At 66.4% G+C, this 57671-nt stretch carries 50 protein-coding genes and 1 pseudogene (2 of these 51 only partly in view); 34 read left to right on the top strand and 17 right to left on the bottom strand.

What is annotated here, in order from left to right:
* Nucleotides 1-5062, top strand: partial view of an RHS repeat domain-containing protein gene (locus tag RBR11_RS07320; RefSeq protein WP_308488664.1) — the 3' portion only. 482 nt of this gene lie to the left of the window's left edge; only the last 5062 of its 5544 coding nucleotides appear in the window; its start codon lies off the left edge, out of view; the stop codon is at nt 5060-5062.
* 9 nt (nt 5063-5071) lie between these two features.
* The gene (locus RBR11_RS07315; RefSeq protein ID WP_308488663.1) at nt 5072-5326 is read left to right on the top strand and encodes a hypothetical protein; all 255 of its coding nucleotides are present in this window, start codon (nt 5072-5074) and stop codon (nt 5324-5326) included.
* Between the two features lie 485 nt (nt 5327-5811).
* Here RBR11_RS07315 and RBR11_RS07310 read toward each other — a convergent pair.
* Nucleotides 5812-6988, bottom strand: a pseudogene (locus tag RBR11_RS07310) (IS3 family transposase).
* A 485-nt stretch (nt 6989-7473) separates the two neighbouring features.
* Between RBR11_RS07310 and RBR11_RS07305 the strand changes: the two are divergent.
* From RBR11_RS07305 to RBR11_RS07275, 7 genes are all read left to right on the top strand, one after another.
* A complete protein-coding gene (locus RBR11_RS07305; protein WP_308488662.1) occupies nt 7474-8319 on the top strand; it encodes an HAD family hydrolase in 846 nt (281 codons plus the stop codon).
* 69 nt (nt 8320-8388) lie between these two features.
* Nucleotides 8389-9237 carry a thymidylate synthase gene (locus tag RBR11_RS07300; protein ID WP_308488661.1) on the top strand — a complete coding sequence of 283 codons (849 nt, stop codon included), beginning with the start codon at nt 8389-8391 and terminating at the stop codon, nt 9235-9237.
* 2 nt (nt 9238-9239) lie between these two features.
* Complete coding sequence (locus RBR11_RS07295) at nt 9240-10169, top strand: dCTP deaminase domain-containing protein (protein WP_308488660.1); 930 nt, start codon at nt 9240-9242, stop codon at nt 10167-10169.
* Nucleotides 10170-10521: 352 nt separating this feature from the next.
* Nucleotides 10522-11406, top strand: coding sequence for a hypothetical protein (locus RBR11_RS07290; RefSeq protein ID WP_308488659.1), 885 nt, complete (start codon nt 10522-10524; stop codon nt 11404-11406).
* A 232-nt stretch (nt 11407-11638) separates the two neighbouring features.
* Nucleotides 11639-12040: a hypothetical protein gene (locus RBR11_RS07285; protein ID WP_308488658.1), complete on the top strand. Its 402-nt coding sequence runs from the start codon at nt 11639-11641 to the stop codon at nt 12038-12040.
* A 283-nt stretch (nt 12041-12323) separates the two neighbouring features.
* Nucleotides 12324-12602, top strand: coding sequence for a DUF3892 domain-containing protein (locus tag RBR11_RS07280; RefSeq protein ID WP_308488657.1), 279 nt, complete (start codon nt 12324-12326; stop codon nt 12600-12602).
* A gap of 106 nt (nt 12603-12708) precedes the next feature.
* Complete coding sequence (locus RBR11_RS07275; RefSeq protein WP_308488656.1) at nt 12709-12948, top strand: DUF2188 domain-containing protein; 240 nt, start codon at nt 12709-12711, stop codon at nt 12946-12948.
* 96 nt (nt 12949-13044) lie between these two features.
* Here the strand turns inward: RBR11_RS07275 and RBR11_RS18350 are convergent, their stop codons facing one another.
* The 5 genes from RBR11_RS18350 to RBR11_RS07255 form a co-directional block, all read right to left on the bottom strand.
* A complete protein-coding gene (locus RBR11_RS18350) occupies nt 13045-13182 on the bottom strand; it encodes a helix-turn-helix domain-containing protein (protein ID WP_373889778.1) in 138 nt (45 codons plus the stop codon).
* 1518 nt (nt 13183-14700) lie between these two features.
* Nucleotides 14701-15492, bottom strand: a complete 792-nt coding sequence (locus tag RBR11_RS07270; protein WP_308488655.1) for an SDR family NAD(P)-dependent oxidoreductase — start codon at nt 15490-15492, stop codon at nt 14701-14703.
* Complete coding sequence (locus RBR11_RS07265) at nt 15489-16319, bottom strand: sugar phosphate isomerase/epimerase family protein (protein WP_308488654.1); 831 nt, start codon at nt 16317-16319, stop codon at nt 15489-15491. Before RBR11_RS07265 ends, RBR11_RS07270 begins: the two co-directional genes overlap by 4 nt.
* Complete coding sequence (locus tag RBR11_RS07260; RefSeq protein ID WP_308488653.1) at nt 16316-16933, bottom strand: P-loop nucleotide/nucleoside kinase family protein; 618 nt, start codon at nt 16931-16933, stop codon at nt 16316-16318. The genes RBR11_RS07265 and RBR11_RS07260 overlap by 4 nt, the downstream gene beginning before the upstream one ends.
* 1 nt (nt 16934) lies before the next feature.
* Complete coding sequence (locus RBR11_RS07255; protein ID WP_308488652.1) at nt 16935-17576, bottom strand: bifunctional 4-hydroxy-2-oxoglutarate aldolase/2-dehydro-3-deoxy-phosphogluconate aldolase; 642 nt, start codon at nt 17574-17576, stop codon at nt 16935-16937.
* Nucleotides 17577-17675: 99 nt separating this feature from the next.
* On the opposite strand from RBR11_RS07255, the gene RBR11_RS07250 reads away from it, so the two are divergent.
* The 11 genes from RBR11_RS07250 (at nt 17676) to RBR11_RS07200 (ending at nt 28790) form a co-directional block, all read left to right on the top strand.
* On the top strand, nt 17676-18650 hold the full coding sequence (locus tag RBR11_RS07250; RefSeq protein WP_308488651.1) for a Gfo/Idh/MocA family protein: 975 nt from the start codon (nt 17676-17678) through the stop codon (nt 18648-18650).
* 20 nt (nt 18651-18670) lie between these two features.
* Nucleotides 18671-19195: a VOC family protein gene (locus RBR11_RS07245; RefSeq protein ID WP_308488650.1), complete on the top strand. Its 525-nt coding sequence runs from the start codon at nt 18671-18673 to the stop codon at nt 19193-19195.
* The gene (locus tag RBR11_RS07240; RefSeq protein ID WP_308488649.1) at nt 19192-20085 is read left to right on the top strand and encodes a sugar phosphate isomerase/epimerase family protein; all 894 of its coding nucleotides are present in this window, start codon (nt 19192-19194) and stop codon (nt 20083-20085) included. The genes RBR11_RS07245 and RBR11_RS07240 overlap by 4 nt, the downstream gene beginning before the upstream one ends.
* Entirely contained in the window at nt 20082-21068 is a 987-nt protein-coding gene (locus RBR11_RS07235) for a Gfo/Idh/MocA family protein (RefSeq protein WP_308488648.1), read from the top strand. The genes RBR11_RS07240 and RBR11_RS07235 overlap by 4 nt, the downstream gene beginning before the upstream one ends.
* Before the next feature lie 34 nt (nt 21069-21102).
* Nucleotides 21103-21843 (top strand): SDR family NAD(P)-dependent oxidoreductase, encoded by a 741-nt coding sequence (locus RBR11_RS07230; RefSeq protein WP_308488647.1) that lies wholly within the window; start codon nt 21103-21105, stop codon nt 21841-21843.
* A gap of 714 nt (nt 21844-22557) precedes the next feature.
* Nucleotides 22558-23838, top strand: coding sequence for an ABC transporter substrate-binding protein (locus tag RBR11_RS07225; protein ID WP_308488646.1), 1281 nt, complete (start codon nt 22558-22560; stop codon nt 23836-23838).
* 51 nt (nt 23839-23889) lie between these two features.
* On the top strand, nt 23890-24834 hold the full coding sequence (locus tag RBR11_RS07220; protein ID WP_308488645.1) for a carbohydrate ABC transporter permease: 945 nt from the start codon (nt 23890-23892) through the stop codon (nt 24832-24834).
* A complete protein-coding gene (locus RBR11_RS07215) occupies nt 24831-25715 on the top strand; it encodes a carbohydrate ABC transporter permease (RefSeq protein WP_308488644.1) in 885 nt (294 codons plus the stop codon). The genes RBR11_RS07220 and RBR11_RS07215 overlap by 4 nt, the downstream gene beginning before the upstream one ends.
* 37 nt (nt 25716-25752) lie before the next feature.
* On the top strand, nt 25753-26967 hold the full coding sequence (locus tag RBR11_RS07210) for a Gfo/Idh/MocA family protein (RefSeq protein WP_308488643.1): 1215 nt from the start codon (nt 25753-25755) through the stop codon (nt 26965-26967).
* Between the two features lie 112 nt (nt 26968-27079).
* Nucleotides 27080-27835, top strand: coding sequence for a TSUP family transporter (locus RBR11_RS07205; protein WP_308488642.1), 756 nt, complete (start codon nt 27080-27082; stop codon nt 27833-27835).
* 142 nt (nt 27836-27977) lie between these two features.
* A complete protein-coding gene (locus RBR11_RS07200) occupies nt 27978-28790 on the top strand; it encodes a shikimate dehydrogenase family protein (protein ID WP_308488641.1) in 813 nt (270 codons plus the stop codon).
* 18 nt (nt 28791-28808) lie between these two features.
* Here RBR11_RS07200 and RBR11_RS07195 read toward each other — a convergent pair whose 3' ends face one another.
* The gene (locus RBR11_RS07195; RefSeq protein WP_308488640.1) at nt 28809-30014 is read right to left on the bottom strand and encodes an ROK family transcriptional regulator; all 1206 of its coding nucleotides are present in this window, start codon (nt 30012-30014) and stop codon (nt 28809-28811) included.
* A 470-nt stretch (nt 30015-30484) separates the two neighbouring features.
* Between RBR11_RS07195 and RBR11_RS07190 the strand changes: the two genes are divergently transcribed.
* Nucleotides 30485-31603, top strand: a complete 1119-nt coding sequence (locus RBR11_RS07190; RefSeq protein WP_308488639.1) for a three-Cys-motif partner protein TcmP — start codon at nt 30485-30487, stop codon at nt 31601-31603.
* 148 nt (nt 31604-31751) lie between these two features.
* A complete protein-coding gene (gene tcmP / locus RBR11_RS07185; protein ID WP_308488638.1) occupies nt 31752-32990 on the top strand; it encodes a three-Cys-motif partner protein TcmP in 1239 nt (412 codons plus the stop codon).
* Here tcmP and RBR11_RS07180 read toward each other — a convergent pair.
* On the bottom strand, nt 32987-33742 hold the full coding sequence (locus tag RBR11_RS07180; protein ID WP_308488637.1) for a DUF5131 family protein: 756 nt from the start codon (nt 33740-33742) through the stop codon (nt 32987-32989). The genes tcmP and RBR11_RS07180 overlap by 4 nt on opposite strands.
* Nucleotides 33743-33809: 67 nt before the next feature.
* Here RBR11_RS07180 and RBR11_RS07175 point away from each other — a divergent pair, with 67 nt between their 5' ends.
* On the top strand, nt 33810-34142 hold the full coding sequence (locus RBR11_RS07175) for a hypothetical protein (protein WP_308488636.1): 333 nt from the start codon (nt 33810-33812) through the stop codon (nt 34140-34142).
* 328 nt (nt 34143-34470) lie between these two features.
* Here RBR11_RS07175 and RBR11_RS07170 read toward each other — a convergent pair whose 3' ends face one another.
* Together RBR11_RS07170 and RBR11_RS07165 are read right to left on the bottom strand one after the other, a co-directional pair.
* Nucleotides 34471-35130: a hypothetical protein gene (locus RBR11_RS07170; RefSeq protein ID WP_308488635.1), complete on the bottom strand. Its 660-nt coding sequence runs from the start codon at nt 35128-35130 to the stop codon at nt 34471-34473.
* The gene (locus tag RBR11_RS07165; RefSeq protein WP_308488634.1) at nt 35127-35702 is read right to left on the bottom strand and encodes a helix-turn-helix domain-containing protein; all 576 of its coding nucleotides are present in this window, start codon (nt 35700-35702) and stop codon (nt 35127-35129) included. Before RBR11_RS07165 ends, RBR11_RS07170 begins: the two co-directional genes overlap by 4 nt.
* Before the next feature lie 725 nt (nt 35703-36427).
* Here RBR11_RS07165 and RBR11_RS07160 point away from each other — a divergent pair.
* The 6 genes from RBR11_RS07160 to glyA all read left to right on the top strand — a co-directional run bounded on the left by RBR11_RS07160 (nt 36428) and on the right by glyA (nt 43967).
* The gene (locus RBR11_RS07160) at nt 36428-37051 is read left to right on the top strand and encodes a TetR family transcriptional regulator (protein WP_308488633.1); all 624 of its coding nucleotides are present in this window, start codon (nt 36428-36430) and stop codon (nt 37049-37051) included.
* A 289-nt stretch (nt 37052-37340) separates the two neighbouring features.
* Nucleotides 37341-38843, top strand: a complete 1503-nt coding sequence (locus RBR11_RS07155) for an aldehyde dehydrogenase family protein (RefSeq protein ID WP_308488632.1) — start codon at nt 37341-37343, stop codon at nt 38841-38843.
* Between the two features lie 28 nt (nt 38844-38871).
* The gene (locus tag RBR11_RS07150) at nt 38872-40146 is read left to right on the top strand and encodes a D-arabinono-1,4-lactone oxidase (RefSeq protein WP_308488631.1); all 1275 of its coding nucleotides are present in this window, start codon (nt 38872-38874) and stop codon (nt 40144-40146) included.
* 63 nt (nt 40147-40209) lie between these two features.
* A complete protein-coding gene (locus RBR11_RS07145; RefSeq protein ID WP_308488630.1) occupies nt 40210-41625 on the top strand; it encodes a purine-cytosine permease family protein in 1416 nt (471 codons plus the stop codon).
* 30 nt (nt 41626-41655) lie between these two features.
* Nucleotides 41656-42657, top strand: a complete 1002-nt coding sequence (gene speB, locus RBR11_RS07140) for an agmatinase (protein ID WP_308488629.1) — start codon at nt 41656-41658, stop codon at nt 42655-42657.
* Complete coding sequence (glyA, locus tag RBR11_RS07135; RefSeq protein ID WP_308488628.1) at nt 42645-43967, top strand: serine hydroxymethyltransferase; 1323 nt, start codon at nt 42645-42647, stop codon at nt 43965-43967. The genes speB and glyA overlap by 13 nt, the downstream gene beginning before the upstream one ends.
* Here glyA and RBR11_RS07130 read toward each other — a convergent pair.
* A complete protein-coding gene (locus RBR11_RS07130) occupies nt 43933-45480 on the bottom strand; it encodes a PucR family transcriptional regulator (RefSeq protein WP_308488627.1) in 1548 nt (515 codons plus the stop codon). The genes glyA and RBR11_RS07130 overlap by 35 nt on opposite strands.
* A gap of 59 nt (nt 45481-45539) precedes the next feature.
* Nucleotides 45540-48149 (bottom strand): PEP/pyruvate-binding domain-containing protein, encoded by a 2610-nt coding sequence (locus RBR11_RS07125; RefSeq protein WP_308488626.1) that lies wholly within the window; start codon nt 48147-48149, stop codon nt 45540-45542.
* A gap of 248 nt (nt 48150-48397) precedes the next feature.
* Here RBR11_RS07125 and RBR11_RS07120 point away from each other — a divergent pair, with 248 nt between their 5' ends.
* A complete protein-coding gene (locus RBR11_RS07120) occupies nt 48398-49609 on the top strand; it encodes an NAD(P)-binding domain-containing protein (protein WP_308488625.1) in 1212 nt (403 codons plus the stop codon).
* 72 nt (nt 49610-49681) lie between these two features.
* Nucleotides 49682-50566 carry an alpha/beta fold hydrolase gene (locus RBR11_RS07115; protein WP_308488624.1) on the top strand — a complete coding sequence of 295 codons (885 nt, stop codon included), beginning with the start codon at nt 49682-49684 and terminating at the stop codon, nt 50564-50566.
* Here RBR11_RS07115 and RBR11_RS07110 read toward each other — a convergent pair.
* Complete coding sequence (locus tag RBR11_RS07110) at nt 50563-52569, bottom strand: ATP-dependent helicase (protein ID WP_308488623.1); 2007 nt, start codon at nt 52567-52569, stop codon at nt 50563-50565. The genes RBR11_RS07115 and RBR11_RS07110 overlap by 4 nt on opposite strands.
* Before the next feature lie 54 nt (nt 52570-52623).
* Nucleotides 52624-52764, bottom strand: coding sequence for a hypothetical protein (locus tag RBR11_RS07105; protein WP_308488622.1), 141 nt, complete (start codon nt 52762-52764; stop codon nt 52624-52626).
* 247 nt (nt 52765-53011) lie between these two features.
* Between RBR11_RS07105 and RBR11_RS07100 the strand changes: the two genes are divergently transcribed.
* Complete coding sequence (locus tag RBR11_RS07100; protein WP_308488621.1) at nt 53012-53767, top strand: enoyl-CoA hydratase/isomerase family protein; 756 nt, start codon at nt 53012-53014, stop codon at nt 53765-53767.
* 24 nt (nt 53768-53791) lie between these two features.
* Here the strand turns inward: RBR11_RS07100 and RBR11_RS07095 are convergent, their stop codons facing one another.
* Nucleotides 53792-54286 (bottom strand): nuclear transport factor 2 family protein, encoded by a 495-nt coding sequence (locus RBR11_RS07095; RefSeq protein ID WP_308488620.1) that lies wholly within the window; start codon nt 54284-54286, stop codon nt 53792-53794.
* Nucleotides 54283-55713 (bottom strand): MFS transporter, encoded by a 1431-nt coding sequence (locus RBR11_RS07090; protein ID WP_308488619.1) that lies wholly within the window; start codon nt 55711-55713, stop codon nt 54283-54285. Before RBR11_RS07090 ends, RBR11_RS07095 begins: the two co-directional genes overlap by 4 nt.
* A gap of 108 nt (nt 55714-55821) precedes the next feature.
* On the opposite strand from RBR11_RS07090, the gene RBR11_RS07085 reads away from it, so the two are divergent.
* Nucleotides 55822-56859 carry an MBL fold metallo-hydrolase gene (locus RBR11_RS07085; RefSeq protein WP_308488618.1) on the top strand — a complete coding sequence of 346 codons (1038 nt, stop codon included), beginning with the start codon at nt 55822-55824 and terminating at the stop codon, nt 56857-56859.
* A gap of 48 nt (nt 56860-56907) precedes the next feature.
* Nucleotides 56908-57663, top strand: a complete 756-nt coding sequence (locus RBR11_RS07080) for a hypothetical protein (protein WP_308488617.1) — start codon at nt 56908-56910, stop codon at nt 57661-57663.
* Here RBR11_RS07080 and RBR11_RS07075 read toward each other — a convergent pair.
* Nucleotides 57648-57671, bottom strand: the end of a protein-coding gene (locus RBR11_RS07075) for an NADH:flavin oxidoreductase/NADH oxidase (protein ID WP_308488616.1). The gene runs 1173 nt beyond the window's last position; 24 of the gene's 1197 nt are visible here — the last part of the coding sequence; its start codon lies off the right edge, out of view; it ends in the stop codon at nt 57648-57650. The two genes, RBR11_RS07080 and RBR11_RS07075, sit on opposite strands and share 16 nt — an antisense overlap.

Here is a 57671-nt window from a genome sequence, read left to right as displayed (position 1 = left end):
GGGGAAGTGGCGGCTCGAGCACGACGACGGGACCCGGTTCGAGCACCTGACCGGCACTGCGCAGGGCTGCCAGGCCAACGGGACCGTGTCGACGGACTGCTGGAAGATGACCACCACCGACGGCACCCAGTACTTCTTCGGACTGAACCAGCTGCCGGGCTGGTCCTCCGGGCAGGCCACGACGAACTCGACGTGGACGGTGCCGGTGTATGGGAACGACCCGGGGGAGCCGTGCAACACGGGCACGTTCGCGACGTCGTCGTGCATGCAGGCGTGGCGGTGGAACCTCGACTACGTCGTCGACGTGCACGGCAACGCCGAGGCCCTCTATTACACGGCCGAGACGAACAAGTACGCCAAGGGCGGATCCGGGGCCACCACCTACCAGCGTGGCGGGGTGCTGTCCAAAATCGAGTACGGCCTGCGCGCGAGCAACGTGTACGGGGCGAACGCGGCCGGCTTCCGGGTGAACTTCACCTACGACTCCCGTGGCCGCTGCAGCGACGCGTCCGGGGCGACCTGCACCACCGGAACGCTCGACAACGCGACCATGCCGGCGACGCCGTCGGCGTACCCGGACGTGCCGTTCGACCAGCTCTGCACCGGGACGTCCTGCTCGGCGTCGCAGATCGGGCCGAGCTTCTTCACCAACGCGAACCTGACCAAGGTCGACGCACAGGTCCTCGTCTCGGGTGCCTACTCCACCGTGAACTCGTGGGCGCTGTCGCACTCCTTCCCCGCCCCCGGGGACGGCACCTCACCTGCGCTGTGGCTGACCCAGGTGCAGCGCACCGGGACCGCGGCAGGGCAGGCGGCGATCGTCGAACCGGCGACCGTGTTCTCCGGCACGACCATGCAGAACCGGGTGTGGGTGATCGACGGGCTCGCCCCGTTGGACAAATGGCGGCTCAGCTCGATCCAGACCAGCCTCGGCGCGGTGATCAGCGTCAACTACCAAGGGCAGCAGTGCACTCCCGCGCAGGCCTCCGCGATCCTGGCAGACTTGCCGAACAACACGAACTGGTGCTTCCCGGAATGGTGGGTGCCGCAAGGGTCGATCCCGGTAGGCGGGCGTCAGGATCTGTTCCACAAGTACCCGGTGGCCTCGATCATCGTCGACCCGCGCACCGGCGGACCACTTAGCAAGACGAAGCAGACCCAGTACTTCTACGGCACCCCCCGGTGGCGGTACAACGACTCCCCACTGACCGTCGCGAACGCGCGCAGCTGGAACATCTTCGCCGGCGTCGACACCGTCGAAGTCCGCGAAGGCGCCCCCGCCGCCCCGGCAAATCAGAAGGTGTCCAAGTACACCTACTACCAGGGCATGAACGGCGACCGTGCCAGCACGTCCGGCGGCACGAAGACGGTCACTGTGACGGGCACGACGATCCCGGACGACCGGTGGTTCGGCGGGCAGACGTACCGGCAGCAGACCCTCGCCGGTGTTAGCGGGGCCAGTATGACCGACCTCGTGAGCACCCCCTGGGCGTCACCGGTGACCTCGAACGACGGCACCCGCCAGGCCCGGTTCACCGCCGTGGGTACGACCGTCACGACTGAGCCGCTCTCTACGGGGGGCAACCGGACTCTGACGACGTCGACGACGTTCGACAATACGTACGGGTACCCGCTGACGGTTTCGAAGGTGCCCTCCGATGCGGGGTCGACGTGCACGACGACCACATACGCAGCGGCGAATACGACGGCCTGGGTGATCGGGCTGCCTAGTGAAGTGCGGACCCTGGCGGTGTCGTGCCCGAACGCGGGCAGCGCAGTGATGCCGACCGACCTCGTCAGCGACGTGAAGACCACCTATGACGGCGGCACCTGGGGAGCCGCACCGACCCGGGGACTGGCAACTTCCACGCAGGCTCTGGACCGGTATGACGGGGCCACGGCACACTGGACGGATACCGGATCTGCCACCTATGACGCGCTCGGGCGTTCCCTGGTGAAGACCGACCCGCTCGGCCACACCACGACCACCGCGTACACCCCGGCGACGACGCTGCCAGTAACGAGCACGACGACGACGAACACAGCCCCGTTCTCGTGGGTTACGACCACGACGTATGACGAGTCCACAGGAGCGGTGACATCGGTCGTCGATCCGAACGGATCGCGCACGGATGTGTCGATCGATGCACTCGGCCGCACCAGCCAGGTCTGGCTGCCCCTGGTCCCCAAAGCCACGAACCCGACGTCCCCGTCAATGGCGTACACGTACACGCTGTCGCAGACCGCCCCGAACGCGGTGAAGACCGACAAGCGCACCGGCGGTGGCACCGTCACCAGCTATGAGCTGTACGACGGGCTCGCCCGTTCCGTGCAGACGCAATCGCTCGCCGGTGGCGGTGGCACCGTCGTGAAGACCACGAACTACGACGACCAAGGCCGCAGCTACTTCGTCGACAACGAGTACTGGACGTCCTCCGTCACCCCCAGCACGGCGTTCTTCACCCCGACCAGTGAAAGCAACGTGCCCTCGCAGGTCATCACAACGTACGATGCCGTCGGCCGAGCGCTCACCAGCGTCCTGAACGGGACCGGCACCGAGGTGTCACGGACGACGAACGCGTACCTGGGTGCGGACCGGGTGGATACGGTCCCGCCGACGGGGGGCACCGCGGCCAGCACGTTCACGAACGCGCTCGGGCAGAAGACGAAACTGACCCAGTACCTGACCGGGGCGATCAGCGGCACCGGCCAGGCGACAACCTACGGGTACGACGGTGCCGGGCGTATGTCCAGCATGCTCGACCCCGCCGGCAACACCTGGACCTGGACGTACGACCTCCTCGGCCACCGCGTCGGGCAGAAAGACCCCGACTCCGGCACCTCCTCCGCGACCTACGATCTCGCCGGGAACATGACTTCGACGACCGACGCGCGCGGGCAGCTGATCACCACGACCTACGACGAGCTGAACCGCAAGACCAAGATGTTCTCCGGGGACACCCTCGGACCGCTGCTCGCGTCCTGGACATACGACACCGTGAAGAAGGGCCTCGTCACCGAATCCACGACCTATACCGACTCGGGGTCCGGAGCTCTTGGCATCCCCGGCATCCCCGGGAAGGCGTATAAGACGACCGTGGGCTCCTACGACGCGGCAGGCAACCCGACCAAGACGACAGTGTCGTTGCCGTCAGATGCGCCGGCCTTCGGGGGGACCTCGTTCACGAAAACGATCTACTACAACGTCGACTCGACCCTGCTGCTCGCGCAATTCCCCGCCGTCGGAGGACTGCCCGCCGAGAATCTCCGATACTCCTACGACTCGTGGGGACGCCTGTCCGGGCTCAGCGGATACACCGGAATCCTCGCGAACACCGTCTACACACCGATCGGGCAGCTATCCCAGTTCAACCGGAACAACGGCACCACCAGCGCCTTCTCCACCTACGGATACGACGGAGCCACCGGTGACGTGCTGCAGATCACGGACAACGCCGTCTTCGGCGGCTCCGGACACTACGTCGCAGACCGCGCATATACGCGCGACAAGGTCGGGAACGTGACCTCCTCTACCGTGAATTCGGTGCTTCCCACCGTGGGCACGCAGACCACCTGCTACAACTACGACGGGCTCCGCGAACTCACCCGCGCATGGACGCCCAACGCGTCCTCCACCTGTGCGACCACACCCTCCGCCAGTGCGATGGGTGGTATCGCCCCGATGTGGAACGACTACACCTACGACACCCAGACCGGCAACCGCACCGGGTTGATCTACCATGACTCGATGGGCGTGGCCTCGGTCGCAACTTACGGCTACCCGGCCACGGGAGCCACACGCCCGCACGCGGTCGGAACCATCACCGGCCCTGTCGATCTGGGTTCTGGCACGTATTCCTACGATTCGGCTGGTAACCAGACCGGCCGTCCCGGACAGACGCTCACATTCAACGAGGTCGGCAAGGTCTCGAAGGTCGTCACAGGATCGACGACGCAGACAAACGTCTACAACCCCGACGGATCTTTGCTTCTCCGCGTCTCCACAGCAGAAGGGGCAGCCCTCCTCCTTGGCGAAACCACGCTCACCCAACCTGCGGGCTCGACCGTAACCTCGGCCGTGCGCACATACTCCGCGGCAAGCGGCAAGCCTGTCGCGGAGAGGTCCGCGACCACGGGCATAACAGGTACCACAATGACGTGGCTGTTCAGCACTCTGGACGGCACCGTCGACACCCAAACCGACGCCAAAACCGGCACTACCACCCGCCAATACCGCGATCCCTTCGGCGTTCCACTCGGAGGTGTGACCGGAGTTTGGTCCGACGGCACCGGATTCCTCGGTAAGCCCGTCACCGCGTCGACCAAACTCACGACGATCGGAGCGAGAACATATGACCATCTTTTGGGCAAGTTCACGGCAGTTGATCCGGTGGTTGACGCGAAGCTTCCGCAGCAGAACATCGGCTACGCATACTCGAGCAACAACCCGATCACGTGGTGGGATCCGAGCGGCCTGAAGCCTCTTGGGTCGGACGATTACGGGGATCGTGTTCAACGCGGATCTGTCAACAGCATCACCGAGATCGTGGATGCGATGAGAGGGCAAATCGAGACTGCGTGGGATGGCGTCCTGGCTCCGAAGCTCCAACGGCCCACAGCTCCCGGGTGGCACGCGCCATTGCTGCCGGCCCCTGCGCTGGGAAAGCAGGCGCCTCAATCTCCGTTCAACTGGGGGATTCATGACCCGATAAAGCCCGGGTGGGGACCCTTGTTTGAGTGGGAGCACCACGACGGCGACTCGGTCGGCGTGTCGCTATCAACGTGCGGCTTGATCGCGTGCGGTATGGTTCAGCTTAGCGAGGGTGGTCATGGCTCTATTGCCATTGGCGCCGGCCCAAAAGCTGCGCTCACGGTTGATGTGGGTGTGACGACCGAGACTCACCCCGGGCCTTGGATCGGAGCAACCTGCAGCGCCGCGCTCGGAGCGGGGGTGTATGTTTCGGGTGGCACCGAGCTCAATGGGCCACCATACTTCATGGGTGCCGGGGGAGAAATCGGACTAGGCCTCGGCTGCTCGGGATATATCGGATTGTCTTGGTAGGTAGTGACGATGGTTCAGATTGTTGCGAATGGGATTGTCGGTGTATTACTCGTCGTATCTGGTCTCCTTGCCTTCAAGTTCCGGAAGAGAATCGCGCACTCTCAAGTGAATGTTTTCAGAGCAAAATTCGGACGGCAGGTGGGTGATATTGTCGAACGGGCTGGTGTTCTCTTCTGGGTCATTGTCATTGCATCGATTGCGATTCTCATGGGAATATACGCGGTTTGTGTTTCGGTTGTCGGCATGATCGCCGGTTGGCAATAGCGCGGCTACCGATCACACGTATCTCGAGAACCACAAACTCCTCCGTGCCCACTGGTCGGCTGACTGTGAGGATGGCGTTCGCAGCCTGATGGTGCTGGGCTGTGGTCGGTGATCTCGAGCATGACCCTTCGGCTGACTGGCTTCGTGCCTTTGGCGGGACTTGTCCGCTCGGGGTCGCCGGCCCCCGGCCCGAGTGGAGTGACTGGCCTGATCAGCAGCTTGACCGGCGGACGTTAGCGGCGTCCGTCGTGTCCATCACAGTCCTGCCGATTCTCCGACCCGGACAGGGATCCACGCCACGTCCTGGCAAAAGAGAAGAACGCATGAACAGTTTGACCGATGTGGTCGATGTCGTCATCGGCGTCGACACGCATGTCCTCACCCACACCGCCGTGATCGTCGATGCCGGCACCGGCGGGGTTGATCGTATCGGCGGCGCTTGAAAACTGGACGGGCGTGAGGAACGAACTGGTGACAGATTCGGTTTAGGCCGCGAGTGTGAGCGGCTCGGTTAGCTTGGCTTCGAACTCGATCGGCGTCAAGCCGCCGAGGGCGTCCTGCGCTCGTTGACGGTGGTATTTCCGCTCGATCCAGACCACGATCGTGAGCCGCAGCTCCTGCCCGGTCGTCCTCCGCTGCTGGTTGGGCACGTTCGTTTGCAGCAGTGACCAGAACGACTCCATGGCGGCGTTGTCTCCCGCCGCGCCGACACGGCCCATCGATCCGACCATGTCGTGGCGCCGCAGTTCGCGGGCCATGGCCCTGCTGCGGAACTGGCTGCCCCTGTCGGCATGCAGGATGCATCCGGCGATCTCGCCGCGTGTGGCGACGGCGCCTCGGACGGCGTCGACGGCAAGCTTCGCGGTCATCCGATCCGAGATCGAATAGCCGACGATGCGGTTCGAGAACACGTCCTTGATCGCGCAACAGTAGAGCTTGCCTTCGCCCGTCCGATGCTCGGTGATGTCGGTGAGCCAGAGCCGGTTCGGGGCGTCGGCGCGAAACACCCGTTGCACGTGGTCGTCGAACACCGGTGGGCCGGCCTTCTTGCCCTTCCCGCGCCGCCGGGGCTGCGCGGACGAGAGGATCCCAGCCTGAGAGCACAGCTTCCACGCCGTCCGGCGACTCATCCGCCACCCCGCACGCCGCGCTTCATCGGCGAGGTATCGGTACCCGAACGTCGGGTCGTCGTGGTGCGCGTCGTGGAGCGCGTTGATCCGATACGCGCGGAGCACATCCGCATCCCGGACCGGGTCGTTGCGCCACCGGTAGTAGGCTGTCTCGCGAGCTTGAGAACCCGACACGACACCGTCACGGGGATCCCCGCGGCGGCGAGCTCAGACACGAGCGGGTACGTCATTTGGGGGAGCCACCGAGCTTTAGGTTCGCCTGCGACAGATACGCCGCCGCACGCCGAAGCACCTCGTTCTCCTGCTCGAGCAACCGGATCCGCTTCTTCAACTCCCGAGCCTCCGCGGCATCAGCAGCGGTCTGGCCAGGACGGTTGCCCTCCTCGACCTCGGCTTGGCGGAGCCAGTTCAGCAGCGTCGCTTCGCTGATCGCGAAGTCGGTCGCGATCTGTTTGATGGTGACGCCGCTCTCACGGCTACGAGCGACCGCGACAACGTCCTCGCGGAACTCCTTGGGGTATGGACCGGGCATGATGACATCCTCCCCGCCAGCGCCTCCCAGCACTAACGATCAGTTGTCACCGATTCATTCCTCACGCCCTCAGTTAGGCGCGCGAGAACCCAACGCGACAGCATGCATGCAGCAGCGCACACGTAGGTCGCCTGATAACGGTAGGGGTAGTCCTGGTCGTATAGGACGTGGAGTTCTTCGTCAGCTTGCTTGTAGGAACGACGCGACCGCGCTCTGCGTCACGTGAACGCGCTGGGAGAGGATGCGATAGCTTGCCTCCAGCCTGGTCCCAGCGGCGTCGGTACTGGTACCATCATGACATCTCAGGCGGAGGGAAATCGGATGGCGATAACCCTCGAGAGCGCGGAGCAGCAGCGTTCCGGGAGTACCGACGGGGCTGCTTGGCAAATGACCGGAGCTTCGTCATAATGTTCGATAGGATGACGGTCCCTTCGAACTTGGAACCCAGCTCTCGGCCGGATCGGCGGCCCGGCTTCGATGTCGAAGTGATCGTGTCGGACGTTGATGGAACGCTTACTCGTTCGGACGGCATCATCAGCGAGTCCACGATCGAAGCCATCGATCGAGTGACGAACGACGGTTGCCTGTTTGTCATTGCGACGGCCCGCCCATTTGACGACGCCATGCCGATCGCTACTTCATTCCGAAGCACTAGTGCGATTGTTTGCCAAAACGGCGCACTCACGTACAATCCCCACGGAAGTCGTAACTGGGTTCGGATGTCGCTCCCGGTCGAACTTTCTCGAGAGATTGTTAGCCGGGTGCGCGAAGCAGCCCCAGGCGCTTCGATCGCTCTGGACTACTTTGACCAGCGATACGCGAGTCCTGGCTGGCGGCTTAGCGATCCAAGCTGGTCCGGTCCGTGGAGGAAGGGAGCGAATAGTCATCGCCTCTCCATATTCCAGCTAGAGGCCGCGCATATGCCTTCACTGACCTGCATGTGCATCTTGGTGACCGGCGCTGCTACAGCTGACCTGAAGCACCTTGAGGCGGAACTGCCGATTACGGTCACCTCGAGTGCAAGCGGGCTTATCGAGATCAGCGCTCGTCGAGCAACCAAAGGGAACGCTGTAAAGAAGCTGCTTCGTTCCATGGAGCTTAGAAACGTCTCAGTAGTAGCCTTCGGAGATATGGACAATGACGTTGACCTTCTTCGCGACGCCACTGTAGGCGTTGCAATTGGGCGTGAGTCTTCTGCGCTCGCCGGCGTGGCCGATATCGTCGCACCGTCCAGCGACGAAGATGGTGTTGCCTGGACCTTGAACGAAATGCAAGCCGCAGATCGAGAGAACCCATGGCGATTCGTTGCACCGTCTGATTCGGAGGGATGAGGCTAGTTGGAAAAGGGTTTTGAGTGTGGCCTTGAGGATCTTCTGTCGCGCGGCGCCGAGGTCCCGTCCGTGCTCGGTGCGAAGTCAAAGGCATCAAATTTCGGTCGAGGGGATAGGCCATGGATCGAGCTAACCGCCTACCAGATCAGATTCACTTCTGAGGTCCCAAAAATAGTCTTGGGGCCGGTGATACCAACACATGTTGCGTACTGCATCGGACTGTTGGCCTGGACCCTTGGTGGGCGCGAAGACCTAGGAACGCTCGCATATTACCGTGAGGCGGCTCGGGACTTTTCTGATGATGGGCTGACCATGTGTGGCGCGTTTGGGCGGCGCCTTCGTGGTGCGACCCTTCAGGTGGATCAGCTCGAGCACATCGTTGAGCGGCTACGTGTGGATCCCTCGTCACGGCGGACGTTCGCCGCGATCATCGATGCTGCCGACAATATTAATGAGCGGATTGAGTACCCGTGTGCCGCTGGCATCCAGCTGTTTGTCCGGAACGGAGCTCTTTCCTTCCTGACAGTCATGCGCGCCCAACAGGCGTTGACTGTGCTCCCTTACGATGTTTTCCTTTTCTCAACCATTCAGCATTTTCTCGCTTCAGAACTGTCGCTCGACGTTGGTGAGTACGTTCACTTCTCTGGCACCTATCATATTTACAGTAACGAGGTCGAGAAAGCGAAGCAGACGATCGACAAAGGTGTGCAGACGCTAGCGCTCCCTCCGCTGCCCAGGGGCAGGGGCTACGCCGTTCGTGATGAACTTATCCAGATTGAGGCCGAGATTCGCGAAGCGGCCGAGGCTGGTGATAGTGACAGGTTGAAATCGATAGCGACGTCAAGTTGTGAATTCGAGTTTAATACTGTGGCCAAAGGGATATTGCTCGAACACGCGCATGCGAGACCGGGACGATAGGAATGAGTTCGAGCATCCTCGCAGGACTTGATCTCCATCGAGCATTGGAGACCGGAAAGATCTTTGTCCCAGGTACGTGGGATTCATCACAGATTCGCTCCTCGGGGTACGACATCCGGGTTGCCCGCGACCTAATGGTTTTGCCGGGTGAAGATGGGCGAGTCGGGCGCGTGTTTCGGGAAGGTGAGTTTCACAACGCCGAAGTGCTTTTGCAGCCAGGGCAGTCGGCCTTCTTCTCGTCCGAAGAGAAACTTCAACTTGGCTGGGACCTGACTGGTACTATCGGGGCGAAGTTTGCGCTGTCGGCAAAGGGCTTGCTTTTGCTGACCGGAATGATTGTCGACCCGGGCTATGGTCTTAGGCGGAGCACCTCCGGGGAATGGTTCTCCCCGGGCGCCGATCGGTTGCGCTTTATTGTTGCAAACGTCGGTCCCGCCACAATTGTCTTTCGTCCCGGAGTGGATTCCTTGGCGGCCGTACAATTCACCAAGATACCCACTGTCCCCGAGCAAATGCGGCGAGAAGTGCGCAGCATTGGTTTCGATAGCCTCGCAGACTCCTTGCTCTCTGAGGATCGACAGAACGATGCGGGACTCGCCTTCTTTCGGTCAGTTCGCGATCTGAGGGTTAATGTTGAAGATATAGATGCCCGTGTTACCAAGGCCGTATCGACGGTTGAGGACTACGACAAGCGGCTAGATCGCATTGAGTCGGCCACAAACACAGTTGTTCTCTTCGGCGTCTATTTGATCGCAGTGACAATTCTGGGGATTGTGGTCGGAAACTTCCCCAGCTGGATGAAAGCGGCCTTGGAAGGCGATTCCGTTATAGGGAAAATATCCGTGATTGCGAGCGGCGCCGTCTACGCGGTCGCAGCGATAGGCGGATTGATTGCTGTTGTGGTGGCGGTGATTAAGTCCCGGCGCCGGTAAGCATCCGCAGCTGCCGTAACCCCGGGTGCGGATTTACCCGCGCTCATCGGGCATGGACTGCTGCATCCGAGCTTGTGAGGGGCGATTGCTGCCCTTGAAGTTGGCTGCGGCCTTCAGGTTGAGATCTGTGCGTTCCACAGCGGAGGAGCGAGAACGGTTGTGCACTGCGATCTCGTACTCGAACGTAACGACCATGCTTCCGAGTAGCCGACGGTGGATCGCAATCGGGACGGCTTTCCGCGTCTTCTGACTTACTCTTGGCGCCGCCGATGCAATCCAGCTAATAAATCCTGCCTGGGTTCAGACCAGTAAGAGTGCACTGGAGGATGTCGTCTACGAGCCGCTCCTGGAAGTGTCCGCTGTTGCTGTCGCGGAGCGCAATGCGTTCGAAAATGCTCTTGCCGGCCGCTTCGAGGACGCGAAGTCCACGCTGAACGCCGCTTTCGATTCCATCCCGGACGCTCGCTTTCTCGGCTGGCTCAAACAACGCGCCGCTGCGTACCTACATGCCGTCGATCCTGTCAGCGCAAGGGCGCTCCAGCAGTCAGCTCGGATCGATAACAACTACATCCTGAAGGTCCCCAACGATGTCCGCAGTGTCCGTATCACGGCAGTCGGAATCCAGGCGGAGGCGTGCTCGGCAGCACTGAGCCGGGAGTACTCGACCTCGCGGAATCTGCAGGTCGGGGTAGACGCGCTCCTTAGTGACCTCATACCGGTTGCTCAACAGGGAACCTTCGAGAAGTTTGAAGCTGCGTTCGAACGGCTAGGCACGCTGCTCGGGTTCGGCTCCTCTCGGCCTGACAAGGAGACCGGGCGGGGGCCGGACAACTTGTGGGCCGTCGGCGCGGATAGGTACTGGGTCGTCGAGGCCAAGAGCGAGGCTGTAGCGGCCGAAGTGTCGCGTGGGAACTTGGAACAGCTCAGCCATTCGATGGACTGGTTTGAGTCGGAGTATCCCGAGCCGGCGCGCACCGCATTGCCAGTCCTTATACATCGGTCAAAGCGGCCGATGTGGGACGCAGTGCCACGTGCTGGCGCTCGCGCGATGACCTTCGGCAAACTCGAGCAGTTTCGCGAGGCGATTCGAGGCTTCGCCGCCGCTGTGTCGATCGCCGATGGGTATAGGTACACCGATACCGTTCGGCAGAACCTTGTGCAGTTCGGTCTGAACAGCGGTCAGCTTGCAGAGCGGTGGACCGCGGACTTCGAGCCTCCAATCCGACGCCAGTCCTGAACACGACCTGGTCGCCGTGGGCTACCTCAGCAGGTGTTGCGCGCGCAGCGCCGACGCTTAGGGCTCGCGGAGCGCCCACACTGATGCGTCGCGGAGGCAGCGACGGTGAACGTGTTGACTGAAGCGGTGGTTCACGCGCAGAAGGTGCAACGAGAATTTCTTGGGCGCCCCCGATTAATGTCGGTGGGTGGTTGTACACTGGAGTCAACGACTTCGCAAAGGAGGTGGAGGCATGGCGTTCGAGAAGTTTGGCAAGTCCAGAGCAGTGCTCGGCCGCACGCCGAACGTGACGATCCAAGCGCGGGGGATCATCTCGATCAACCAGGCGGCGTATGCAAGGATCGGCTCGCCGGAGTTTGTCGATCTGCTCTACGACGAGGACGAGCGACTGATCGGTATCCGTGCCGCTGAGGATCCGGCTGACGGTCATCGCGTTCGCGTCGCGGACCAGCAAGGAGCGTCAGCAGTCGTGTCTGGAACGGCGTTCACGAACTACTACGGGATTCCCAACTCCGAGTCGCTTCGCTGGGAGCCCCGGATCGAAGACGGGATGCTCATCATCGACTTGAAAGTGCCCGGTCGTCCGATCGGGAGCCGCCGCACTCGGAAGGAGGAGAGCCCTGAAGACGACTGAGATCCCGGGCTCTTCCCATGGATGTGGCCCACGAAAGAAGTCCGGCCTGAACCCGCTGCAACGGATCCAGGCCGGCCGCCCGAAGGCGATTGAAATGCATAGCGATGCGTTGCCAATCGTAGCGAAGTTCTCTATGAGCTTCCCCCTTTCGGGCTCGTCTCTGCCCGAAAGGAGGGCGTGATTCGCACCTGAAGCGGGCGATCCGCTCAGGAAGTCCGGTGCCTCAAATCTGCGCACGTGCCGGCCGTATCACGCGACGCCAGCAAGGTCGTCGCATCGCTACATGGATTGGAATCTCAACATGGCCAACAGGCCCGTCACTCACACCCGCAAGGACCGCTACGGCAACATCATCGGTCTCGGCAACCCGACTCAGACCTGGTCGGTTCGCTCGACCGCAGACTGCATCCGCGATATCGAGTCCGGCGCTCATCAGTACTACGTGCCCTGGCCGACTGGCTCCACCTGGATCCGTGTCGTGCAGGGCACCAACGGCAAGTACCTGAGGACCGACCGCGACAACACCTCGCGTAACAACCTGGACGATCTGCCCAACATCTGATCGTCGGGTCGCGATGCGGGGAAAGCGCTCATCTCGTGCGCTCTCCCCGCATTTGTTCCCCTACTCAATCCACGCAATCGCTTTGGATGGAAGGAGGTGATTTCAAATGACTAACTCCAACGACAGGCACGTGGTGCCGAACCCGAAGGGCGGCTGGGATGTCAAGGCGGGCGATGCGCAGCGAGCATCTGCGCATACCGACACGCAGGCAAAGGCTCAGGCTCGCGCGCGCGACATCATCGGCAACGCCGGCGGCGGTGAGATGCTGACGCACGGACGTGACGGACAGATCCGTGCCAAGGACACGATCGCGCCCGGCAACGACCCGCGCAACGTCAAGGGCTGACGACTGCCCAGGCCGGAGCACACAAAGATGGCGTGTGCTCCGGCCTTGGTCATGCATCGACGGAGATAGGCGGGGCCGCTCGAAGTCTCAGCCTGACTAGACCGTCCGCCCGCCACGTGCGCGCATTTGCACTCCCGCGTCAATGAGTGCTCTTCGGATGACGCCGTAGGAGATGTGGTGTCGGTCCACGAGCTTGGCTAGGGTGATGCCTTCCTCATACTCGCGCGCGAACATTCGTTGCTGTTCGAGAGTCGGCGGTTGGCGTCGCACCACGACCCTGCTCTCACGAAGTAGATTCAGGACCGAGTTACGGGCAATACCGAGCTCTTCTGCAAGGGCCTTCGCGGTCTCCCCGGAGGAGTAGCGACTGATGATCTCGGCACAGACTTCGGTGCCGAGCCGACGTGGGATCGGACGTGGGTGATGTTGCGAGACCGACGGGCAACCTGCGTCAGCACTGGCCTGAAGCGCCCACAACCTCTGTTGTTCAGGTGTGACGTTGGTGCCGTCGGAGTTTTTTGAATAGAGGTCGACAAGGTCTACAGAAAGCCCCCGAAGAACCGCGGAATCACGCGGATCTCGGGGGTATTTTCGTCGAAGGCTCGCTGGTCCTCGGCGAAGATCGTGTCCGTTTATTCGCCCGAACGACGTGATCTGGAATCGCCTGCGCAGTTGCTCCTGGTTGCTACGAGGTGTTCCGTTCGGCGGAGCTCCACGACGCGCGCTGAGGTCCGCGCGCAGCATCGGATTGCGGCGCGCGGTGGCGTGCAGAAGCCACGAACAGTTGAACACGCCTCGGAATCCACCGGACTCCGAGTCTCCCGGCCCGCGGTCAAGAGACGCCAGGTGTCACCGGGGCTATTGAAGGGTGCCGGGCAGGCTGCCATCACTCAGCCTTGGACTGCAGCCTGCCCGGAGCTTGGGATCGATCAGGACGCTCTCTCCAGGGCTCCTGAGGGTGCGGTCGGCGGAGCATCGACTCCAATGATTGACGTCACATCGAGATGGAGGATGCGTTCGAGCGTCTCAGGAGTAATGCGGGTCCTCGTGGACTTCCCATCTCCAGCGAGATCGCCGATCGTCGTGCGTCCGCAACCGGTGAGCGCGGCGATGCGTCGGATCGACAACCCGAGTGCGCACAGCTCCCGCACCTTCACTGCAGCGACCTGGGCATCGACGGGCGCGACGCGCGGCTCGATCCCGGCGGCCCGCGCCAATTGCGTTCGATACTGCGTCCGTGCGTCCGTGCACGTGCTGCCGGAGTCGTCTCCCGGGCACGTGCGACGGTCGCGGCATCCCAGCAGGTACCCGTTCGAGGTACCGTGCTCGATTGGCGTCCCAGCGCCGGCAGCACGGCGTGACGTGTACGTCTGGAAGTACCGCCGTCGTGCTTCGGAGCAGGTCATCGCGCCTCGGCGCCAGTTCGGGCAGGCTCGGGTGTCGCGACATCCCCGGGCATAGCCCCAACGGGTCCCGTGCACCTCGCCGATGGCGGTCGCTGAGGTTGCTGCGGCGATGACCGGTTCATGTCGAGGCAAGGGCTGATCGGCTGGCAGGCGTGAGAGATGGTAGTCGCCGCGTCGACGGACGGCTGCCTCGGCGCACGAGAGCATCTCAGATGCTTCCCCGTGAGCGCACATGGCTCTCGTGCGGCAGCCTCGATCGAAACCAGCCGGGCTCCCGTGAGGTGGAGCAGCCACGTCCATGTCCATCATTCGATGACGTCCCTTCAGCGGGCGCGCGTCGCGGGTTTCAGGACCTCGAGCTCGGCCGTCCGGGAATGTGGCTGAGTATCGACTTCGAGAAACCGCCGTCGACACAGATGTCCTGGCCGGTGACATAACCCGACAGGGGGCTGACGAGGAACTCGATGACATTGGCGATGTCGACGGGGTCACCGATCCTCGACAACGGGATGATCGCTTCGCGCGCCTTCTTGATCTGGGGATCGACGTACATCTGCTCGGTCATGCCGGTACGAGTCATTCCCGGAGACACGACGTTGACTCGGATGCCGTCGGGTGCCCATTCCAGTGCGAACGTCTGAGCCATCAGGGTCAATGCGGCCTTGCTGGGGCTGTAAGCGCCTGAACCCGCGTGCGGAAGCTGCCCGGACATCGAAGAGGTGAAGCATGCCGCGCCCTGGCTGTCCTTCAGATGCTGGTGGCTCTCCTTGGCGAGGAGCCACGCGCCTCGGAGGTTGACGGCGAACATGCGGTCCCAGTCTTCGAGAGAGACGTCCTTGAGCGGGCCGGGCTTGGCGATGCCGGCATTCGACACCAGGGCGTCCAGACCACCGAACTCACGTACGGCATCTGCAACGAGCTGCGCCGGCACGTCGGGGTCGCCGAGGTCACCCACCAAGGCGATGGCGGTTCCGCCGATCGACTGGATCGAGCGCACAACATCGTCCTGTCCGGCGTTCGATGTGTTCCCGCAGACCGCGATCATCGCCTGCTCACCTCGAGCAAGAGCCGCTTCCGCGAGCCTCAGGCTCGTGGCCGCGCCGATTCCGCTGCTTCCGCCGCTGACGAGAGCTCTCATCGCGCAACCTCCTCGCGGGTTCCTAGGTTCCACCCGAAGGCGGGAAGTTCCCGCATCGCCTGCGCGAACTCCTCGAGAGGGTTCTCTTGGCGAATGATCTCGAGGACGACGTTTTCCACTCCCAGGTTCGACTCGACGGCACGGCCCAGCTCCTCCCAGTCGATCACTCCGGTGCCGATGGGGTCGTGGCCCCAGATGGCCGTGCCGGTGTCCGAGATGTGCATGAGCCCGATCAGCTCGTGGTGCGCCTTCAGCGCCGCGACCGGGTCGTCGCCGATGTATGCGGCGTTCGCGACGTCGTGCACGATCCTGAGGGCGTCGTCGTCGACGGTGCGGACGACGGCCGCGATCTCTTCGATCGTGGGGGTGAAGCAGAAGGGCGTGTTCTCGAAAAGGAGCCGCTTGCCGGCCTTCTTTGCCCGCGGTACGAGATCTTCCAGGCTCTCGTACAGCCACCCGTACACGTTTTCGAGCGGAGGCGAGATCATCGGACGTCGTGTGCCGGGAGAGATGACGATATCCGGGACATTCCATTCTGTCGCCAGTTCGATCACCGCGTCGATGTGCTCGATGCTCCGGCGTCGCACGCTCGCGGCCGGGCTTGCCAGATTGAGGTCGTAACCGCCGGCATTCAGCGACCTGATCTTCGCGCCGGATCCGTTCAGTTGTGCAGCGGTGGCGGAGCGCTCCGAGCTGGAGATCTCCACGGGCCAGCAGTGCGGTGAGCTGATCGGGATCTCGAATGTCGTGTAGCCGTTCTCGACCAGTTCCTCGATCGCTTCAGGAGCGGTCTTGGACCAGAGGTAGGAAAAGGTGTTGATGATCATCGGATCTCTCCTGAGGGTGGTTGGTCGGTGTTCGCTTCGATGCCTTCGGCGTCACGGATCTGTTCGAGCACGGTGCCGACATCCGCGCCGGCGTCGTCGTTCAGCACATCGAGAACGTGTACGCCCTCCCAGGCGACCGGGGTCGTTCCCCATCTGGTCCAGAACGTGTCCCAATCGCCGAGCTTCACGGCGTCGCGTGCCAAACCGCGTTGGATGAGCCGCGCCTTGATGGTCGCTTCCGGAGCAACGACGCGGAGGGTGAAGAAAGCGGTGCCCGGCCAACCGCCCTCGGCGGCCGACCGGAGGAAGAAGTCGGGACTGTCCAGATATGCGGCGAAAGGCGCGTCCAGGACGACGTCGTGCCCCAGACGCAGATTGTCGCCGGCCACTGCGAAGAGTGCCGAGTACTCGGACGGCATGAGCCGGGTCCGGTAGAACTCGCTGCTCTCTCGGTCGCTGCTTGCGTTTCCGCTCGCGGCGAGGGCTGCTTCGACGAGTGGTCCGGCCAGGGTGTCCTTGTCCAGATACATCGCGGACGACCGACGGGCGAGCTCGCGAGCCACCGTCGATTTTCCGGAGCCGGCGGGGCCCACAACGGCGACGGCGAACGGCATGTCAGCCTCGCGCGGCTTCGACGGCGGCGAGGAACCGCTGAGCCGCTGTCGTCACGCGTGCGTAGTCGCCGTCCGGTCTCGCCGCCTTCGTGATGCTGCTCCCGACGCCGACCGCGCACACCCCAGCCGCGAACCAGTCCTCGACGTTGTGCTCGTCGACGCCTCCCGCCGGCATCAGGGCGATCTGCGAGAGAGGTGCGAGCACCGCCTTGGCGTAGTCCGGACCGGCGTCCGCCGGGAAGAGCTTGACGATGTCGGCGCCTTCTTCGGCCGTCTCCAGGATCTCGGTGGGGGAGTACGCCCCGCTGATCGAGACCACCTGGTATCGGTTGGCAGCGCGAAGCATCGCGCGGCTGAGGTTCGGGCTCACGACGAAGGAGGCGCCCGCGGAGACAGATGCGTACGCCATCGGCTCGTCGATGACGGTGCCTGCTCCGATCGACACCTCGGAGCCGTACTTGTTCGCAAGTCGTTCGATGACGCCGAGGGCGCCCTCGGTGGACAGCGTGATCTCGATCGCCCTCACGCCCCCCTCGATGGCGGCTCGCGAGGCGCGCAGCGCCTCGTCTGCGTCGTCGAGCCGCACGATGACAACAGTGCCGGTCGAGTGGATGTTCGTCAGCGTCCGCAACTTCGCGTTCATGAAACCCCTTTATATCGTCGCTCGACATCAATATAGTAGTCTTCGACAAAACTGTCCAGAGGTGCCGCATCGAAGCGGTGGCCGATCATGGGAGCCCGCATGAAACCAGCACGAACGATGGTCTTCGGTCCGTCGCACTGGCACGTTCCGCTCTGCGCGGAGCGGATCGGAGTTCGTCATGACGTCATAGGGGTGAGCGACGAGGATGCTGGCAGCGCTCGCCGCTACGCCGACCTGTGGGATGCCCCGGTCTACGGGCGCTGGCAGGATCTGCTCGCGGCGCACCCTGATGCCGAACTCGCCTACGTGTTCGTTCCGCATGACCAGATGCGAGAGGCGTGCCTGGCGCTGATCGATGCGCGGATTCCTTTCGTCGTGGAGAAGCCGGCAGGTGTCTCCCGGAGCGAGGTCGCCGATGTCCGCGCGGCCGCTGAATCTGCCGGTGTGCCCATCGCGGTCACGTTCGTGCAGCGAGGCGGGCCCACCGAGCAGTGGTTGTCGCAGGCGGGCCCGGCCGTGTACGAGAGCACGCAGTTCATCGCGGGCCCTCCGGACCGGTATCTGAGCAACGGCAGTCCCTGGATGGTGGAGCGATCGCGCTCCGGAGGCGGCTGTGTCATCAATCTCGCACCGCATTTCATCGACATGTTCCTGAGATCGGCAGGGCAGCGAGAGGCGACGGTCTCGGCCGCACTGTCGTCGGCCCTCCATGGGCGCGGCGTCGAAGACTTCGGGTCGTTGACGCTCACGACATCCGACGGCCGGATCTGCACCATCCAGGTGGGCTACGCATTCCCCGGTTCGGCCCTCAAGCGGCACTGCTCGTTCACGCGGATCGGGCCGAACGGGGTGGCGAGCATCTGGACCGACGGGACGGCCTCCTTCACAGCCACGGATGGCGCGACAGCGACCCGCACGATCGACGTGGACAGTGATCCCCTCTACGACCGGTTCGTCGACGCCGTCGCCGACACTCTGGACCAGGGTTTCGAGGGACTACCCGGCATAAGGGACCTCGAAGATGCCATGGCGATCGTGTGGGACGCCTATTCAGAAGGGAACCTGACCCCATGACTGGACGACGACTGCCGGGCGTGCGCTACGTGGATCACGCCGCCTATACCGTTCCCGACCTCGACGAGGCGGTGAGCTTCTTCGTCGAGGTGTTCGGCGCGGAGGAGCTGTACCGATCGACGCGCGGCCCGGATGCCGACTTCATGCCGGAGAACTTCGAGGTCCCCGCCGACGCGCAGCTCGAGTTGGCGATGCTGCGGATGCCTCCCAACCTGAACGTCGAGTTGTTCCAGTGGCGGACGGCGGACCGGCGCCTCCAGCATCCGCGCCACAGCGACGTCGGGGGCCACCACCTCTGCTTCACCGTCGACGATGTCGACGACTCGTTCGAGATCCTCAGGAAGATTCCCGGAGTCCGCATCCTCGGCGAGCGCAAGGAGGTCGCCGGTGACAGCCCTGCCGTGGCGGGCAACCGCTGGGGCTACTTCGTCACGCCTTGGGGCCTGCTGATCGAACTCGTCGATCGGTCCCGAGTGCAGAACCCACCACACCTCGTCGGCCCCGCCGACTGGACCACTCACACAGAAGGACCCACATCGTCATGATCATCGCAGGGCACACCCTCGGCACACCCGACCACGACCTCCGAGGCGCATTGCGGCTGTTCCGCACGGCGGGACTCGATGCGGCCGAGGTCATCTATCAGCAGGACTACGCCGCGGCGATCGCACCCAACGACGAGCGCGCGTCCGCTGAGGCGGCGGAGATAGCGCGGGACGAGGGAGTTCCCATCGTCGCGCTCACCCCTTACACGACCGCCATCAACAGCCTCGACGACGCGTCCTGGAGCGCGGGTGTGGACGAGCTGCGCGCGTGCATCGCCGCCGCTCACACCGTCGGCGCATCTCGCGTCCGCGTCTACGCCGGCTCCTGGCATGACGGCGACACCGATTGGGATGCCCACTGGAGCCAGCTCCGCAAGGCGCTCGAGGTGCTCGCCATCGACGCTGCAGATGCGGGGGTCGTGCTGGGCGTGGAGAACCATTTCGGCACCATGACGCAGACCGCGGCGAGCACCGCGCGACTGGTCCGAGAGGTTGCTGCTCCGTCCGTCGGCGTGCTGTACGACCAGGCGAACCTGACGTTCACGCATGATGAGGACTGGCAGCAGGCGTTCGCCGTCCAGGGCGACCTCATCAGACACGTCCACGTGAAGGACCTGGTGTTCAAGGACCCGAATGCGCCGTTCCGGGCGAGCGACACGGCACGCGTGAAGGCGGAGGAGCGCGCCGTCAGGTCGCGCGTTGTCGGTGAGGGTGTGGTCCCGTGGGACGAGATCATCGCGGAGCTCGTGCGGCGCGGCTACGACGACGTCCTGACGCTGGAATACGAATACCGCTGGCACCCGCAGGACCTGCCCGATCCGGACGCCGGGTTCAGTCGCGGGGCGGCGATCCTCAGGGAGCTGCTGAGCGGACTCGGAGTCGCGCGATGAGCGTCCGACGACTGCGAGTCGGGGTCGTCGGTGCCGGGAACATCGCCAGCATCGCCCAGCTCCCGTCGCTCGTCGCGAGGGACGATGTCGAACTGGCAGCCCTGGTCACGCGACGGGAGGATCCGGAGCCCCTGATGCGGCGGTGGGGATTCCACCGCGCCTACGGCACCGTCGAAGACATGCTCGGCAGCGAGCAGCTGGACGCGATCTTCATCCTGACGCCGCGCTCGGAGCATGTTCACGCCGCGCGAAGCGCGCTCGAGGCTGGAGTCGACGTCTTCTGCGAGAAGCCGCTGGCGACACGGCTGGACGACGCCGAGATGCTCGAGCGCCTGGCGACCGAGAACGGCCGCGTGCTTATGGTCGGCTTCAACCGTCGGTTCGCGCCCGTCTACGAGTCTGGTCGCGCGGCGTTCTCCGCTGCCGGTGCGACATTCTGTGTCGCTCAGAAGAACCGGGCTGGGTCCGAATACCGGGCGACCTTCGAGAATGCCATCCACATGATCGACCTGATCCGCTGGTACTGCGGGGGCGAGCCCGTCGAGGTCACCGCGCGAGCCGCGGGCGGTGACCAGTGGCAGGAAGACGGCGTCGCCGCGCTCGTTCATTTCGACAACGGGCATACGGGAGTCCTCATGGCCGCCCGGAACGCCGGCAATTGGGGGGAGAAGCTCGACGCCTATGGCGACGCAGTGAGTGCGGAGATACTCGCTCCCGACTCGGTGAGGATCACCCGCGACGGCGCCACGGCAATCCGGGAGATGACGCCGGAGGCGTACGGATGGGCGACGGCGACCCACACCCTCGGGTTCGCCGGCGCCGTCGACCACTTCCTCGAGCGCGTGCGCGATCGAGGGGAGCCGCTCACGTCCGGACGTGAAGCGGTCAAGACGCAGGCCCTGCTCGAGTGGATCCTGTCCGCAGCCGGGCTTCCGACCGAGGAACAGGTCGGCCGCGAGTGGTCCAGCCACGCGAAGAAGTGAGGGAGTTCAGATCATGGTGAATGCAGCAGATCAGGTGGTCGTCGTCACCGGTGGCAACGGGGGCATCGGCGCGGCGATGGTGGCCGCGTACGTGGAGCTAGGTGCCACCGTCGTCAACACCGATCGCGGGCCGGCCACGGCGGGTGACGCCGCTGCATACTATGACCTCGACGTCACCGATGAGGCGGCGGTCAAGGCGACGCTCGCCGAGATCGTCGAGAAATTCGGTCGCATCGACGTGCTCCTGCACGCCGCCGGCGTCCTCGGAGACACCGTCGATCCGATGAGCACCACCACGGCGGAGTTCGAGCGCATCATGAGCATCAACGCCACGGCGAGCTTCACGGTCACGCGCGAGGCGGCGCAGGTCATGCGGGACCGCGGGATCAAGGGGTCCATTCTGCTGCTCTCCTCGGTGGCGGCGAAGGAGGCGCGGACGACGTACCTCCCGTACAACGCGAGCAAGATCGCGGTGCTCCACATCACTTGGTCGATGGCCCAGATTCTCGGTCCGGCGGGCATCTCGGTCAACGCGATCGCCCCGGGACCTACCGAGACCCGCATGTGGGCGCAGCTGGCGGACGCTTCCGGCCCCGACGCGGAGGCCGCCCGCCAGGCGCGAGCGGCGCGTGCCGCGCAGCTGCCCATGCGGCGGTTCGCACAGCCCGAGGAGATCGCCAGTGCCGCGCTGTTCCTCACGGACCCACGCAACCGGTACATCACCGGGGTCACCCTGGATGTCGCCGGTGGCGCGCATCTCGGGATGGGATCATGAATCCCCCGGCAAGTTATAGAGACTATCGGTATAGAGCTGTCGAAAGTCGACAATATGAAATGCGGAGTCGTCGTCGGGGACCTGCCGTTCCTGCAATCCGACGATCTCGCTGAAGCCCTGACACTCGCGTCGGAGCATCGGATCGCAGTGGTCCCCGACAAGGAGGGCACCGGATCGACGATGGTCAGTGGAATCCCTGATGGCGAGTTGGTGACGCATTTCGGTCCCCGGCTCACTTCGACGCCATGTCGCGGCCGGCTACTGGACGCTGTCACTCCCGCTGTCATCCAGCCTGCGCTGGGACGTCGACACCCTCGAGGACCCTTCATCGCCGACCCTGCTCATTGGAGAGGTGACCGGACGACAACTGGCTGCGTCGTCCTCGCCGGCGGAGTCGGAGGATCGCGATTCCTGCTCGGGATGCGCGAGGCTCTGCGTCGACGAGGAGCCCTTTACACCGAGGAGCATCTGACGGCTCGCGGCCCGTCACGATCCTCATTACCCGGTCCTGACGAGGACCTCGCATCGTTCGGTCGCGCTGCGGCAACTGTTATGAAAAAAATCGACATATATCTGTCGAACGATGCTAATATCACGTCAGGAGTCGTTCCCTGTGGGCTCCGAAGCCGAATTGCTGAACGAGCGCCGACTAGCTAGCACGTCCCAGGCGTTGACGGCTCTCACGCAAGCGACTGATCTCAAAGGAGAGAGTGGATGATCATGAAGCGCTGGAAACTCGCGGTGGCAGGCCTTGCCGCGGCGACGCTGATGCTGGCCGCCTGCGCGCCGGCGGACGACTCCGGAGGCACCAAGGGAGGTGGTGACAGCGCCAAGGGCCCTGTGACGCTGACATATTGGGACTTCCTGGACCCGAGCCAGGACAACCCGCGCTCGAATGCGTTGCGGGACAACATCGCCGCGTTCGAAAAAGCCAATCCCGACATCAAGATCAACCTGTCCGTCGTGCCGCTCGGCGACATGATCAGCAGGCTTCCCCAGGCGGCTGCCGCCGGGCAGTCCCCGGACGTGTTCAAGATGTTCACCCCGCAGGTGCCCCAGATGGCGGCAGCTGGCGCCTACACGCCGTTGCCCAAGGATGCGCTCGCGGTGAAGGACTGGTTGCGACCCGCGAAGACGCTCGCCGGCCCCGACGGCAAGCAGGTCGCTGTGCCGTACGAGTACCGGACGTGCGCGCTGTACTACAACCAGAAGATCCTCGACAAGATCGGCGCCACCGTACCCACCACCTATGACCAGGTCGTCGACGTCGCGGCCAAGGCGGCCGCGGCCGGATACACGGGCTTCGGCACCGGCTTCTCCGACACCGACAACTCGGCGATCATCTCGACCTTCTTCGACTGCTTCATGAGCCAGGTCGGGCAGAACATCTGGAACGACAAGGGGAAGGCCGCATACGCCGGCACCAAGGCGGACGAGTTCGGTGACTTCCTCGCCAAACTCCGCGACGCGAAGGCCCTCGGCAGCAGCGTCGTGTCGGACACTTACTCCTCCGTGACCGATGGGCTCGCGAACGGGACCGTCGCCATGGCCGTCCTCGGCACAGAACGCATCGTCACGTACGGCAAGACCAACCCCGACATCAAGTGGACCGATCTCCCGACCGCCTCGACGGGCGGCAAGACCGGCGCGACCTTCGGATGGACGATGGGTATCGGTGCCGGGAGCAAGAAGGTGGACGCCGCGTGGAAGTTCATCGAGTACATGACCGGGGCCAAGGCCGCGGTCGGACTGGCGAGCGGCGGCGAGGTTCCCACCCGTTCGTCCAGTTACAAGGATTCGTACTTCTCCAGCCCTGAGGCGGGCACGGTCAACTCGATCGCGAAGTACGTCGAGAACAACAGCAAGCCGCACAAGTACGGGGACAACTGGATCGCGGTCGCGGGCGGGCTGTCCCATGCGGGGCAAGAGCTGTACCTGAACGGCCTCTCGGGCAGTGACTTCATCCGGGCAGCGCAGGACGCAGCCAACAAGTAGGTCGAACCACATTCGGGGAGCCCGAAAGGGCTCCCCGAAGATCGGACAATCATGACTCTTTCCAGCGGCATCGCCGGGGATCCCCCCGGCCTTCGCAAAGCAGCGAACAAACCGGACCCCACCACTGCCATCCGCCGCCCGCGCGCTGACCCACGTGTTTGGCTGTATGCGGTACCCGTCGTGCTGGTGTTCACGTTCGTCTTCATCGGCCCGCTCATCTATACCGCGTGGACCGCACTGCACGAAACGACGTACTACAACATCGGTGAGTTCTCCGGTCTGAACTCCTTCATCAAGCTCTTCTCGGACCCGGAGCTGCCCACGCAGATCGGCACCACCCTCGTCTTCTCTCTGGGGGCTCTGGTGATTGCCCTGCCGGCGGGCTTGATCTCGGCGATCGTGCTCAACGACCTGCATCGATTCAAGCGAACCGTGCGTGGCCTTTTCCTCCTGCCATGGCTGATGTCGCAGGCGACCGCCGGCGTGATCTGGCTGTGGTTCTTGAACCCCAACTACGGTCCCGCGTCCTACATCACCAAGTCGCTCGGATTCGGGCCGACGGACGTGTTCTCCTCGCCGACCTCAGCCCTCATCGGGGTCACTCTCATCACCGCCTGGTGGTCGTACCCGCAGGCGATGCTGTTGTTCCTGGGTGCGCTGCAGACCATTCCGGGGGAGCTCCGCGAGAGCCTCAAGATGGACGGCGGTGGGATGTGGCGAGGATTCGTCAGCATCACCTTGCCGTTTCTGCGCAACACGATCGTCTCTGTGATCGTTGTCCTCCTGATGCTGTACGTGCAGATGGTGACCATCATTCTCGTCACAACGCGAGGAGGACCTCTCGGCGCCACCGAGACTCTGTCCATGCGCGTCTACAACCAGACATTCCTCGACTTCGACCTCTCGGGCGCCTCGGCGACAGCGATCCTGCTCTTCGCGGTCAATACCGTTCTCACCCTGGTCGCCATTCGTTTCCGTCGAAAGGAAGCACTATGAGCACCGCAACAGAACGCATCGTGACCGCGGGAGCCCCCAACCGCCGGCGGAAGCGCATCGAATGGCTGCGGGTCATTCCTGCATGGGTCTACATCGTGCTCTCGGCCGCGATCGTGCTGCCGCCGATCGCATGGATCGTCTCCACGGCGCTCAAGCCCGCCGACGACACCATCGCGTATCCTCCGCAGTGGATCCCGAATCCCGTCACGTTCGAGTCGCTCGCGGGCATCTACACCACGACCAACGTGCGCTTCTTCATCAACTCGCTGATCTACGCCGGCGGCTCCATCGTTCTGGCATTGGTGATCTGCATCCCCGCCGCCTACGTCGCGACCCGCCATCAGAGCCGTCGCATGGAAGCCCTGATGACCGGCGTCCTGGTTCTTTCCATGGTCCCCGCCATCGTCGTCTTCATCGCGCTGTATTCGATGTTCGTCAAGACCGCACTGATCAACACCTATCCGATGCTGATCGTGGTCTACACCGCGATCATCTGCGGGCAGACCATTTTGTTCCTCCGGAACTTCATCGAGAACATCCCGGTCGAGATCGAAGAGGCCGCTGCCATCGACGGGTGCTCCCGACTGCAGATCCTGTGGCGGATCGTGATCCCGCTGATTCGGCCCGGGATCGCAGCGATCGCCATCTTCATCTTCGTCTTCGTGTGGAACGACTTCCTCGTCGGCACAGTCCTCGCGACAACGGAAGACATGAAGACCGTCCAGAACGGCATCGTCCGGTATGTCCAGACGGGATTCGGCAGCTTCTGGGGCCTGTTCTCCGCCTTCGTGATCGTCGCGTTCGTCCCCGTCCTGGCCATCTTCGCGGCCTTCCAACGGTGGTTCATCGCCGGGCTGACCTCCGGCGGCGTCAAGGGGTGAATCCGGTCGGCCAAGATATGCAACGAGGAGGACGCTCATGAGCGGGGGAACCATCGGCGTCGCACTGGTGGGAGCCGGTGCGATGGGAATGGTCCACGCGGCGATCGCGTCCGGCATAGACGAGCTCGACGTCGTCGCGATCGTGGATCCCGTTTCCGAAGCCACCGCACACGTCGCCACTCGACTCGAAAAAGCCGGCTTCCGTCGTCCTGGCGAATACGCCACGCTGGAGGAAGCCCTCGCGTCGCCGGAGGTCGACCTCGTCGTGATCACGACGCCCAGCGGGCTGCACGTGACGCAGGCGACGATGGCCCTCGACGCACATCGACACGTCATTCTCGAGAAGCCTCTCGATGTGGATCTGGGTCGAGCTCGCGCGATGGCTGAGCGTGCCGCTGAAGCAGCCCGGGAGGGGCTCGTCGCTACCGTGGTGAGCCAGCATCGATTCGATGCCGCAACTGTGATCGTTGCCGATGCCTTGAAGTCCAACGCATTCGGGCGCGTGACGTCGGCCATCGCGTCGACAGCGTGGTGGCGTCCGCAGAGCTATTACGAATCCGCTGGTTGGCGCGGTACATGGGCTCTCGACGGCGGCGGCGCTCTGATGAACCAGGGCGTGCACAACGTCGACCTTCTGTTGTCGTTCCTCGGACGACCCGTGGAGGTATCGGGGCAGATGGCCCTTCTGGCTCATAGCAGGATCGAGGTGGAGGACTCGGTCGTCGCGGCGATCCGATTCGAGTCGGGGGCTGTCGCTTCGGTGCACGCGACCACCGCGGCCTACCCGGGGCTTGCCACACGCCTGCACCTGATGGGGTCGCTGGGCTCCGCGATCATCGAAGATGATCTGCTCACCTACTTCCACGTCGCACAGTCGCCAGGAATCGACATCGGCCCGATGGGCCTCACCTCCGCTGAGGGCAACACGGCGCGGAGGGTGCTCGCCGAGATGGGAGAGCGGACCTATCGTCTCGGTTTCGACCTTCCGCCGGCGCCCGCGGGCCAGTACAGCCTCGACCCGATGAGCCATCATCTGCAGTACATGGATGTCGTGAACGCCATCACGACGGGCACTCAACCCGCAGTCACGGTCCAGCACGCCTACGACGCGATGACGGCGATCAGGTCGATCTACGTCGCCTCCACCCTGCACAAGCCCGTGCGATTCGCAGATGTCGCCGCCGGCGTCTACGACGACCTGCCGCTGTCTGCGACCGACGGGTCAGACAGCTCGCCCACAGCAATCCGATGACATGCGATGCGACCGGGGCAGGGCCCGGCACTCATCAGTTCCTGTGCACGGGCGCGCCAGGATCTAGAGAAGATTGCGCGCACGGTACGCCGTTGCCGCACAGATTCGTCTGATGGAATGGCTAGGTGTTGGCGTCCTTGTGGCGGTGGCGGCGGGGGCCACGGTACAGATCATCACGGGCACCGGGTTCGCGCTCGTCTGCGCGCCGTTCCTGTTGCTATTGCTCGGCCACGACGTCGGAGTCCGCGCGGTGCTCGTGCTTTCCCTCGCGTTGAACGCCTACCTTCTGGCGATCACGATCCGTCACGTCCGGTGGAGAGACTCCCTCTTGCTGCTGCTGCCGGCTGCGCTCGTCGTCGTTCCGACCGTCTTCGTTGTGGGTGCGATTCGCGGTCCAGCACTCACCATCACTGCCGGCGCGGTGATGGTGATAGCCACCCTGCTCGTGGTCAGAGGCCGCAGGCTGAAAATGATCGATACCCCGGGAGGAGTAGTACTGGTCGGCGCCGTCAGCGGGGTGTTCACCGTCGTCGCCGCCGTCAGCGGGCCACCGGTGACCCTCCTGGCCGTGCAGAGGAAGTGGTCACCGGATGTCACCCGCGGCACGATGCAAGCCTTCTTCCTCCCTCTCAACCTCTTCGCGCTCCTCCTGCTCGGCCCCGTCGACGCCGACCTTTCCAAGGTGTGGTGGGCCGTCGGAGGATGCGTTCTCGGGCTCCTCGCGGGTTCGCTGGGGGCGCGGCGCCTTCCCGCGCCAGCCGTGCGATGGGCGATGTTGACAGTTGCAGCTGCGGGCGGTGCCTGGCTGACCGCCAGCGGGGTCTGGGAGGTGATCTCAACAGCAGCCCGTGGCTCGCACAGCCCGTAGCGGCCTCGTCTCGCGGCTGCTTCGCGCTCCGTTGCCGGGGCCCTTTGGACAAATCCCGACCCGTCGCACGTCGTCGGGCCATCTCAAGAAAGAAGGAACTGATGCCCCACTGCTTCTTCAGCCGCGTACACGAGGAAACCTCGTGATCACCGGCAGGGCCACACTCATCGCCCACCTGGGATACCCCACGGACACCTTCGCCTCGTCCTCGCTCTGCAATCCCTGGTTTGATCGACACGGATTCGATGCGGCCGTCATTCCCATGTCTGCCCGGGCTGAGGGCTACCCGGAACTTTTCCGGTCGCTCTTTTCCTTGACCAACCTCCGCGGGGCGCTCGTGACCATGCCTCACAAGGTCACGACCATGGAGCTCGTCGACGAAGTAAGCCCCGCGGCAGCGATCGCTGGCGCAACCAATGCTGTCGTCAAGCGTGAAGACGGTTCGCTCCTCGCGGAGCAGTTCGACGGTGCTGGCTTTGTCCGCGCTCTCGTGCGCAAAGGTTTCGATCCGAGCGGCAAACGCGCCATGATCGTCGGCACCGGAGGGGTGGGCTCTGCGATCGCGGCATCGTTGGCTGCGGCTCACGTGGGAGAACTCAGACTTGTCAATCGCCGCAGCGCATCGGCAGAGGAACTGGCTTCGCGTCTCGAAGCCCACTATCCAGACGTGAACACCGGCCTCGGCTCGAGAGACCCTGACGGCTTCGACCTCATCGTGAACGCGACTTCGCTCGGGGTGCGGGCGAGTGATCCTCTGCCTCTCGACCTTCGCGGCGTCGAGGGCACCACCTTCGTTGCGGACGTGGTCAACAAGCCCGGTCTCACTCCGTTCCTGGCGTCGGCGCGCGAAAGAGGGTGCCCGGTCCAGGTGGGCCGCGACATGCTACTCGAGATGGTCCCGGCATACCTTGCATTCTTCGGGTACGAAGGTGCAACAGCTCAAGATTTCGCGTAGCCAGGCGGCGCGACCGGGTTAGGACCCCGCTGAGGCGTGACTCGAGACGAGCCGTCGGAGGTTGTCCTCGCTGAGAGCGAATTCCGTCGCCATGATGCCGGCTCCGATCAGAGCGGCCCGCACAGGTTCGAGCGAGCGCACGACAGACAGGCCTTCGGTCGCGAAGGGCGTGGCCTTCTGATAGATGACCTCTCGGATTCCGGCGACCAGATGATTTCCCGCTGTGGCCAGTCTTCCGCCGACGGCGATCAGCGCGGGGTTGAAGAAGCTTATGCAGGTCGTGAGAATCTCGCCGATGTCGTTCCCCGCGCGACGAACGGCAGCGATCGCTTCGAGGTTTCCGCTGAGCGCGAGCTCGACGACGTCATCGACACCTGCGGCTGTCACGCCCAGATCCGACAGGGAGGCCGCGATTGCCGGACCGCTGGCCACGGCGACAAGGCACCCCCGTCTCCCGCAGATGCACGGCACGTCCGCGTCGCGCGGAACCGGGATATGGCCGATCGCCCCGGCCGCGCCCTTTGCGCCCCTGAGTAGGGCGCCGTTGTTGATGATGCCCGCGCCGATGCCCGTCGACGCCTCCACCGCGATCATCTCGGCTGCATCCGGTCGCAGTGCGAGTTCCCCCAGCGCCATGAGATTGGCGTCATTGTCGACGAGCACGGGTACGGAGAAGTGGGTGGCCAGATGTCCGGGAACATCGAAGTGATCCCATTCGGGCAGATTGGTCGAGTTGAACGGACGACCCTCCTCGTGGAACACCGGCAAGGCGATGCCGACGCCGACCGCGGCGATTCGCCAGCCCGCGTGATCGCTGTCTGCCATCAGCGTCGACGCGGCGGCAGCCGCCGCGTCGAGCACCGCAACCGGCCCGTCCGCCATCTCGGCGACGAAGGAGCCTTCCGCGATGATCTGGCCCGAGAGATTGAGAAGGGCCACCAGGTTGTGGGATCGACCTATGTCGATCGCGATCGTTCCCCAGGACACCGGCTCGAACGAGAAGCGGGCCGAAGGGCGTCCGGGAGTCGTGGACGGTCTTGTCGGCCCCGAAGCCACCAGACCGGCGGCCAAGAGCTCTTCCAGTCGAAGTGCGACGGTCGAGCGGGCGCGCCCGGTCAGCTCCGAGAGTTCGCTCAGCGTGAAGGAGCGGTCGACCTGTGCTCGACCGAAGCTGAAGAGGTCGATCGCATCGAAGGACCCCAACTGTTTGCTCTCCCGCGCCATGTGACCATTACACCACCTCAGCACGACTCTCAGTCGAACATCGCGCTATAAATGCCCGTCAACGACGTATAAATAGTGAACTTCGCCGTAAATCTTTGCATAGACGCGATGTGGCCGCGAGCCTGGGCGGGCGCCTGCTGGCCGAGGCCGTGCAGCCAAAGTCCGCTGGTGGTGGCTCCGGGGTGCCCCGCGTTGCGGCGAGGATGGCCTCAACGATTAGGGCCTGCAGCGGTGCTACCTCCTGCGCGTCGGCGAAGCGCTGCTGTCGATTTCGCGGTTTGAGAGATCCGAACTTCCTGGGGCCGCACGACTTGGCTTCGACGACGCGGGGGTTCCAGGCGTCGGCCCTGTCGTGAGTTACGTGGTCCGAGACCTATCGGCTTCGTGATGTCTGTGGCCGCTTCGTCGCGGGCGATGTACTTGCTCTCAGTATGATCAGCCCAAAACCGCGATAGCGGAAGGGGAACCGCGTGAACGATGCCAGTCCCGCGAAATGGGCAATTGATCCGCATACGCGTGCGAAGCATCAGATTCTGGACAGTTATCTGAAGGGCTGGTTCCCGAAGCTCACCTCCTTCCAGGACAAGGTGATCTACCTCGATGGCTTCGCTGGGCGCGGACGGTACACGGATGGCACCGAGGGCTCACCGTTGATCGCGCTGCGCGCGCTCGTCGGTCACCAGCACCTCAAACGGATGGATCATTGCAAGTTCATCTTCTGGTTCATCGAGGCAAACAAGGAGAACGAGGCGGCGTTGAGGCGCGAGCTCGAAGCGTTCGTCGAAGAGCACAACACGGGGTCAGGACCTGATATCGGAGTCGATCTCACGCACAACACGTTTGAGAAGACCGGTCGGGAGCTTGCCAAACAGCTTGACGAGAAGGGCGGAAAGATCGCCCCGACTTTCGCATTCATCGATCCATTCGGGTACACCGGCCTGCCGATGGATCTCATCAAGAGCTTGTTCGGCAACTCCCAATCCGAAGTCCTCGTCAACTTCATGGTCGGGTTCGTTCAGAGATTCATCGAGCGAGAAGGACAGGAAGCGGCCATCGAATCGCTTTTTGGCCTTCCGGTCGATCAAGTCATGGCTGGCAAGCTGAGCGACGCCAAGCGCGTCGAGCACCTTCGCGACGTCTACATGGCCCAGCTCAAGGAAGTGGGCGGATTCGAGTACGTTCGCTCGTTCGCAATGACGAATCACACGGGCAACGTTTCGTATTACCTCGTGCATGGAACCCATCACCGCGAGGGAGTGAAGCTCATGAAGGCCGCGATGTGGAAAGCGGACCCCGGAGGCGGATCAGTCTTTCAGGACCGCCTGCACGGCGTAGAGGTTCTTTTCGACCCGGCACCAGACACAGAACCGTTGCGTGCCGAGTTTCTGAGCGTCTTCGCTGGCCGATCCGCCGTTCCGATCGACGAGATCGAATGGCATACGATCCTCGAGACCCCGTATCGGGAGACTCACGTAAGACCGATACTCACTGCTCTCGAGAAGAGCGGCGTCATTACTGTGCGACGGAACGCAACTCGTGGATTCCCGAGCGGACGGGCATGGGTCGACTTCCCGAACGCCTCCGAATGAGTGCGGTCGAAGGGCGCGGAGTGCGCGCCCGATCGTCTCCGCACCCGATCATCTTCTTCGCCGTGAACTGCGCGTGGTCACATGGCTCAGAGGAGACCTAAGCAAGAATCGGGTCGACACGTGAAGTGTCGCGGAGGGCGGGGGTCCGATGACGAACCACGATGAGTTCTGGTCACGCAAACAGTCAGCGGCTGTATTGAAGCATGCGGTGCTCAAGAACTACCTGATTCCATTCACCATGATGACGGCAGGCGTCAACTCGAAGTTCCAGGCGTGGTTCGTCGACGGCTACGCCGGGCCCGGACAATATGCACCCGAAGAGGGAGGCGACAGTGAGGGGCAGGACGGTTCCCCTGCCGTCGCACTCGGCGTCGCGAGGTTCGTGGCCTCGAGAACCCCACCCCGACGCCTACGCTGCGTCTTCATCGAGCAGGACGAGGAACACGTACGCTCGCTGGAAGGCTTCGTTTCGCAGCACAAAGACGTACGCGCGCGAGTAATTCACGGACCGGTGCAGAGCGAACTGGCCGGAGTCGTGAGTGAGATGGGCGCGGACCCAGCGCTGACGTTTCTTGACCCGTACGGAACTGCGCTGCCGTACGATCTCATGCGACGAAGCCTTCTTGCTCGCATGGCGCCTAAGAATGAAGTCCTCCTCAACCTCCACGTCACTTCGCTCTCGCGCATCGGTGGGATCCTCGGACGCGGCGAAAACCTCACGTCGGCTGATTCCCGAACGCTCCAGCGGCTGGATGCTTTCCTCGGGCAGGACGAATGGAGGGAGGTGTTTCTCGGGACCTTCAGAAAGTCTGTGGAAGGGACGGCTACGGCCGCGGCTCTGGAGGTTGCGTCGCACTTCCGTGCCAAGGTGAAGAAGGACACGGGGTATGACTCTTTTGCCGTAGACGTGCGTCGTGCAGAGGGTCATGTGCCGCTCTTCCAACTGACGCTCTTCTACCGGAGCGGCTATGCCGCCTACAAATTCGCAGACGCGTCCAGCCTCGGGCATGCGAAGTGGCGTGAGTTCAACATGCGTGCGGAAGCTCGTCGCAACGGCGTGATGTACGCCGACGCGCTGCTCGGCGAGGACTATACAGAGGAAGCGTTTGAAGAGCAGTTCGCGCACGACGAGAAGGCACTCAGGGAGCGGCTCTGCCACGAGGTCGCCAGCAATATCCGTGAACTCCTCCATTCCCGCGCAGAGCTGTCATTGAGTCGGGACTCTGACATCAAGGCGATCTACGGCGATGCGCTGGGCCTGGCAGGGGAGAAGCACCTTCGCGCCGCGTGGGATCGTCTCGCCGTGAACGGCGTGGCGCGTCGCCGGGACCCGGCGCAGAAGATGCAGCACGCCCGGATCGTGCGTGCAAACTCGCCTGCCGCCTAGGCGCTCGCACGGCGGGAACTGATCGGCATCTCACTCCAGGTGATGCCGTCAAGTTCACGACCGCCGGCCTTGGGAGTGCGCCCGCCCCACTGCTTGTGGAAAAAGGGCACCTGAGCGTCCGCGCACATGTCACGGATCTCCCGGACCCACTCGACCTCGAGAGGGCGGGCATGGGGCCCGGACTCACCGCCCGTGATGACCCAATCGATTCCATCCAGGTCCATACCCGTCAGCGGCCCGAGGAGCGGTTCGCACGACAGGAACCGCACCGCCGCCGGCACCTTCCGAAGGTCATCGATTCGGCCGAGATGCTCCTGATCCTCAACGCTCACGCCGAGCCAGAGGTTGTCTGGCCAGTCCAGACGGTCGGCGATTCGAGGCAAACGGGACGCGCGTTTCGTGAGCACCTGATATGTGTGCTGGGGGGTGTCCGCGATGACATCGAAGACGCGGTGCACGAAATCCAGCGGGACCTTGGCGTGGAAGAGATCGCTCATCGAGTTCACGAAGACGACGCGGCGCCCACTCCACGAATAGGGCTGTCGCAGCGAACTCTCATGCAACGTGATAGCGAATCCCGGCCCCGAGGTGCGCGGGTCGCCATCCGACTGGTACTTCTCCGAGCCCATGGCCTTCAACCGTTTCGCCAACGCCAGCGCATAACAGTTGTCGCATCCGGGCGAGACCTTATCGCAGCCTGTGGTGGGGTTCCACGTCACTTCGGTCCACTCGATCCCCGTCTTCTTGGGCATGGCCATCGCTCCGATACGTAATGTACGTTACGCGATGTGCGTAACGTCTATCACGTAGGATAACAGCATGGACGGCGTGGACGTGGCAGCGATTCGCGAACTCTCGCGGATCGTTTTTGGGCAGGACTACCGGCTCGAACTGATGTTGGCGATCCGCACGCTTCAGGAGGAAGTCGTCACGTTGGGCGAACTTGCCATTGCTCTACGCGTCCCGGTAAGTAGCTTGCAGAAGCCGTTTCACTCGCTCGTCCGCGCAGGCTTGCTCACTCCGCTCCCGTCGGACGACTCGCGACGCAAGTTCTATGGCGTGGCCAAGAGTGCTGCATGGGACTGGGCTGAAGAGCTAGCCCAGCGCGTCGAATTTGATGCGGTCGTCCGAGGGCGCGAGAACACGCCGTAGGTGAACACAAAGGCAGTGTGAGGGGGCTCGCTCGCATCTGCCAGCACGTACAAAAGAGTCTCGCTTGTGGACTTGGCCTGATCGCTGCCAGAACTCGACGCGTAGGCACGTGATCCGCGTAGCTCGCCGGGCGTCACCGCCCGACTGCACCTGAGCGGGACGCTAGCGACCCATGACGGCGTCAAGGGCGCTCGGGGCTCCCGGATATTCACCGTCTCGGAACTGTGGACGCTCTGATTGCGCAGGACATAACCCGAGCGAACGTAGGAACGCTGAGTTCGTGGCTCGTTGCGGGTCTCATGGGTGACTAGAGGCGGTCCGGGCAGGTTCAACTGAAGTTGGGCAGCGGAGGTTCTGCGGTGCTGCCGCGGTTTGCGGTGAGGATGCTCTCGACGAGTCGTTCGGTCTTCGGTGGGAACTCGTCGCCGGGATAGAACTCTCCATAGAGCGACTCGGCGTCATCGAGAGAGGTGATGCCGACGCGGTCGAGCAGGTCGGCGATGTCTTCCGCCTCGCGGGCGCCACGTCGTGCCGCGGCGTGCAGCTTCATCGCCAGCAGCGTCTCGTGCGTAGCGGCTTGGATCGTTATCGTCGCGTCTTGGTAGAGGGTGACCCATTCGGCGGGACGGCCGAACCCGCTGGGCAGGAACTGCGCGGCGTCGTCGTTCAGCCAGTCGGCCGGCCAGTGTCTCCGTGCGGCGACGATCCGTGCGGCCTGTTGGATCTCGGCTTTCGGGGAGAGTGCGGCGTCGATGTCACGGGTGAGGCGTCGGTTCGCGTTGACGGTGAGGACGATGGCGGCGCCGCCGACGAGTTGCAGCGTGCCGGTGATGCCGCGGTCGCGGAGTGTGTCGGCGATCTCCTTGATCCCGTCGATGATGTCTTTGCGGGCCAGGAACGGAGTCATGTTCGTATCGGGTGTGGCGCGTACGAGCTTCTCGAACTGACCAGGGGATTTCGAATGACCCGTGTCGTCGGGGTGGTTCATGCGCTCTCCAGCTCACCGGCGGAGATCGCGATGCCGCGTCGGCGGAAAGGTTCGGGCGCCTCGGAGAGATCTGTGAGGGCCGGAAGGGGGAATGGCGTCCGCTGTGGCTCCCACACGGTGTCGAGTCGAGCGACGTCGTGCACCGCGGTCCACGGTGGGACGGATCCTTCGGGAAGACGAAACTCGACGAGGGCGGCGATGGCATCATCCCATCGGTTGCCCAGTCTGCGTGGCTCTTCGACAGTGAGCAGGAACCGCTCGTATGGGGTTGCTGCTGCGAGGTCGTCGGCGAGTTGGAGGAAGGCGCGGTATGCAGTGGCGGGTTCCGCATCGGCATAGGTCGCGATCGCTTCCGCCGCGTCTGCGGCAGTGAGCCGATCAACGCGGGGGATGACCGCGACGCGCACCCCGAGTGTTTCCGCGATCCGCTCCACGGTTCCAGACGTGGGCTCGCGCCGGCCGCTCTCGATGTTGGACAGGCTGGATGCGCCGACGCCCGACGCAGTGGCGGCGCGGCGCAGACTGACACCGGAGTTCAAGCGTGCGCGACGGAGGCTCGTGGCAATGCTCATCGACGATCCCCTTCCTGCAATGTTGCCGGATGCGACAACAGTCTACCTCGGATCGCCTCGGCGAAACCCCGTCGCGGCGGATTCGATCCGGGCCTGCCGACGGGTCTCGAACTCGTCCGTTTTGTGTCCGCAAATCCGTTTTGTGTCCGTGTATATACTCGTGGGAACCAGTAGCAACCGTTGCTGAGTGCCTAGAAAACAGTGCTATCGAGGGGAACTGGCGCCCTGCGCCGTTGACGTGAGGTCGCGGGTTCAAGCCCCGCTCCTGCTACCACGTACGTCATCAAGATCCTCGGCTTCGCCGGGGATCTTCTTGTTTTCGCCGGAGGCTCGGCCATGTCGTGGTCGATGTCCGCGCCCGGCAGTCCGGTGAGCGGGATCCCTATTTGGATCGCTGACTTATTAGCCGGTATCATCCTCTCAGGGATGCAGAGAAGCATCCCTGGATGATCGGAGCAGCGGTTGGGGAGGAAGGCTGCCGCGGGGGGTCGCGGCAGCTGTGCTCACGCTGAGTCGACGGCCATGTCCGCCGCGCCGGCCTGGGGTTCCCGTACCAATCGGGTGGTACGGGAACTCCTCCAGGCCCTCGGCAGCACGGCCCGTCCTGCGACGGCTGCGTCCGGTTCGCGCTGATCGGACGTCGGGCACTCGCTGCGCATCGGGGCAGTACCTACGATGTACTGGGTTCGTTGCCCGACGCGGCAATGCCTGGCACAGGAGGCGCGATGGACGTGAATGATGCGAAGGCGACGAAGCGAGCGCATGGTCTGGAGACGCAACGGGCGCTCCTCGCGGCAGCCGGTGCGGTGTTCTCCCGGATGGCCTACGCGGATGCGCGACTGAAGGACATCGCCGAGGAGGCTGGGATCAGCCAGGGGTCGCTGTACTTCCATTTCGGCAACAAAGACGACGTGGCTCGGGCCGTCCTTTCGGTTCAACAGGAGCGCATGGGGCAGGTCCTCACGACGGTTCAGGAGCTCGCAGGCTCCGCACTGGACTGCATCCTGGGGCTCTTCGAGGGTCTTGCTGATCTGATTGCGACCGATGAACTGGTGCAAGCGGGCATTCGACTCTCGATGCAGCCCGCAACGGGGCTGGAGGTCGACTCGAGCGCGCCCTATGTCGAGTGGGTCGAAGTCGCTGCTTCCATATTGCGTGGCGGTGTCGCGGATGGGTCGATGGCACCAGACCTGGACGTTCGTGCGGCCGCTGAGTTGTTGAACGAGATCTTCGTCGGTGCTCAGGTGCTTTCCGGCCTCGAAGACAAGTGGGCATCCCTGCCTCGTCGTGTCGCCTCGGCTCGTGCCGGAATACGAACGGTGCTCACGTCCTCGACCCGGGCAGCCTGATCATTCCGAGGAGCGACGGGAGGCTGACGGGGCAGCCGGGCTCGCTGTAGTGCTTGCGATGTGGTCGGTCGGCGGCATGACCCCAGCCGTCATCGGGACGGACGTCGCCCGGACGGTCTCCGTCGGCGTGCGCGGCAACGTGGTCCGCCGGGCAGTCATACATTTGCACAAGCCGCCTGTTCATCTTTAGACATGGCACGTAGTGCAGCCCACCACCACGCCCGCGCACAATGACTGTGCCCAGCGCTGAGCACAACCCCGTCATCCGGCGCAGGCAGAAAGCGCGGAAATGACCACCACCGGAACCGGCACCTTCACTGTCCTTCGTCCCGACGCCGAGGCGACGGAGCGCCCGGCGTTCGCACCGGCCGGCCACTATGTCGGCGGCCGATTCGTCCCGGGATCCTCCGGCGCCCTCACCGACGTGCGGAACCCTGCGCTGGACACCGTCATCGCCGGGGTTCCCTCGGGCACCGTCGAGGACGTGGACGCCGCGGTCGCGGTCGCTCGCCAGGCCCAGCGGGCCTGGGGCCAGACCACTCCGCGCACGCGGGCCGAGGTGGTGAACCGCATCGCGGACATCATCGAGGCGAACCAGGAGATCCTCGCGGCCGTCGAATCCGCGAACACGGGCAAGCCGCTCGCCACCGTCGAGGACGACGTGAGGAACGCCATCGACACCTTCCGGTTCTCGGCCGGCGCGGCACGCACCGGCACGACGATGGCGGCCGGCGACTACGCAGAGGGCCACACCTCCGTGATCCTCCGCGAGCCGGTCGGCGTCGTCGGCGTCATCACGCCCTGGAACTACCCGCTGCTGATGGCGGCGTGGAAGATCGCCCCGATCCTCGCCGCCGGCAACGCCCTCGTGCTCAAGCCCTCCGAGGAGACGCCGCTGTCGGTGCTGAAGCTCGCCGAGCTCCTCACGGGCGAGGTCCCCGACGGGCTCGTCAACGTCGTCACCGGCCGCGGCAGCGTCGTGGGCCAGCGGCTCGCCGACCACCCCGACGTCGCCCTGATCGCGATCACCGGCAGCGTCGGCAGCGGCCAGGCCGTCGCCGCGACCGCCGCCCGCACCGTCAAGCGCGTGCACCTCGAGCTCGGCGGCAAGGCCCCGGTGATCGTCTTCCCCGACGCGGACCTCGCCGCGGCCGCCGCGGGCGTGCGCGCCGCCGGCTTCTGGAACGCCGGGCAGGACTGCGGCGCGGCGTGCCGCGTCCTCGTCCACGAGTCCGTCGCCGAGAAGTTCACGGCCCTCCTCGTCGAAGAGGTCAGCACGATCGTGGTCGGTGCGCCCGGAGGCGGAGCCGACGTCGAACTCGGCCCGATGATCTCGCAGCGTCACTTCGAGAAGGTGAAGGCCGCGCTCGACGCGATCAAGGCGGACGGGCTGCGCATCGCCGTCGGCGGCGCCGCGATCGACGGCCCCGGGTTCTTCGTCGAGCCCACCGTCGTCGTCGACGTGCCCGAGGGCGCCGCCATCACGCGCGACGAGGTCTTCGGCCCGATCGTCAGCGTCGAGACCTTCCGCACCGCCGAGGAGGCGATCAGCCGCGCGAACGACACGCCGTACGGCCTGTCCGCCTCGGTGTGGACGCGCGACTCGGACCTGGCGATCAGCCTCCCCCGGCGACTCGACTTCGGAACCGTGTGGGTGAACGCCCACCTCGTCTTCGGAGCCGAGCTGCCCTGGGGCGGGTTCAAGGGATCCGGCTACGGTCGCGACCTGTCGTCCTACTCGATCGACGACTTCACGCGCACGAAGCACGTGATGCTCAACCACCACAGCTGACCTGGATGTCACGGCAAAGGAGCCTGCGATGACGACAGCGACCACCGGTGCGCCGGTCCCCTCGATCCCGTACCTGACCCAGGAGCCGTGGCGCAACTGGGGCGGGAACCAGTTCGCCACCCCCGCCTTCACGGTGCGCCCCCGCACGGAGCAGGACGTCATCGACGCGGTGCGGTTCGCGATCTCGGAGCGGATCCCCGTGCGCGCCGCCGGCACGGGGCACTCGAGCTCACCGGTCGTGCAGACCGGGGGGCTCCTCATCGACATGGTGGGAATCGCCGGGGTGACCGGACACGACTCCGACCGCCGCCGGGCCAGGGCCCTCGCCGGCACGACGATCCACGCGCTCGGCGACCCGCTGTGGGAGCGCGGGCTCGCCCTCAGCAACGAGGGCGACATCGACAAGCAGCAGCTCGGTGGCGCACTCGCGACCGGCACGCACGGATCCGGCATCGGGCTCGGCAGCTACTCCTCGTGCCTGACGTGGGTGAAGCTCGTCAACGGGCTCGGCGAGGTCGTCGAGATCGGCGAGGGCCAGCTGCGGGAACTGCGCGCCGCACGTGTGGCGCTCGGCACCCTCGGCGTCTTCCTCGAGGTCGAGATGCAGGTCGAGGACGCCTACTACCTCGAAGAGGAGATCACCTACCCGACCTGGAGCGAGACCCTCGCGACCTGGGACGAGGACGTCCGCGACAACCGGCACTACTCGTTCCTGTGGTGCCCGGAGGACGGGTCCTCGGAGATGTTCGACCTGCCGGGCCTCCCCGGCGGCGGGATGGCCGACCGCAGCTACACCAAGCGCTACCGCACGGCCGCGGTGACCGACGAGAGCACCCTGCGGTTCGAGGAGGGGTCCCGCCTCGACCGCGCCTACCGGGTCTACCCCGGCGGGTTCACGACCCCCTTCGCCGAGTTCGAGTACTTCGTGGACGCGAAGGACGGAATGGCGGCGAGCGAGGACATCCGTCAGCTGATCCTCACCGACCACCAGGACCAGAAGTGGCCCGTGGAGGTCCGGTGGGTGCGCGGCGACGACGGCTACATCTCCCAGTTCGCCGGTCGCGACACCACGGTGATCACGCTGACGGCGGACGCAGGCAGCGACTACTGGCCGTTCTTCCGCGACGCGGACGCCCTCCTGCAGAAGTACTCGCCCCGCGCCCACTGGGGAAAGATCAACTTCATGACGCGGGAGCGCATGGAGCGGCTCTTCCCCGAGTTCGACACGTTCGTCCAGGTCCGCCGGGAATTCGACCCGAACGGCGTCTTCCTCAACGACTACACCCGCGCCCTCGTCGGCTGACCCGGGCAACCCGAAAAAAACCCGAAGCCGCAGCGTCGCGGCAAGCATCGAAAGGATGCGTCCATGGATGAGCACGACAGCGTCTCCGTCGTCGAAGACCTGACGATTCAACCCGTCCCCGAGTCCCAGCGGAACGGGAAGGTCAAGCACCTCTTCTCGTTCTGGTTCACGGTCCAGATCATCCCGCTGTCGGTGGTCACCGGCATCCTCGGGCCGACGATCTACCACCTCGATCTCACGTCCACCCTCGTCGCCCTCGTCATCGGCAACATCATCGGCGCCGTCTTCATGGCGCTGCACTCCGCGCAGGGGCCCACACTCGGCGTCCCGCAGATGATCCAGGCCCGAGGGCAGTTCGGGATGTACGGATCCCTGCTCGTGATCGTCGTCGTCATCCTCATGTACGTCGGATTCTTCGTGTCGCTCATGGTGCTCGCCCAGCAGACGCTGGTCGCGGTGTTCCCGGGGATCGGCACGGTGGCAGGGCTGGCGATCAGCACCGGGCTGACCCTCGTCGCGGTCGTCTTCGGGTACCGGTTCATCCACCGGCTCAACCGCGTGCTCATCTGGCTCTCCACGATCGCCCTCGTCCTCACCCTCATCTACACGACGATCTCCGCCGTGAACGGGCAGGCCCACGCCTCCGGATCGTTCAACTGGACCGGATTCCTCGGGATGGCCTCCGTCGCCGGCATCTGGCAGCTGTCCTACGCGCCGTACGTCTCCGACTACTCGCGCTATCTGCCGACCAGGACGTCGGCGCGCGCCGCCTTCTGGTACACGTACATCGGAACGGTCGTCGGCGGCCTCGCCACCATGGCCGTCGGCGCGCTCATCATCGCGGGGCTCGGCGGCGAGGCGTCGCTGGCGACACTGTCGAGCATCCTGCCCGCACCGCTCTTCGTGTTCGTGATGCTGGTGTTCTTCTTCGGCTCGCTCGACGCCGGCGTGATCAACCTCTACGGTCCGTCGCTCTGCGTGCTCACCTGCATCCAGACGTTCAACCTGAGGTGGTCGCCCCGTGCATGGGCGAGGAACATCACCGCGACCGTCATCGCGGTCGTCGCCTTCGCGGTCTCGATCGGGTTCTCGGACGACTTCCTCGTCGCCTACTCGAACTTCATCAATATCCTGGTCTACCTCCTCATCCCGTGGAGCATCGTCAACCTCGTCGACTACTACATCGTGAACAAGGGGCACTACGACCCGGAGTCGTTCAGCGACCCGAAGAGCGGGTACGGCGCCTTCAACATGCCGGCGGTGCTCAGCTACATCCTCGGCTTCGTGGTGCAGATCCCGTTCATGTCGACCGCGATCTACGAGGGCCCGATCGCCGTCGCCATCGGCGGCATCGACACCGCTTGGGTCGTCGGCACCATCGCGACCTTCTTCATCTACCTCGGGCTCGTCAGGGTGCGGAACCTGCGCACCGTGACGCCCCTTCTGTCGGAAGCCGACCGCACACCGGTCAACGGCTGACACCCCTCTCTCCTCCTGAAAGGATCTGAAATGGCCGTTGCCAACCCCGTCGGTCCCGTCGACGCGACCAAGGTGCCGCGCTACGCCGGAATCTCGACCTTCGCCCGCCTTCCCGAGCTCGACCGCGTCCCGGACTACGACATCGCCATCGTCGGCGTCCCGTTCGACGGCGGCACGTCGTTCCGGCCGGGAGCGCGCTTCGGCCCGTCGGCGGTGCGCGAGGCGTCCCGCCTGCTGCGGCCCGGCTACCACCCGGAGCTCGACGTGGAGCCGGTCGCCGCCTGCCAGGTCGTGGACGCAGGTGACATCGCGTGCACGCCGTACGACATCACGCGTGCCGTGCGCGAGATCGAGGAGCAGGCGCTGCCGCTGCTCGGCGACGGCAAGAAGCTCGTCTCGATCGGCGGCGACCACACGATCGCCCTCCCGATGCTCCGTGCGCTGGCGAAGGCCCGTGGCCCCGTGGCCCTCCTCCACTTCGACGCGCATCTCGACACGTGGGACACCTACTTCGACCAGCCCGTGACCCACGGCACGATGTTCCGGCGCGCCTTCGAGGAGGGCCTGCTCATCGAGGACAAGTCGATGCACATCGGCATCCGCGGGCCCGTGTACGACCGCGACGACTTCATCCGCGACCACGAGTTCGGGTTCCAGATCGTCCGGTGCTCGGACATCGACGTGATCGGGATCGCCGGCACGATCCAGCGCATCAAGGATCGCCTCGGCGACACCCCCGTGTACGTGTCGATCGACATCGACGTGCTCGACCCGTCCTACGCCCCCGGAACCGGGACTCCGGAGATGGGCGGCATGCACTCCCGCGAACTGCTCGCCGTGCTGCGCGGCCTCGATGGCATCAACATCGTCGGCGCGGACGTCGTCGAGATCGCGCCGTCGTACGACCACGCCAGCGTCACCGCCCTGGCCGGGGCCACGCTCGTCTTCGACCTCCTCGCCCTCATGGCGAACCGCGACGCCATCGAGGCCCGTGCGGCGGCGGATGAGAAGGAAGTCGCGTGGCAGGCGTGACGCGCCTCGGCACCGCGACGCTCGACGCCGACATCGCCGACCTCGATCCCGAGGTCGCCGCGCAGATCGACGCCGAGCTGCGCCGCCAGCGCCACGGGCTGGAGATGATCGCGTCCGAGAACCACACCGCGGTCGCGGTCATGCAGGCGCAGGGCTCGGTGCTCACGAACAAGTACGCCGAGGGATACCCGGGGCGGCGCTACTACGGCGGATGCGAGCACATCGACGTCATCGAGGAGCTCGCCATCACCCGGCTGAAGGCACTGTTCGGGGCGGAGTTCGCGAACGTCCAGCCGCACTCCGGCGCCCAGGCGAACGCCGCCGTGATGCACGCCCTGCTCACTCCCGGCGACACCATCATGGGCCTGAGCCTCGCGCATGGCGGGCACCTGACTCACGGCATGCGGATCAACTTCTCCGGCAAGCTCTACGACGTCGTCCCGTACCAGGTGCGCGAAGGCGACCTCCGTGTCGACATGGAGGAGGTCGAGCGGCTCGCTCTCGAGCACCGGCCGAAGCTGATCGTCGCGGGATGGTCCGCCTACCCGCGTCAGCTCGACTTCGCCGAGTTCCGCCGCATCGCGGACCTCGTCGACGCGCACCTCATGGTGGACATGGCGCACTTCGCGGGACTCGTCGCGGCGGGGCTGCATCCGAGCCCCGTGCCGCACGCGCACGTCACCACGTCGACGACCCACAAGACGCTCGGAGGTCCGCGCGGCGGGGTGATCCTCACGAACGATCCCGACATCGCGAAGAAGATCAACTCCGCGGTGTTCCCCGGTCAGCAGGGCGGCCCGCTCGAGCACGTCATCGCGGGCAAGGCGGTCGCCTTCAAGATCGCCGCGAGCGACGAGTTCCGCGAGCGCCAGGAGCGCGTGCTGGCGGGCGCACGGATCCTCGCCGAGCGCCTGACCCGGCCCGATGTGGCCGCCCACGGGATCACGGTGGTCTCGGGCGGGACGGACGTGCACCTCGTGCTCGTCGACCTACGCGACTGCGTCCTCGACGGTCAGCAGGCCGAGGACCGTCTCGCCTCGATCGACATCACGGTCAACCGCAACGCGGTGCCCTTCGATCCGCGCCCGCCCATGGTGACGTCGGGCCTGCGGATCGGCACGCCCGCCCTTGCGACGCGCGGGTTCGACGAGAACTCGTTCCGGGAGGTCGCGGACATCATCGCCGCGGCGCTGATCGCCGGACCGGATGCGGCTCTCGAGCCGCTGCGCCGCCGGGTCGCCGCCCTTGCGGACGCGCACCCGCTGTATCCCGGCGTCAGGGATCTCGCGGTCGATGGAGCGGACGGGTGACCGTCGCCGCGAGGTTCTGCGCGTCCATCGCCTCGTGGATCTGCAGGGCGAACCACAGCTGCGCGATGGTGGAGGTCTCCGCCATGTCGAGTCCGGTGAGCTCTCCGATCTTGTGCATCCGGTAGACGATCGTCTGCCGGTGCACGAACAGGGCGGCGGCCGTCTTCTGCACCGACCGCTGCGCCTCGAGGAAGGTCTTCAACGTGATGAGCAGGTCCGGCTGATGACCGGCCTCGTACGCGATGACGGGGCCGAGGAGCCGTTCGACGAGAGCGGCTCCTTCCTCGAAGGACGTCAATCCGAGCCAGGACGGCCCCTCCGCGTAGATCAGCAGCGGCTCGGCGACGCTCTCCGCGGTTGCGAGCGCCCACAGTGACTCCTGCAGGGCGCGCTGCAACCCGTTGACATCCGACGGCCGGCTGAGGCCGATGCGGACCCCGGGGTCGACGACGTGCCGCAGCACCTCCTCGGTGCCGACCGCCGGCAGCAGCAGATGGAGTCTGCTCAGACGCCGGACGCCGAGGGAAGCCGCCCCGTGACGCCACAGCGACAGGTGCACATCGGTGAGCTGCCTGTCGTCGGCGCCGGCGAGCGACGCGACGATGAACTCGTCCGCCGGCACGCCGAAGTCGCCGATCCGCCGTTCGAACTCGGCGGCGCCCACGCGGCCGTCCAGCACCTGCGCGAGGATCTCGGCACCGAGACGCCGTTCGCTCTCGCGCGCGAGGGTGATGCGCGACAGCACCAGCCCGACGACGGTCGCGGCGTGCAGGAGCACGACGGCGTCCGGATGCAGCACCGAGCGCGGCAGGACCACGAGCACCGCATCGGCGTGGGTGGGGACGTCCATCATCAGGATGTCGCGGGCGTCGGCGAGCCGGTGCCAGAGGAACTTCTTGCTCGCGTCGACGGGCGCGCTGAGCAGGGGCGCCAGGGCGGCGGAGACATCGGCCGGCAGCGTCGGGTCGTCGGCGTGCCACGGGTGCAGGCACCGCCGGTTCACGACGAACACGGCGGCGTCGAGGTTGCCGCCGATGCCGCGCAGGAGCTCGCGCCATTCGTCGCCCGAGGTGCCGGTCTGCCGCATCAGGTCGTACATGCGCGCGGTCTGCCGCAGCCGCTGGGACTCCTCGAGCATCGACGACTCCGCGACGGAACGGGCGATCGCGATGAACGGCAGCGGGAACGGGATCGACAGCACCGGGAACGCGAGCTCGTCGGACGCGGCCAGGAACTCGGGCTGAAGCTGCGGCGCGTGCATCTTCTCGCCGATGGCGAGCGCACTGGCGCCCGCGACGACGAGCGCCTCGATGAGCGCGACCTGGCCGGGGGCGTCCGCGGGGATCGACATGCCGTTCGTCATCATGAGCTCGCCGCCCGTCACCCACTCCCACAGCCGCGGCAGGTCTGACGTGTGAGCCCACGTGATGGGGTTCTCCAGGCCCGCCGCGCCGGCGATGAGCGTGAGGCCCAGTTGCGGCTCGGCGATGAGCTCGGCGACGGTCATCGTCATGACGCGCGCCTTCGCGGTGAAGTCATGGACTCACGCTAGCCGTAGTTCCCTGCGAGGCATCAGACGGGGTTCTGCTCGGTGCGCGTCGCCGATGCCACGGTGGCGGTCCCGGCTGCGCCGTCGATCGTCACCTCGTCTCCCGTGGAGATCGTCTCGGTCGCCCGGGCGACGCCGACGACCGCGGGGATGCCGTACTCGCGGGCGACGACCGCGCCGTGGCTGTTCGCGCCGCCCATCTCCATGACGAGGCCGCCGGCTGTGAGGAAGAGGGGGGTCCAGCCCGGATCGGTGGACGGAGCGACGAGGATCTCGCCGGGCTGCAGTTCGGCGCCGACCGGATCCAGGATGACGCGGGCGCGCGCCGTGATCGTTCCCGCGGAGGCGGGCGTGCCGCGGAGCGCGCCCTCCGGCCCCGCCGCGGCCGACGACACAGCCTCCGGTTCCGTGCCGTCCGACAGCAGCACGCGCGGCACGTGCCGGCGCTGCAGCTCGCTGTCGTAGCGTGACCGCCGTTCCCGGATGACGGCGCGCAGATCGGCACCCGCGGCGACCTGTTTGGTCTCCTCGAAGCCGAGGAAGAACACGTCCTGAGGATCGGCGAGCAGGCCCGCATCCGCCAGTTCGCGCCCGATCGCGAGCATCGTCTCGCGGGCCCGTCGCAGGGCGATGATGACGAGATACTTCGGCATCTCCCGCATGCCGACGAGCGCCCGCGCGCGCCTCAGGCAGAACCCCACCGCGCGGGCTCGGATCCGGCTGCGCTTGCGCGCGCGGGCGTAGAGCGTCCGCATCATGGTGGTCGCGTCGCGGGCCCCCGCCGCGAAGTGCTCCGCCGGGGTGTCGGCCTCCGCGTCGAGCCGCAGGTAGCCGGACAGGACCCCGAACAGGTGCGCGGGGTCGTCCGCCCAGCGCGGCATCCCGAGGTCGATCTCGGCGACCGCCCGATGGCCGTAGCGATCGAGGAAGTCGGCCATCCGGCTCTGCAGCACGGCCGGCAGGCTCCCGGCGAGGTAGTCGTCCGCCAGGTCGCGCGCCGGCCGGGTCCCGAGCGCGGTCGCCGCGGCGGCATCGGAGCGCGCGGCCACGGCGAGGCGCCACAGGTCGAGGTCCATCTGGGTCGTGATGTTGTCGGGGACGCTGCGCAGCACGGTCTGCAGGTCGCCGGGCCGGGCCGCGTCGCCCAGCAGGCGCCCCGCGAGGCCGAGCATCGCGAAGCCTGCGGCCGCGCCGGGGATGGCCCGCGGCGCGTACGGCATCGCGCGGAAGACGAGGTCGACGACGCCGTCCACACGGTCGGGGATCGTGCCGGACGGGTATTCGAACGCGCGCACCTCGGCCTCGAGCCGACGCACCCGTCGCTGCGCCGCGGCCGGGTCGGCGAGCGCCTGCACGAAGACGAACGGAGCGCGGATGCGGGCCGCGAGATGCAGGAACCCGCGCGCGAAGCGCCGGCGCGATCCCGGGACGACGGCGAAGCGCGGGTCGTCGAGCAGCCCGCGCAGCACGACCGCGGAGCGCGCCTCCATGACATCGAGCGCCCGCGGGAAGATGAAGCGCCCTGCGGCGGAGCGCACGATGGGCGTCGCGTCGACGAACAGGCGATCGCCGCCCACCGCAAGGCCCCCGGGGCCGTCGACGATCCGGTCGGGGCGGCGGCCGATGAGATCCAGGAAGCCCGCGCCGATCACGCGGAACGCCGCGACGCCCATCGGGGTGATCGGCCGGTGCAGGCCCTGCGCGAGACTGATGCAGAAGAACGCGCGGATCTCGTCGGGGGGCTTCGGCGCATCCCGCACCGGCACGGGATACAGCGTCGTGATCGGGCGCGACTGCGTGAGCCACAGGTGCCCGTCGGAGTCGATGGCCCACTCGATGTCCTGCGGGCTGCCGAACGCGCCCTCGACGCGATCGCCGAGGGACGCGAGCGCCCTCACCTGCGGGTCCGTGACGCTCACCGCGTCGCCCCCGCCGCGTCTGCGGTCGAGGATCCGGCCGGTGCCGGTATCGATGACGAAATGGTCCGGGTCCACGGAGCCGGAGACCACGGCCTCGCCGAGCCCGCGGGCGGCGTCGAGCACGGCCTGCCTGCGCCGGCCGGTCACGGGGTCGGCCGTGAACAGCACGCCCGCGGACTCCGCATCGACCATCGACTGCACCACGACGGCCAGCGCGACCCCGGCCCCGTCGATCCCCTGCGCGGCGCGGTAGGCGACGGCGCGATCGGTCCAGAGCGATGCCCAGCACCGCTGCACGGCATCGAGCACGTCGTCGATGCCGGCGATGCCGAGGTAGGTGTCCTGCTGGCCGGCGAAGCTCGCGCCGGGCAGATCCTCCGCGGTGGCGGACGACCGCACGGCGACCGGTCCTTCTCCGAGCCGCGTGTAGGCGGCTCGGAGAACGTCCGCGACTGAATCGGGGAACGGCGCCGCCAGGATCGCGGCGCGCGCCGCGGGCGCGTCGGTCGTCGTCCCGTCCTCCACAGCGGTTCCGCGCACGGCCAGGCGATACGCCTGGGTGGTGATGCAGAACCCCGTGGGGACGTCGAAGCCGGCGCGGATGAGTTCGCCGAGGTTCGCGGCCTTCCCGCCCACAGCGCCGAGGTCGGCGGCCGACAGTGCGGCGAGGTCGAGGATGAGGGGCTCGCCGGGGGTGACGTCTCCGCTGTCCATGCGGCATCCTTCGGGTCATAATTCATCAGTTGAGGAATTACTTGCAGGATGGCACTTCGCGGGGCGGACCGCAAGAGGCGACGAGGGCTCCGGAGGCCATCGCGCCGTCGGACTCCTGACCGTCGGATCCGGCACCCGGCACGCCGTATGCCGGGATCCGGAGAGACAGCACCGGGAGGTGTCGATGAACACTCTGAGCAGCCCGCAGGCTTCTTGTCGGCGGGACCGCGAAGTGGGAAGATCGCGACATGCCGGTGGTGATTATCGGCGCAGGTCAGGCTGGGTTGGCCGTGAGCCGGGGACTTACCGTTCGCGATGTCGCGCACACTGTGCTGGAGCGCGCCCGCGTCGGCCAGGCGTGGCGCGATCGCTGGGACAGCTTCACGCTGGTGACCCCGAACTGGACGTTGGCCCTGCCGGGGAGCCCCTATGCCGGGGGCGACCCGGAGGGCCACGTCCCCCGCGACGAGATCGTCGAATTCCTCGAGCGATATCGGTGGCGATGGGACCTGCCCGTGCGCGAGGGCGTCGCGGTCGAGGGCCTCGCCGCCGGCGAAGAGCATCCCTTCCGCCTGCGGACGTCGGAGGGGACGATGGACGCCGACACGGTCGTCGTGTGCACGGGCGCGTTCCAGCGACCCCTGCGGCCGCCCGCGTGGCGCTTCCCGGACGCGGTGCCGGTGCTCGACGCCCTCGACTACCGCAGTCCCGCGTCCATCGGCGACGGCGCGGTGCTCGTCATCGGCAGCGGCGAGACCGGCTGCCAGATCGCCGACGAGCTGCGTCTCGCAGGCCATGAGGTCTACCTCTCCTGCGGCAGGGCGCCGTGGTATCCGCGCCGGCTGGGCGGGCTGGACATCGTCACCTGGATCAACCGCGTCGGCTTCTACGAGCAGCGCCTCACCGACATCACCGCCGCCATCCGGCTGATCGCCAACCCGCAGTTCACCGGCGCCGACGGCGGACGCGATCTGAACTACCGCACGCTGCATGCGTCCGGAGTGATCCTGCTCGGGCATCTCGACCGCACCGACGGCACCACCGCGTGGTTCGCGGACGATCTCGCGGCATCCGTCGCCTTCGGTGACGCGCGGTGGGCGGATCTGCGCGCGCTGTTCGCCGCCAAGCTCCCCGAGGCCGGCTATCCGATCCCGCCGATGGAGCCGGTGCCCGATCCCTTCGTGCCTGCCGACCCGATCGCCTCCCTGGACCTGTCCGGGTTCGCCGCGGTGATCCTGGCCGCCGGGTTCCGGCCGGACTACTCGTGGATCGACTTCCCGGTCTTCGACGAGATCGGCTACCCGGTCACCTCCGCCGGCGCGGTCGTCGACGTGCCGGGGCTCTACTTCTGCGGGGTGCACTTCATGACCCGCCGGCGGTCGGGATTCCTCTTCGGCGTCGGCGACGACGCTGAGGCGGTGGCGGAGGCGATCACGACGCGCGGATCCGGTTCCGGCTAGAGTCGCGACCGCGCATCGGACCATGTCCGGATCGCCCTGGACCGCTGAGGCGCGCGGGATCAGGATGAGAGCATGACGAACTCCAGCACCGAGCGTCCGATCTCCACCCGGGTCGTGGGGGAGGGCGACGACGCGATCACGTTCGACGTCCACGGCGACCTCGCGGCGGCGACGCCGGAGCGACCGACCCTGTTCCTCTTCGGCGCCCCGATGGACGCGACGGGGTTCCGGACCCTCGCGTCCCACTTCGCCGACCGGCCCGTCGTCACCTACGACCCACGCGGCGCGGGCCGCAACCCGGTCGCGACGTCGGACATCACCGTCGAGCAGCACCGCGACGACCTGCACCACGTCATTGCCGCCCTGGGCGTCGGCGCGGTGGACGCGTTCGGCAGCAGCGGCGGCGGCGTGAACCTGCTCGCCCTCCTCGCCGCGCACCCCGGCGACGTGCGGCGCGCGGTCGCACACGAGCCGGCGACCGCGGCCCTCCTGCCGGATCGCGACCGCGTGCTCGAGGTGGTGGCCGACCTCACGCAGACCTACGCGACGCGGGGCGACGGCGCCGCCCTGGCGAAGTTCATCGCGTTCGTCATGCTGGACGGGCCGGTGCCCGACGGCTACCTGGACCGGCCGGCCCCGGATCCGGCGATGTTCGGCCTGCCGGCCGCCGACGACGGCAGCCGGACGGATCCGCTGTTCCGCAACATGCCCGCGATCCTCGAATACCGCCCGGATGTCGACGCACTGCGCGCCCTGGGCGATCGTCTCACCCTCGCCGCCGGCGTCGAGTCCCGGGAGACGATGCCCGCCCGGGCGGCGCGGGCGATCGCCGCGGCCGTCGGGATCCCTGCGGTCGACTTCCCGAGCAACCACGGCGGATTCACGGAGCAGCCGGGCATGCCGGGCGACCCGGCCGGCTTCGCGGCGCGGCTCCGCGAGGTGCTGGACGCTGCTTAGGCGAACAGCTCGTCGAACGCGTCCAGCCGCACGCGCGCCCGCGGGGTCGCGCTCCCGGACGAGAGCTCGGGGGCGGGGACCGCGGTGCGGACCGGGTCCATCAGGGCGCGCGCGGGCTCGGTGAGGAACCGGCTGGGCTTGGCAGCGACGTGCTTGGCCATGAACGCCGTGGGGTGCGTGGGCAGCCGTGACGGCGCGTACACGTCGAGCGTGTCGCGCGCGCGGGTGAGGGCCACATAGAACAGGCGCTGCTCCTCCGCGAGCCCCGCGGGCGAGGTGAGCGCCATGTCCGACGGCATCGCGCCGTCGGTCGCGCGCATCAGGTGCACGGCATCCCACTCCAGTCCCTTCGCCGAGTGGATCGTCGACAGGGTCAGCCAGTCCTCGTCGAGGTGCGGCTGCTTCGCCCAGTCTCCGGCGACGTTCACCGGATCGATCGCCTGCTCGCTCACGAACGCGCGCAGGTCGCTCTGGTGCGCCGCCGCCTGCGCGATGCCGTCGACCTCGGTCACCCGGCGGTGCCAGTCCGGATAGTGCCCGCGCAGCAGCGGATCCATCGCGCCGCGGCACGCCTCCACCAGCTCGGGGACGGGGGTCGCGGCATCGACGGCGCCCAGCAGCGACAGGGTCGACGCGAGCCCGGTGCGCGCCTTCGCGGGCGCCGCGGCGACGGCGTCGGCCGCGCGATCGGTGCCGCCGTCCGCCAGGATCGCGGCCAGTCCCCGCGCGCTCGCCTTGCCGATCGCGCGGTGCCGCGTGAGCAGGCGGTACCAGGACACCTCGTCGGCCGGGTTCAGCACGACCCGGAAGCTCGCGAGGAGGTCGCGGACGTGCGAGGTCTCCAGATATCCGATGCCGCCGAACTTGTGGAACGGGATCCCGCGCACCTTGAGCTCGACCTCGAGCTGTGCGCTGTGCGATCCGGTGCGCATCAGCACGGCCTGCGCCCGCAGCGGCATCCCGTCGACGTGCGCGGCGAGGATCCGGTCCGCGATCGTGCGCGCCTCGTCGTCGGCGTTGCGGCAGGTCACGAGCGCCGGCCGTGCCCCCTGCTGGGGGCGGTCGGCGACCAGGCGCAGCGCGAGCTCGCCGGGGCGCACCTCGTTCGCGAGGTCGAGGATCGGCTGCGTGGAGCGGAAATTGCGCTCGAGCCGCACGAGGGTGGCGTCGGGGTGGGCCTCGGTCACCTCGAGCAGATGCCCCGCGCTCGCCCCGCGGAAGGCGTAGACGGCCTGCGCGTCGTCGCCGACGACCGTGAGCCCGCGACCGTCGGGCCGGAGCCCGCGCACGATGTCGACCTGCAGCCGGTTGACGTCCTGATACTCGTCCACGAGCACCCAGTCCCAGCGCGCCCGCAGCCGCGCCCCGACGTCCGGATCCGCGACCAGTGCCCGCCACGCGATGAGCAGGTCGTCCAGATCGAGCAGCCCCCGCTCCTGCTTGCGGGCGCGGTAGTCCCGCAGCAGGCCCGTGATCGCGTCGGCCTGCTCCAGCGCCCAGGGGAACTGCTCCTCGATCACGGTGCGGACGGGGGTGGCGGTGTTGATGACGCGGGATGCGATGTCGGCGATCGTGCGGGTCGTGGGCAGGCGCACGGCGGTGCCGTCGAGCCCGTGCTCCGCGCGCAGCAGGTCGAGCAGGTCGACGACGTCGTCGGGATCGATCACCGTCACGTCCTCGAGCCCCAGGTGCTGCGCGTGCTCGGCCATGATCCGGTGCGCGACCGCGTGGAACGTGCCGCCCGCGATGCGCTGCGCCGCCTGCGCGTCGCCGCACAGCGCCGCCGCGCGGGAGAGCATCGCGGATGCCGCGCGCCGGGTGAACGTCAGCAGCAGGATCCGCTCCGGCGCGACCCCGGACGCGAGCAGCCGCGCGACCCGCGCGGTGAGCACCCGGGTCTTGCCCGTGCCCGCCCCCGCGGCGATGACCAGGGGCCCGTCGCCGTGCTCGACGGCCTGAACCTGTGCCGGATCCAGCTCGGCGAGCGCATCGCTTTCTGTCATGCCCTCGACGCTAGGCGGGGCCACCGACGTCGCCCCGGCTCCGGTGGGCCGGGGTCAGGACGCCTGCGGCAGGATCCGCAGCGCGACGAGCAGCTGCGTGAGCACGCCGCGGCGGCGTGCGGGGATGTAGAAGTCCGGGTCGACGTCGATGCGCACGGAGATCGCCGGGCGGGGTTCAAGGGTGGTGTCGGGCATCATCGCCTCATCTCTGAATCGTCAGGATCCCAGTAATTCCGAATTACGGAATTGGATTCTTGAATAGTGAAATCGTAGGCCCGGAGGGTCGACAGGTCAAGAGTCTTCCGCCGGATTCCCCGACCGGTCACCGCTCGGCGGCGAGATCGGATGGGGTTCGAGGAGCCGCCGCGCAGGCACGGAGGGAGCGGTGATCGAGAAACCAAGCATTTGGTTGGTATGCTCGGATGGTCGAGGGAGGATCCGCATGCAGATCGTTTCGCAGGAGCAGATCGGCGACCGCGCGGTCGTACGGCTGAACAAGCCGTCCCGTCTGAACGCCCTGTCCACCGAGGACCTCGCCGCGCTGGCCGACGCGATCCGCTCCGCGGATGCCGCCGCGCCGTCCGTCATCGTGCTCGAAGGCGAGGGGCGGGCGTTCTGCACCGGCGCAGACCTCTCCGGCACCGTCGACGCCGAGACCGTCGTGGTCGCCGCCCGCGTCGTCCGCGCCATCGCCGAGGCGCGCGCCGTGACGATCGCGCGGGTGCAGGGTCCGGCCGCCGGCGTCGGCGCCTCGATCGCGCTCGCCTGCGACCTCGTGGTCGCCTCCGAGGCCGCGTTCTTCCTCATGCCCTTCCTGCCGATCGGGCTCGTCCCCGACGGCGGCGCGACCCGCACTCTCGTCGAACTGGTCGGGCGCGTCAGGGCGACGCGGATGGTCCTGGGCGGCGAGAGGATCCCGGCGGCGCAGGCCGCCGACTGGGGGCTCATCGCCGAGGCGGTGCCGGAGCACGCGCTCGACGAGCGGGTCGGGTTCTACGCGGACCGGATCCTGGACGCCCCGCAGAGTGCGGCGTACGCGTCGAAGCGCCTGCTGCGGGACGCGGCCGAGGGGACCCTCGAGCGGTCGCTGGACGCCGAGCTGGCGGTGCAGGGCGCTCTGCTCGACTCGCCGGAGTACGCCCTCGCTCGGGAGGCCTTTCTCGCCAAGCGTTCCCTCACCTTCCGGCGCCCGGACTGACGCCGATCCGCGCGGGGCGCGGGGTCAGTCGAGGTCTCCGCCCGAGGTCAGCCCCGTGCCCGGCAGATAGCCGAAGCCCGTGCGGAGGGTCCGCGAGTACGCCGTGGTGACCCGCTGAGCCAGCAGCCAGGCGCCGTCGACGCGGTGGTAGGACGCGTCGTAGAAGCCGACGAGATGCAGGACCGGGCTGCCGGGATCCTCCGTCCACTCGCCGTGGTACTCGAGGTGGATCCGCCCGACGGCGGTATCCCCGTCGATCGTCAGCTGCGGCAGGTGGAACAGGTGGATCCCGCGGAACGGCGCCGAGGTGCAGTAGTCGCGGAGCGCGTCCGTGCCCTGCACGAACGTCGCCGGCGGCTGCCCGTCGACGCTGCGCGACCGGTAGATCCCGTCCGCGGTGAACAGCGCCGCCCAGGAGTCGCCGTCGTGGTCGTCGAAGGATCGCGCGTAGCGCCCCTCGAGCTCGAGGATCTCCAGCCGGTCCTCCGCGGCGCGCAGCCGCATCTCGATGTCGTTCACGAGAGCTCCTTCTCGAGGCGGTCGAACGCGACGCGGTCGAATCTGCGGTCGGCGCTGCGAGGCAGGGCGATCGCGATCAGCGCCCCGACGGCGCACAGCCCGGCGACCCCGAGCAGCGCCCCGGAGAGACCGGTCGCGGAGACGAAGTCGGGGTGCCCTGCGGCGCCGAATGCGAGGATGAGCACCGCGAGTCCTGCGCTGGCCACGGCCCCGCCCACCGAGCGCACCAGCGCGTTCACCGCGACGGCGGAGGTCGCGGCGGCCGCCGGCACGGCGTCCATGATCAGCACGGGCATCGCGGCGAAGGACAGCGCGGTGCCGGTCCCGACGAACAGGGTCCCCAGCAGCACGGTGATCGCGCTCTGGTGCGCGAAGAAGCGGAAGACGAAAGCCGCGCACATCACCGCCGCGCCGAGCGCCAGCGTGGTGCGCGGGCCGAGGCGGGTGAGCAGCCGCGCGCCGAACGGCGCGACGACGATCATGACGGCGGCCCCCGGCAGCAGCATGAGGCCGGCGCCGAGGGTGGGGATGCCCAGCCCTGCGCCCGTCTCCACCGGCGCGCGCGCCTCCTGCATCGTCAGCAGGTGGTTGGCGTACATCCCGAACGACCGCAGCAGCGACGCGAGGTTGATCTGCAGGACCCGGGGTCGCATCGCCAGGCGGAGGTCGATCGCGGGGCTCGTGCTGCGCAGCTCCCAGGGGATCCAGGCGGCGGTCGCGAGGGCGGAGGCCGCGATGAGCGCCGCGATCGCCCACGGCGCGTCCTGCCCCCAGGTCAGCCACTTCGAGACGACGACGAGCGCCGTCGCGAGGGCAGCCGCGAACAGCACGGTCCCCACGGCGTCGAAGCGACCAGGCGACCGCTGCGCCGAGGCGGGCACGAAGACCAGGACCAGCCCGAGGAAGAGGGCGGCGGCGACCGCCGAGAATCCGAACAGCAGCGGCAGGCCGCCGAGGGTCGCCAGAACACCGGACAGGGGGAGCCCGAGCGCCGAGCCGATGCCGATCGTCCCGCTCATGAGCGCGGCGCCGAGGTTCGCCCGTTCCCGGTTCGTCGTCTCGCGGATGAGGCTGATGCCGATCGGCACGATCGCCGTGGCGGTGCCCTGCAGGCCCCGCCCGACGAGCACGGCGGGGAACACGTTCCAGATCGCGGCGAGGGCCGATCCCGCCGCGAGCAGGACGAGTGAGACGAGCAGCATCCGCCGCCGGCCGTGCACGTCGGCCAGGCGGCCGAACACCGGTGTGACGACCGTGCCGGTGAGCAGCGCGATCGTCACGAGCCACGAGGCATCGTCGGGGCCGACGCGCAGAGCGGCGGGGATGTCGGGGAGCACGGGGACGATCAGGGTGAACTGCAGTGACGAGAGCATCCCCGCGAATGCCAGCACCGCGATGCTCATCCCGCCGCCGTGCGCTCGCGTCATCACGTTCCTGTCGTCGTCGCGCCGTCGCCTCGACCTAGCAAGCAAGCGCTTATTTGGTAGCTTAGACGGCGATTGGCAAGAAACCAAGCAATTGCTAGGGTCGGGTGCATGAGCGACGAAGCCGTCATCCGTTCCCTCAGTACCGTGCAGCAGACGGCCTGGGACCGCGGGGAGCACTCCGCGCCCGAGGAGGTCGCCGCGGACGTCTGGGCGTTCGCCGTGCCGATCCCTGGCGGGATGCTGCCCAGCACGCTGGGCTACGCGCTGCTCTCGGCCGACGGCGGCGTGCACCTGATCGATCCGGGCTGGCCCGGTGACGACGCGTTCGACGCGGTGTCGGCCGCGCTCGCGACGATCGGCCGCCGCATGGCGGACGTGCGCACCGTGATCGCCACCCACTTCCACCCGGACCACCTCGGTCTGTGCGGTCGGATCCGGAACGAGACCGGTGCCGCGGTGATGTTCTCCGCGGACGAGCGGCTCGTGCTCGCGCAGGAGACCGCGGGGGAGCGACGCGACCGTGCGAGCTACGATCTGCGGCTCGAGGCCTGGGGGGTGCCGGAGGACCGCCGCGACGACCTGCGTGCGGAATTCGACCGCCCCGCGCTCGTCGCGGATCTGGATCCGGATCGGCTGCTCCGCGACGGCGACGCGGTGGACCTTCCGGGCCACGCACTGCGGGTCGTGACCACGCCCGGTCACACCGGCGGGCACGTCTGCCTCGTCGACGAGCACCGTGGCCTGATCTACGTCGGCGACCACGTGCTGCCGCGGATCTACTCCGGCGTGGGCATCGGCACGCTCCGTCCGGAGCAGGCGCTGGCCGAGCTCATCGACTCCCTCGACCGGCTCGCACCCTACGACGACCTGCAGGTGCTGCCGGGGCACGAGTTCCGCTACCGCGGCCTGGGGGTGCGTCGTGCCGAGATCGTGCGGCACCACCTGCGGCGCACCCGGGAGGTCGCCGCGCTGCTGCCGGAGCTCGGCGACGCGCCGATCTGGGAGTACGCCCGCCGGATGACCTGGACCGGAGGGTGGGCTCAGCTGCGCGGGTTCTCCCTGCATTCCGCGCTGCGCCAGACGGCGATGCATCTCGAACTGGTGCGCACGGGGCGAGCCGAGGGGCTGTTCGCCCGGGAGGGCTGAACGGATCCCGCCCTTGACGAGCAACCGAGCAAGCGCTTGTATGGGAGCATGTTCGCAGAGCTGGCGTTCTTCTCCTTCGTGGAACTGACGGATCCGACGCAGCATGGCGCCTACAACCGCTGGCATCTGTTCGACCACAGGCCGGAGAACCTGGCCCTGCCCGGCGTCGCGTGGGGCGAGCGGTGGGCCGTGATCGACGACGCGGCCGCGGGGAATGCCGCGGATCCCGGGTTCGCGGGCACCGACTACGTCGCCATGTACTGGTTCCGCTCCCCGGTGGACGCATCCGTCGCCGCGTGGGACGCGCTCGGCGAGGCGTCCTTCCAGTGGGGCCGCGGTCCGATCATCCCGGGGGTGCGCCGGCCTCTGCTCGCCTTCTTCCGCCCTGTCAAGGGATACGCCGCGCCGTCCGCGCTGGTGGCCCCGGACGTCCTGCCGTTCCGTCCGAACAGGGGTGTGCGGGTCGTCGTGACGCGGTTCGACGACCCGCACACCCCCGAGGTGCACGCCGCGCATGAGTACGAGGATCGGACGCTGATCCCCGGCATCCTCGACGTCGAGGGCGTCGCCGGGGTGTGGACGTTCTCGTACAGCCACCCCCAGCGACACTCCTCGCTGCCGTTCGAGGAGTCCCCCGAACGCGGCCCCGGCAGCATGCGCGTGAGACTCGTGTACCTCGACGGCGACCCCGGGGAGGCCTCCCGGCGCCTGCTCGAGGTCGAAGCCTCCGCACCCGCCGTCGGGGAGCGTCTGCTCGCGACGACGGCCGCGGCGATCGACCCGTTCGCCTACCCCGGTCTGTGAGCGTCCGC

Origin of the sequence: Microbacterium capsulatum (assembly GCF_030865425.1) — a bacterium.
In the GTDB taxonomy this organism is placed as follows: Bacteria; Actinomycetota; Actinomycetes; order Actinomycetales; family Microbacteriaceae; genus Microbacterium; species Microbacterium capsulatum.
The sequence above is the reverse complement of the archived record's forward strand: the minus strand, read 5'-3'. Positions and strand labels throughout refer to the sequence as shown.

Coding starts and splice junctions, on each gene's coding strand:
- RBR11_RS07085 (WP_308488618.1), top strand. CDS start 55,822: ATGAGCGACGAAGCCGTCATCCGTTCCCTCAGTACCGTGCAGCAGACG.
- RBR11_RS18350 (WP_373889778.1), bottom strand. CDS start 13,182: ATGTTCGCGCGCGAGTATGAGGAAGGCATCACCCTAGCCAAGCTCGTG.
- RBR11_RS07250 (WP_308488651.1), top strand. CDS start 17,676: ATGAAACCAGCACGAACGATGGTCTTCGGTCCGTCGCACTGGCACGTT.
- RBR11_RS07270 (WP_308488655.1), bottom strand. CDS start 15,492: ATGAGAGCTCTCGTCAGCGGCGGAAGCAGCGGAATCGGCGCGGCCACG.
- RBR11_RS07275 (WP_308488656.1), top strand. CDS start 12,709: ATGACTAACTCCAACGACAGGCACGTGGTGCCGAACCCGAAGGGCGGC.
- RBR11_RS07260 (WP_308488653.1), bottom strand. CDS start 16,933: ATGCCGTTCGCCGTCGCCGTTGTGGGCCCCGCCGGCTCCGGAAAATCG.
- RBR11_RS07080 (WP_308488617.1), top strand. CDS start 56,908: ATGTTCGCAGAGCTGGCGTTCTTCTCCTTCGTGGAACTGACGGATCCG.
- RBR11_RS07175 (WP_308488636.1), top strand. CDS start 33,810: ATGGACGGCGTGGACGTGGCAGCGATTCGCGAACTCTCGCGGATCGTT.
- RBR11_RS07150 (WP_308488631.1), top strand. CDS start 38,872: ATGACGACAGCGACCACCGGTGCGCCGGTCCCCTCGATCCCGTACCTG.
- RBR11_RS07165 (WP_308488634.1), bottom strand. CDS start 35,702: ATGAGCATTGCCACGAGCCTCCGTCGCGCACGCTTGAACTCCGGTGTC.
- RBR11_RS07105 (WP_308488622.1), bottom strand. CDS start 52,764: ATGCCCGACACCACCCTTGAACCCCGCCCGGCGATCTCCGTGCGCATC.
- RBR11_RS07125 (WP_308488626.1), bottom strand. CDS start 48,149: ATGGACAGCGGAGACGTCACCCCCGGCGAGCCCCTCATCCTCGACCTC.
- RBR11_RS07100 (WP_308488621.1), top strand. CDS start 53,012: ATGCAGATCGTTTCGCAGGAGCAGATCGGCGACCGCGCGGTCGTACGG.
- RBR11_RS07295 (WP_308488660.1), top strand. CDS start 9,240: ATGAGTTCGAGCATCCTCGCAGGACTTGATCTCCATCGAGCATTGGAG.
- RBR11_RS07115 (WP_308488624.1), top strand. CDS start 49,682: ATGACGAACTCCAGCACCGAGCGTCCGATCTCCACCCGGGTCGTGGGG.
- RBR11_RS07180 (WP_308488637.1), bottom strand. CDS start 33,742: ATGCCCAAGAAGACGGGGATCGAGTGGACCGAAGTGACGTGGAACCCC.
- RBR11_RS07170 (WP_308488635.1), bottom strand. CDS start 35,130: ATGAACCACCCCGACGACACGGGTCATTCGAAATCCCCTGGTCAGTTC.
- RBR11_RS07220 (WP_308488645.1), top strand. CDS start 23,890: ATGACTCTTTCCAGCGGCATCGCCGGGGATCCCCCCGGCCTTCGCAAA.
- RBR11_RS07130 (WP_308488627.1), bottom strand. CDS start 45,480: ATGACGATGACCGTCGCCGAGCTCATCGCCGAGCCGCAACTGGGCCTC.
- RBR11_RS07215 (WP_308488644.1), top strand. CDS start 24,831: ATGAGCACCGCAACAGAACGCATCGTGACCGCGGGAGCCCCCAACCGC.
- RBR11_RS07235 (WP_308488648.1), top strand. CDS start 20,082: ATGAGCGTCCGACGACTGCGAGTCGGGGTCGTCGGTGCCGGGAACATC.
- RBR11_RS07120 (WP_308488625.1), top strand. CDS start 48,398: ATGCCGGTGGTGATTATCGGCGCAGGTCAGGCTGGGTTGGCCGTGAGC.
- RBR11_RS07195 (WP_308488640.1), bottom strand. CDS start 30,014: ATGGCGCGGGAGAGCAAACAGTTGGGGTCCTTCGATGCGATCGACCTC.
- RBR11_RS07285 (WP_308488658.1), top strand. CDS start 11,639: ATGGCGTTCGAGAAGTTTGGCAAGTCCAGAGCAGTGCTCGGCCGCACG.
- RBR11_RS07265 (WP_308488654.1), bottom strand. CDS start 16,319: ATGATCATCAACACCTTTTCCTACCTCTGGTCCAAGACCGCTCCTGAA.
- RBR11_RS07155 (WP_308488632.1), top strand. CDS start 37,341: ATGACCACCACCGGAACCGGCACCTTCACTGTCCTTCGTCCCGACGCC.
- speB (WP_308488629.1), top strand. CDS start 41,656: ATGGCCGTTGCCAACCCCGTCGGTCCCGTCGACGCGACCAAGGTGCCG.
- RBR11_RS07160 (WP_308488633.1), top strand. CDS start 36,428: ATGGACGTGAATGATGCGAAGGCGACGAAGCGAGCGCATGGTCTGGAG.
- RBR11_RS07145 (WP_308488630.1), top strand. CDS start 40,210: ATGGATGAGCACGACAGCGTCTCCGTCGTCGAAGACCTGACGATTCAA.
- RBR11_RS07210 (WP_308488643.1), top strand. CDS start 25,753: ATGAGCGGGGGAACCATCGGCGTCGCACTGGTGGGAGCCGGTGCGATG.
- RBR11_RS07240 (WP_308488649.1), top strand. CDS start 19,192: ATGATCATCGCAGGGCACACCCTCGGCACACCCGACCACGACCTCCGA.
- RBR11_RS07090 (WP_308488619.1), bottom strand. CDS start 55,713: ATGACGCGAGCGCACGGCGGCGGGATGAGCATCGCGGTGCTGGCATTC.
- tcmP (WP_308488638.1), top strand. CDS start 31,752: ATGACGAACCACGATGAGTTCTGGTCACGCAAACAGTCAGCGGCTGTA.
- RBR11_RS07280 (WP_308488657.1), top strand. CDS start 12,324: ATGGATTGGAATCTCAACATGGCCAACAGGCCCGTCACTCACACCCGC.
- RBR11_RS07255 (WP_308488652.1), bottom strand. CDS start 17,576: ATGAACGCGAAGTTGCGGACGCTGACGAACATCCACTCGACCGGCACT.
- RBR11_RS07315 (WP_308488663.1), top strand. CDS start 5,072: ATGGTTCAGATTGTTGCGAATGGGATTGTCGGTGTATTACTCGTCGTA.
- RBR11_RS07110 (WP_308488623.1), bottom strand. CDS start 52,569: ATGACAGAAAGCGATGCGCTCGCCGAGCTGGATCCGGCACAGGTTCAG.
- RBR11_RS07225 (WP_308488646.1), top strand. CDS start 22,558: ATGATCATGAAGCGCTGGAAACTCGCGGTGGCAGGCCTTGCCGCGGCG.
- RBR11_RS07205 (WP_308488642.1), top strand. CDS start 27,080: ATGGAATGGCTAGGTGTTGGCGTCCTTGTGGCGGTGGCGGCGGGGGCC.